The 57671-nt window shown below is 73.4% G+C and carries 45 protein-coding genes and 1 pseudogene (1 of these 46 running past the window's edge); 12 read left to right on the top strand and 34 right to left on the bottom strand.

Translation table 11 applies throughout. From position 1 onward, the window contains the following. Positions 1 to 108 carry the final stretch of a hypothetical protein gene (locus tag I003_RS0118750; RefSeq protein WP_027772909.1) on the top strand. 186 nt of this gene lie to the left of the window's left edge, so the window shows 108 of its 294 coding nt (coding positions 187-294); its start codon lies beyond the left edge, outside the window; its stop codon occupies positions 106 to 108. Positions 109 to 214: 106 nt separating this feature from the next. Here the strand turns inward: I003_RS0118750 and I003_RS0118745 are convergent, their stop codons facing one another. Beyond that, the gene (locus I003_RS0118745) at positions 215 to 1828 is read right to left on the bottom strand and encodes an MFS transporter (RefSeq protein WP_027772908.1); all 1614 of its coding nucleotides are present in this window, start codon (positions 1826 to 1828) and stop codon (positions 215 to 217) included. A 135-nt stretch (positions 1829 to 1963) separates the two neighbouring features. Continuing rightward, the gene (locus tag I003_RS0118740; protein ID WP_037721156.1) at positions 1964 to 2815 is read right to left on the bottom strand and encodes a PhzF family phenazine biosynthesis isomerase; all 852 of its coding nucleotides are present in this window, start codon (positions 2813 to 2815) and stop codon (positions 1964 to 1966) included. Positions 2816 to 3114: 299 nt separating this feature from the next. On the opposite strand from I003_RS0118740, the gene I003_RS0118735 reads away from it, so the two are divergent. Beyond that, positions 3115 to 4017 carry an endonuclease/exonuclease/phosphatase family protein gene (locus I003_RS0118735; RefSeq protein ID WP_027772906.1) on the top strand — a complete coding sequence of 301 codons (903 nt, stop codon included), beginning with the start codon at positions 3115 to 3117 and terminating at the stop codon, positions 4015 to 4017. A 67-nt stretch (positions 4018 to 4084) separates the two neighbouring features. Here the strand turns inward: I003_RS0118735 and I003_RS0118730 are convergent, their stop codons facing one another. Beyond that, positions 4085 to 4489: an RNA-binding S4 domain-containing protein gene (locus I003_RS0118730; protein WP_027772905.1), complete on the bottom strand. Its 405-nt coding sequence runs from the start codon at positions 4487 to 4489 to the stop codon at positions 4085 to 4087. Between the two features lie 64 nt (positions 4490 to 4553). Here I003_RS0118730 and I003_RS0118725 point away from each other — a divergent pair, with 64 nt between their 5' ends. Next, complete coding sequence (locus I003_RS0118725; protein ID WP_027772904.1) at positions 4554 to 5474, top strand: NADP-dependent oxidoreductase; 921 nt, start codon at positions 4554 to 4556, stop codon at positions 5472 to 5474. Between the two features lie 180 nt (positions 5475 to 5654). On the opposite strand, the gene I003_RS0118720 is transcribed toward I003_RS0118725, so the two are convergent. The 5 genes from I003_RS0118720 to I003_RS0118700 all read right to left on the bottom strand — a co-directional run bounded on the left by I003_RS0118720 (position 5655) and on the right by I003_RS0118700 (position 12996). Further along, on the bottom strand, positions 5655 to 8108 hold the full coding sequence (locus I003_RS0118720) for a polysaccharide lyase 8 family protein (protein ID WP_027772903.1): 2454 nt from the start codon (positions 8106 to 8108) through the stop codon (positions 5655 to 5657). A 111-nt stretch (positions 8109 to 8219) separates the two neighbouring features. Next, the gene (locus I003_RS0118715; protein ID WP_027772902.1) at positions 8220 to 9761 is read right to left on the bottom strand and encodes a sodium:solute symporter family protein; all 1542 of its coding nucleotides are present in this window, start codon (positions 9759 to 9761) and stop codon (positions 8220 to 8222) included. Positions 9762 to 9822: 61 nt separating this feature from the next. Further along, the gene (locus tag I003_RS0118710; protein ID WP_027772901.1) at positions 9823 to 11091 is read right to left on the bottom strand and encodes an enolase C-terminal domain-like protein; all 1269 of its coding nucleotides are present in this window, start codon (positions 11089 to 11091) and stop codon (positions 9823 to 9825) included. After that, complete coding sequence (locus tag I003_RS0118705) at positions 11091 to 12008, bottom strand: 5-dehydro-4-deoxyglucarate dehydratase (protein ID WP_027772900.1); 918 nt, start codon at positions 12006 to 12008, stop codon at positions 11091 to 11093. The genes I003_RS0118710 and I003_RS0118705 overlap by 1 nt, the downstream gene beginning before the upstream one ends. Before the next feature lie 142 nt (positions 12009 to 12150). Beyond that, positions 12151 to 12996 (bottom strand): NAD-dependent epimerase/dehydratase family protein, encoded by an 846-nt coding sequence (locus tag I003_RS0118700; protein ID WP_027772899.1) that lies wholly within the window; start codon positions 12994 to 12996, stop codon positions 12151 to 12153. A gap of 124 nt (positions 12997 to 13120) precedes the next feature. Between I003_RS0118700 and I003_RS0118695 the strand changes: the two genes are divergently transcribed. Then, positions 13121 to 14341 (top strand): hypothetical protein, encoded by a 1221-nt coding sequence (locus tag I003_RS0118695; protein WP_037721155.1) that lies wholly within the window; start codon positions 13121 to 13123, stop codon positions 14339 to 14341. A 277-nt stretch (positions 14342 to 14618) separates the two neighbouring features. Here I003_RS0118695 and I003_RS0118690 read toward each other — a convergent pair whose 3' ends face one another. The 3 genes from I003_RS0118690 to I003_RS0118680 form a co-directional block, all read right to left on the bottom strand. Then, the gene (locus I003_RS0118690) at positions 14619 to 15659 is read right to left on the bottom strand and encodes an alcohol dehydrogenase catalytic domain-containing protein (protein WP_027772897.1); all 1041 of its coding nucleotides are present in this window, start codon (positions 15657 to 15659) and stop codon (positions 14619 to 14621) included. Between the two features lie 9 nt (positions 15660 to 15668). After that, positions 15669 to 17387, bottom strand: coding sequence for an IlvD/Edd family dehydratase (locus I003_RS0118685; protein ID WP_027772896.1), 1719 nt, complete (start codon positions 17385 to 17387; stop codon positions 15669 to 15671). 279 nt (positions 17388 to 17666) lie between these two features. After that, a complete protein-coding gene (locus I003_RS0118680) occupies positions 17667 to 18035 on the bottom strand; it encodes a MerR family transcriptional regulator (RefSeq protein WP_027772895.1) in 369 nt (122 codons plus the stop codon). Between the two features lie 50 nt (positions 18036 to 18085). Here I003_RS0118680 and I003_RS0118675 point away from each other — a divergent pair, with 50 nt between their 5' ends. Next, positions 18086 to 18997, top strand: coding sequence for an imine reductase family protein (locus tag I003_RS0118675; RefSeq protein WP_027772894.1), 912 nt, complete (start codon positions 18086 to 18088; stop codon positions 18995 to 18997). Positions 18998 to 19043: 46 nt separating this feature from the next. Beyond that, on the top strand, positions 19044 to 19475 hold the full coding sequence (locus I003_RS0118670) for a PPOX class F420-dependent oxidoreductase (protein WP_027772893.1): 432 nt from the start codon (positions 19044 to 19046) through the stop codon (positions 19473 to 19475). Between the two features lie 458 nt (positions 19476 to 19933). On the opposite strand, the gene I003_RS0118665 is transcribed toward I003_RS0118670, so the two are convergent. From I003_RS0118665 to I003_RS0118640, 6 genes are all read right to left on the bottom strand, one after another. Beyond that, complete coding sequence (locus I003_RS0118665) at positions 19934 to 20992, bottom strand: AfsR/SARP family transcriptional regulator (RefSeq protein ID WP_027772892.1); 1059 nt, start codon at positions 20990 to 20992, stop codon at positions 19934 to 19936. A 2072-nt stretch (positions 20993 to 23064) separates the two neighbouring features. Next, positions 23065 to 23724, bottom strand: a complete 660-nt coding sequence (locus tag I003_RS0118660) for an undecaprenyl diphosphate synthase family protein (protein ID WP_486584286.1) — start codon at positions 23722 to 23724, stop codon at positions 23065 to 23067. Positions 23725 to 23911: 187 nt separating this feature from the next. Further along, positions 23912 to 24484, bottom strand: coding sequence for an isopentenyl-diphosphate Delta-isomerase (gene idi, locus I003_RS0118655; RefSeq protein ID WP_037721140.1), 573 nt, complete (start codon positions 24482 to 24484; stop codon positions 23912 to 23914). A 313-nt stretch (positions 24485 to 24797) separates the two neighbouring features. Continuing rightward, positions 24798 to 30290 carry an ATP-binding protein gene (locus I003_RS0118650; protein ID WP_027772889.1) on the bottom strand — a complete coding sequence of 1831 codons (5493 nt, stop codon included), beginning with the start codon at positions 30288 to 30290 and terminating at the stop codon, positions 24798 to 24800. Between the two features lie 119 nt (positions 30291 to 30409). Continuing rightward, on the bottom strand, positions 30410 to 31960 hold the full coding sequence (locus tag I003_RS0118645) for a class I adenylate-forming enzyme family protein (protein ID WP_027772888.1): 1551 nt from the start codon (positions 31958 to 31960) through the stop codon (positions 30410 to 30412). 355 nt (positions 31961 to 32315) lie between these two features. Further along, a complete protein-coding gene (locus I003_RS0118640; RefSeq protein WP_027772887.1) occupies positions 32316 to 33221 on the bottom strand; it encodes a sigma-70 family RNA polymerase sigma factor in 906 nt (301 codons plus the stop codon). Positions 33222 to 34119: 898 nt separating this feature from the next. On the opposite strand from I003_RS0118640, the gene I003_RS0118635 reads away from it, so the two are divergent. Both I003_RS0118635 and I003_RS0118630 read left to right on the top strand, forming a co-directional pair. Continuing rightward, positions 34120 to 35217 carry a type III polyketide synthase gene (locus I003_RS0118635; protein WP_199784322.1) on the top strand — a complete coding sequence of 366 codons (1098 nt, stop codon included), beginning with the start codon at positions 34120 to 34122 and terminating at the stop codon, positions 35215 to 35217. Between the two features lie 279 nt (positions 35218 to 35496). Then, complete coding sequence (locus tag I003_RS0118630; protein ID WP_486584285.1) at positions 35497 to 37899, top strand: LuxR C-terminal-related transcriptional regulator; 2403 nt, start codon at positions 35497 to 35499, stop codon at positions 37897 to 37899. Between the two features lie 366 nt (positions 37900 to 38265). Here I003_RS0118630 and I003_RS0118625 read toward each other — a convergent pair whose 3' ends face one another. The 3 genes from I003_RS0118625 to I003_RS0118615 form a co-directional block, all read right to left on the bottom strand. Beyond that, positions 38266 to 39093 (bottom strand): SAM-dependent methyltransferase, encoded by an 828-nt coding sequence (locus I003_RS0118625; RefSeq protein WP_027772884.1) that lies wholly within the window; start codon positions 39091 to 39093, stop codon positions 38266 to 38268. Between the two features lie 87 nt (positions 39094 to 39180). After that, entirely contained in the window at positions 39181 to 39468 is a 288-nt protein-coding gene (locus I003_RS0118620) for a DUF397 domain-containing protein (RefSeq protein ID WP_486584284.1), read from the bottom strand. 2 nt (positions 39469 to 39470) lie between these two features. Beyond that, positions 39471 to 40367: a Scr1 family TA system antitoxin-like transcriptional regulator gene (locus I003_RS0118615; protein ID WP_051368324.1), complete on the bottom strand. Its 897-nt coding sequence runs from the start codon at positions 40365 to 40367 to the stop codon at positions 39471 to 39473. Positions 40368 to 40625: 258 nt separating this feature from the next. Here I003_RS0118615 and I003_RS0118610 point away from each other — a divergent pair, with 258 nt between their 5' ends. After that, the gene (locus tag I003_RS0118610) at positions 40626 to 41072 is read left to right on the top strand and encodes an ATP-binding protein (RefSeq protein WP_027772881.1); all 447 of its coding nucleotides are present in this window, start codon (positions 40626 to 40628) and stop codon (positions 41070 to 41072) included. Positions 41073 to 41100: 28 nt separating this feature from the next. On the opposite strand, the gene I003_RS0118605 is transcribed toward I003_RS0118610, so the two are convergent. The 4 genes from I003_RS0118605 to I003_RS0118590 all read right to left on the bottom strand — a co-directional run bounded on the left by I003_RS0118605 (position 41101) and on the right by I003_RS0118590 (position 43881). Then, the gene (locus I003_RS0118605; protein WP_078564158.1) at positions 41101 to 41634 is read right to left on the bottom strand and encodes a GNAT family N-acetyltransferase; all 534 of its coding nucleotides are present in this window, start codon (positions 41632 to 41634) and stop codon (positions 41101 to 41103) included. 84 nt (positions 41635 to 41718) lie between these two features. Then, positions 41719 to 42231: a hemerythrin domain-containing protein gene (locus I003_RS0118600; protein WP_027772879.1), complete on the bottom strand. Its 513-nt coding sequence runs from the start codon at positions 42229 to 42231 to the stop codon at positions 41719 to 41721. Positions 42232 to 42445: 214 nt separating this feature from the next. Continuing rightward, positions 42446 to 43486, bottom strand: coding sequence for a TIGR03086 family metal-binding protein (locus I003_RS0118595; protein ID WP_027772878.1), 1041 nt, complete (start codon positions 43484 to 43486; stop codon positions 42446 to 42448). Further along, positions 43483 to 43881: a metalloregulator ArsR/SmtB family transcription factor gene (locus I003_RS0118590; protein WP_027772877.1), complete on the bottom strand. Its 399-nt coding sequence runs from the start codon at positions 43879 to 43881 to the stop codon at positions 43483 to 43485. The genes I003_RS0118595 and I003_RS0118590 overlap by 4 nt, the downstream gene beginning before the upstream one ends. 159 nt (positions 43882 to 44040) lie before the next feature. Here I003_RS0118590 and I003_RS34940 point away from each other — a divergent pair. Continuing rightward, positions 44041 to 44235, top strand: a pseudogene (locus tag I003_RS34940) (amidase family protein); the annotation flags it as partial. Between the two features lie 21 nt (positions 44236 to 44256). Here the strand turns inward: I003_RS34940 and hemC are convergent. The 3 genes from hemC to I003_RS0118570 form a co-directional block, all read right to left on the bottom strand. After that, positions 44257 to 45189, bottom strand: a complete 933-nt coding sequence (gene hemC / locus I003_RS0118580) for a hydroxymethylbilane synthase (protein WP_027772876.1) — start codon at positions 45187 to 45189, stop codon at positions 44257 to 44259. Between the two features lie 157 nt (positions 45190 to 45346). Continuing rightward, the gene (locus tag I003_RS0118575) at positions 45347 to 47221 is read right to left on the bottom strand and encodes a CocE/NonD family hydrolase (protein WP_027772875.1); all 1875 of its coding nucleotides are present in this window, start codon (positions 47219 to 47221) and stop codon (positions 45347 to 45349) included. Between the two features lie 197 nt (positions 47222 to 47418). Then, entirely contained in the window at positions 47419 to 48399 is a 981-nt protein-coding gene (locus I003_RS0118570; RefSeq protein ID WP_027772874.1) for a hypothetical protein, read from the bottom strand. A gap of 107 nt (positions 48400 to 48506) precedes the next feature. Between I003_RS0118570 and I003_RS0118565 the strand changes: the two genes are divergently transcribed. Beyond that, a complete protein-coding gene (locus I003_RS0118565) occupies positions 48507 to 49121 on the top strand; it encodes a TetR/AcrR family transcriptional regulator (RefSeq protein WP_027772873.1) in 615 nt (204 codons plus the stop codon). 39 nt (positions 49122 to 49160) lie between these two features. Here I003_RS0118565 and I003_RS36945 read toward each other — a convergent pair whose 3' ends face one another. The 3 genes from I003_RS36945 to I003_RS0118550 form a co-directional block, all read right to left on the bottom strand. Beyond that, on the bottom strand, positions 49161 to 49391 hold the full coding sequence (locus tag I003_RS36945) for a hypothetical protein (RefSeq protein WP_486584283.1): 231 nt from the start codon (positions 49389 to 49391) through the stop codon (positions 49161 to 49163). A 446-nt stretch (positions 49392 to 49837) separates the two neighbouring features. Then, positions 49838 to 50287, bottom strand: coding sequence for an SPW repeat protein (locus I003_RS0118555; RefSeq protein WP_027772872.1), 450 nt, complete (start codon positions 50285 to 50287; stop codon positions 49838 to 49840). Positions 50288 to 50733: 446 nt separating this feature from the next. Continuing rightward, the gene (locus I003_RS0118550; RefSeq protein ID WP_027772871.1) at positions 50734 to 51483 is read right to left on the bottom strand and encodes a class I SAM-dependent methyltransferase; all 750 of its coding nucleotides are present in this window, start codon (positions 51481 to 51483) and stop codon (positions 50734 to 50736) included. Positions 51484 to 51921: 438 nt separating this feature from the next. Between I003_RS0118550 and I003_RS0118545 the strand changes: the two genes are divergently transcribed. Further along, complete coding sequence (locus I003_RS0118545) at positions 51922 to 53382, top strand: aminotransferase class V-fold PLP-dependent enzyme (protein WP_027772870.1); 1461 nt, start codon at positions 51922 to 51924, stop codon at positions 53380 to 53382. A 28-nt stretch (positions 53383 to 53410) separates the two neighbouring features. Here I003_RS0118545 and I003_RS0118540 read toward each other — a convergent pair whose 3' ends face one another. The 4 genes from I003_RS0118540 to I003_RS32630 all read right to left on the bottom strand — a co-directional run. Beyond that, a complete protein-coding gene (locus I003_RS0118540) occupies positions 53411 to 55210 on the bottom strand; it encodes an ATP-binding cassette domain-containing protein (protein WP_486584282.1) in 1800 nt (599 codons plus the stop codon). A gap of 74 nt (positions 55211 to 55284) precedes the next feature. Next, positions 55285 to 55842: a GNAT family N-acetyltransferase gene (locus I003_RS0118535; RefSeq protein ID WP_027772868.1), complete on the bottom strand. Its 558-nt coding sequence runs from the start codon at positions 55840 to 55842 to the stop codon at positions 55285 to 55287. 270 nt (positions 55843 to 56112) lie between these two features. Further along, positions 56113 to 57129, bottom strand: a complete 1017-nt coding sequence (locus I003_RS0118530) for an SGNH/GDSL hydrolase family protein (RefSeq protein WP_486584281.1) — start codon at positions 57127 to 57129, stop codon at positions 56113 to 56115. Positions 57130 to 57367: 238 nt separating this feature from the next. Continuing rightward, positions 57368 to 57671: transposase (locus I003_RS32630; protein WP_158689006.1), on the bottom strand; the 304-nt coding region annotated here is incomplete at its 5' end.

The following is a 57671-nucleotide window of genomic DNA, read 5'->3' as shown; positions in this document are numbered from 1 at the left end:
GAGCTGTCCATCGAGATATCGATCCACCCGTTCTGGGAGACGCTGAACGGGAGCACGGTGGCGGCCCGGATGGCGCTGCGCAAGGCGGCCCGGCCGGGCGGGAGCTGAGGCGGATGCGGGCTGCCCGCCGGGCGGGCGCGGACCGCGGTCCGGGGTGGGCGGGGGAGCGCCCACCCCGGAGAGGGTTCTGCCTGTGACGTCCGCCGGGCCGGGGTCAGCCGCGTACCGGCTCCGGGGCGGAGGGCGTGTCCTCCCCGCTCCCGGCGGCGTGCGCCGCGGTGTGGTCCTCCGCCGGCTCCCGCCGGGCCGGGCCCGTGGGCGGAACGTGGTGGAGCAGGCGGACGGCCAGGATCGCCACTCCCGCCAGCAGCACGGCCGCGATGACCGCCGCCACGTGCATCCCGCTGACGTACGCCTCCCGCGCCGGCGCCAGCAGCGCCTCCGCCGTCCGCGCCGGCAGGTCCGCCGCCGCGGTGGCCGCGTCGGTGAGGCCCTCCCTGGCCGCGTCCGCCGCCGGGCCCGGGGTGCCGGCCGGGACCGCGTCCTCCATCTGCCCGCGGTAGACGATCGTGCCGATGCTGCCGAGGGCCGCGATGCCCAGCGCGTAGCCGAACTCGCCGCTGGTCTCGTTCATCGCCGCCGCCGAGCCCGCCTTCTCCGGCGGTGCGGAGCCGACGACCAGGTCGGTGCCGAGGGTCACCAGCGGCCCCGCCCCCAGGTTGATGAGCGCGAACCCCGTGACGACGTACGGCAGTCCGCCGGAGGCGTCGGCGGCCACCAGCAGCAGCAGGCCGGCGACCGATACCGACAGCCCGCCGCCGATCAGCCGGGCCGGGCGGACGTGGCGGGCCGCGACGGGGGCGAGGCCGAAGCTGAACCCCGAGGCCGCCACCGCGGGCAGCATCCACAGGCCCGCCCTGAGCGGCGTGAGCCCCTGCACCATCTGCAGGTACTGCGTGATGAACAGCATCAGCGCGCCCATCAGGAACGTGCCGGCGAACATCCCGCCCAGCGCGGTACTGAAGGCCCGGTTGCGGAACAGCCGCAGGTCCATCAGCGGGTGCTCCAGCCGCTGCTGGCGGCGGACGAAGAGCGTCCCGAACGCCCCGCCCGCGGCGAGCGCCGCCAGCGGCACCGGCGCCCAGCCGTCCTTCGCCAGCTCCTTCACCGCGTACACCAGCGGCAGCACGGCGGCCAGTGACAGCGCCACGCTCGCCAGGTCCAGCCGGCCCGCCGAGGTGTCGCGGTACTCGGGCAGCACGATCGGGCCCAGGATCAGCAGCAGCACCATCGCGGGCACCCCGAGCAGGAACGCCGAGCCCCACCAGAAGTGCTCCAGCATCGCCCCGCCGACCAGCGGGCCGATCGCCGCGCCGCCCATGAAGCACATGAACCAGACGCCGATGGCGGCCGACCGCTGCCGGGGGTCTGTGAACATGGTGGTGATCAGTGCCAGCGTCGACGGCGCCAGCGTCGCCCCGGCGATGCCGAGCAGCGCGCGGGAGGCGATCAGCATCTCCGGACCGGTGGAGTACGCGGCGACCACCGAGGCGACGCTGAACGCCGCCGCGCCGGCGAGCAGCAGACGGCGGCGGCCGACGCGGTCGCCGAGGGTGCCCATCGTGACGAGGAAGCCGGAGAGCATGAACCCGTAGATGTCCATGATCCAAAGCTGCTCCGAGCTGTTCGCGCCGAGGTCGGCGCTGAGATGGGGCAGGGCGAGCAGCAGCACGAAGACGTCGAGGGAGATCAGCAGGACGGGCAGCGCGAGCACCGCGAGCCCGATCCACTCCCGCCGCCCGGCCCGTGTCGCGATGTCGGTAGCCATGGGGTGTGCTCCTTGTCGGAAACAACCGTCCGGCGCCCCCTTCGGGCGCCTCTCACCCCTGCGTCGAGCGGGCGGGACGGATTTCGACACCGAGCGGCGGACATCCTGAATGTGGTGTGGATCACATGGTGTGGCTCAGAGGCGGACCGCCGCGCCGCTGACGTGGACGCGGGGGTCGCCCGCGCGCAGCTCGACCTCCAGCAGCGAGGGGCTGCCCATGTCGTGCCCCTGGTGGAGGGTGAGCCGGGCCGGTTCGGCGGCGAGTCCGAGTTCGCGGACGTACGCGCCGAAGGCGGCGGCCGCCGCACCGGTGGCCGCGTCCTCCACGACGCCGCCGACGGGGAACGGGTCGCGCACGTGGAAGACCGCCGGGGACTCGCGCTGGACGAGCTGGACGGTGGTGAGGTCCAGCCGCTCCATCAGGGTGCGCAGCCGGCCGAAGTCGTAGTCGAGGTCGGCGAGGCGGGCGCGCGTGGCGGCGGCGAGGACGAGGTGGTGCGCGCCGGCGAAGGCGATGCGCGGGGGCAGGGCGGGGTCCAGCTCGGCGGCGGACCAGCGCAGCGCGGCCAGCGCCTCGGCGACGTCGGCGTCCGCGGCCTTGCGGACGTGCGGCTCGACGCTGCTCAGCGTCGCCTTCAGCACCCCCTCCGCATCGGAGACGGCCACCGGGACCCGGCCGGGCCGGGTGTGCAGCGCGAAGACGCCGGCGCCGAGGCGCTCGGCGAGTGCGACGGCGGTCGCGACGGTGGCGTGGCCGCAGAAGGGGACCTCCGCGGCGGGGCTGAAGTAGCGCGCCCTGAACGACCGTCCGGCGCCCGCGTCGTCCGCCGGTCCGGGGGTGAGGAAGGCGGTCTCGGAGTAGCCCACCTCGGCCGCGATGGCGGCCATCCGTTCGTCGGTGAGGCCGGTGGCGTCGAGGACGACGCCGGCCCGGTTGCCGCCGGCGGGGTCGGTGGTGAAGGCGGTGTAACACAGCACGTCGGTCATGGTCATGGGGGGTGAACCCGCCGAGGCGCGGCTTGTGTTCCCGGCCCGCCGAACGGCTCCGGCGGTCCGTCCCGGCGTCGTCGGTTCGTGGGGACCGGCGGGCCCGGGTGGTGCCGCCGCCGGCGCTCGTGAGAGCGCAGGAGCGGGACATGACCGGGAGCGCAGGTCCGCGGTGTGCGCGCCCGCGCGGTCCCCGGGTGAGCACCGGTTCGTATCAATGACGTGTGCGCGTCACTTCCCTCTCACCTCGTCGCTTGAGACTCTTCCCACGTCGCACCCCCCGAACGGAGAGGTGACCCATGCCCGAGTTCCCCCTCAGCCGCCGCCGCGCCCTGGGCACCGCGGCAGCCGCCGCCCTCGCCCCGGCCGTCCTCGGCCTGTCCGAGGCACGGGCCGACGGCCCCGCACGCGAAGGCGGCGACGAGGACGAACTGCACGTCATGAGCTTCAACCTCCGCTACGCCTCCGCCACCCCGCCGAACTCCTGGCCCGAGCGCCGCCCCGTGATGCGGGCGCTGCTGCGCGACGAGGAACCGCACCTCGTCGGCACCCAGGAAGGGCTGTACCCGCAACTGCTCGACATCGCCACCGATCTCGGCCGTCACCACGCCTGGATCGGCGTCGGCCGGCAGGGCGGCAGCAAGGACGAGTTCATGGCGGTGTTCTACGACATCCGCCGGCTGGCCCCGGTCGCGTTCGACCACTACTGGCTCTCCGACGAGCCGTACCTCATCGGCTCCAACACCTGGGGCAACGCCGTGCTGCGCATGGTCACCTGGGTGCGCTTCCGCGACCTGGCCACGGGCGGCGAGTTCTACCACGTCAACACCCACCTCGACCACGTCAACCAGGAGGCGCGCGAGCGCTCCGCCGGCCTCATCACCAGCCGCTTCGCGGAGTTCGACGCCTCGCTGCCGCGGGTCGTCACCGGCGACTTCAACGTGCCGGCGCACGCCAACCCCGTCTACGACGCGATGCTCGCGGGCGGCGGTCTGGTGGACACCTGGGACACGGCGGAGCGGCGCAGCGACGCGTACGCGACGTTCCACGGATACCAGCCGCTGGTGCCCGACGGCGACCGGATCGACTGGATACTTGTCACGCCCGGCGTGCGGACGGGCTACGCGAAGATCAACACGTACGCACGCGGCGGCCAGTTCCCCAGCGACCACCTGCCGGTGCAGGCGTTCCTGCGGCTCTGACGGCCGGGGCGCCGGGTGGCCCCGGCGCCCGCCCGGCCTGCCCCCGCCGGGCCGGCCCGGGACGCGCCTAGAAGGGCTCGTCCCCGTCCCGGTCCGCCGCCCTGCCGCGCAGCCGTTCCAGCTCGCGCCGGTCCCGCTTCGTCGGCCGGCCCGTGCCGCGGTCGCGGCGGGCGACCGGGACGGCCAGCTCGCGCGGCGGCGGGGGCGGGCTGTGGTCGGCGTAGCACTCGACGGCCACGGGCGCCCCCACCCGCTTGCGCAGCAGCCGCTTGACCACGACGATCCGCTCCCGCCCGGCCAGCCGCACCCGCACCTCGTCGCCGATCCGCAGCGCCTGCGCCGGCTTCACCCGGTCGCCGTTGACACGCACGTGCCCCGCCTTGCAGGCGGTGGCCGCCGCGGAGCGGGTCTTGGTGAGCCGTACGGACCAGATCCAGCTGTCGACCCGTACGGTCCCGTCCTCTCCAGCCATGTCATCGACTCTACGGGCCCGCGCGGAGGAATAATCCCCTCGGACCGGACCTTGGGAGGAGATCATGAAGGCGATCGTGACGAACGAATACGGCGGACCCGAGAACCTGCGCCTCGACGAGGTGCCCAGGCCCAAGGTCGGTCCCGACCAGGTGCTGGTGCGGGTGAAGGCGGCCGGGGTCAACCCGGTGGACTGGAAGATCGCGAAGGGCTACCTCGACTCCATGATGTACGTCCGCTTCCCGCTCATCCCCGGCTGGGACGCGGCCGGTGTGGTGGAGGAGCTGGGCGCGGACACGCCGGAGTTCGCGGTGGGCGACGAGGTGCTGGGGTACGTGCGCCGGGACGAGGTCGGGCAGGGCACGTACGCGGAGTACGTCGCCGCGCCCGTACGCACCCTCGCCCGCAAGCCCGCCGACCTGGGCTGGCGGCAGGCGGCGGCGCTGCCGCTGGCCGGGCTCACGGCGCTGCGCTCGCTGGACCGGGTGCGCGTCGGGGACAGCGATACGGTCCTCGTCCACGGCGGCGCCGGCGGGGTCGGCGCGTTCGGCGTCCAGCTCGCGGCCCTCCGCGGAGCGCGCGTGATCGCCACCGCGAGCGAGCGCAACCACGACTTCCTGCGCTCCCTGGGCGCCGAGCCCGTGACGTACGGCGACGGCCTCGCCGACCGGGTGCGGGAGCTGGCGCCGGACGGGGTGGACGCGGCGGTGGACTTCGTCGGCGGCGGGGCGGTGCAGGTCTCGCACGAGCTGCTGAAGGACGCGGCGCGGTCGGCGTCGATCGCGGACGGCGAGGTGAAGAAGCTCGGCGGGCACGTCGTGTGGGTCCGCCCGGACGCCGAAGGGCTGGCCTACCTGGCGGAGCTGGCGTCGGCGGGCGACCTGGCGGTGCACGTGGACGCGCTGCCGCTGACCGATGCGGCGGAGGCGTTCCGCCGCAGCGAGTCGGGCCGCACACGGGGGAAGCTGGTGCTGGACGTGCCGTAGGCGCCGGGGCCGGCAGCCGTGCCCCGCGGGCGCCGGGTGGCCGCCCGGGCGTGCGGCCACCCACCGCGCGGCGGGTGGCCGCCGCGCGGTGCGTGGCAGGTGTTCCGTTCACCGCTCCCGGGCCACCCCGTCCCGCCGGCACGGGGTGGCCCCGGGGGCGGGACGTACCCCGAGGCCGCGCTACCGCAGCTCCGCCCGGTGCGTCGCGCCGCGGGAGCCCTCCACCCGTACCGTCACCCGGCCCCGGCGCCCCGGGGTCACCTCCACCGTCGAATCCGCGCTCGTCACCGCGCGGATCCGCAGCGGGAGTTCGAGGCTGATCTCCGTCGCCGCGTGCCCCGGGTCGCAGACCGCCAGGGAGACCGTGTCGCCGCGGCGTTGCAGCAGGACCGTGCCCGGGCCGTCGCTGCGGATGCCCGCCGCCGTGGCGGCCGTCCAGAAGTGCGCCGCGGTCAGGCCCAGACGGGGGACCTCCACCGCCTGCACCGCCGCGCCGTTCGCCGCCACCCGCGCCGGCCCGCGCGCCGCCCACGCCGCCGTCGCCGCGCGGCTCGCCGTCGGGAGCAGCGCGTACGCGTAGCGCGCCCCCGCGGGCGAGGTGCCGTGGTCCAGCCAGAGCGTCAGGTAGCGCCGGGTGTGCGGGGTGGTGGAACCGCCGGTGTCGGCACCGGTGTTGATGTCGCGCCACGCGCCCGTACGCTCCTCGCGCAGTGCCCGCAGGGCCGTCCCGCCGCCGGGGCCCGTGCCGGCGTCCAGGAAGACGTACCCGCCGGCCCCCTCCAGGTGTGCCCACCGCGCCCGTGCGAAGTCCCGCGCCCAGCCCGGCGCCGACGGCTGCCGCCGGCCGTCCACGGTGAACGCCGGTTCCCCGTCCCCGCGCAGCCTGCGGTTCTCGACCGTCGTCTCGATCACCCTGCCGTCGTCCGCGGTGATGTCCGCGCCCAGCGCGACCACCGCGTCGTCCAGGAAGAACCACGTCTTTCTCGCCCGCAGCGAACTCCCGTCCGCAGCCAGCTCGAACGCCGCCGCCCCGTAGCGCCCGTGCAGGTCCGCGGCGCCCGAGACGTCGTTGGCCGGGCGGAACTCCGTCCAGACCGACCCGAGGTCCGCGCGCGGGCGGGTGTCGACGGTGGTGCCGGGCAGCCGGTACGCGTTCACCGTGGGCCAGAAGGCGTCGCCGAACTGCCCCTGGTCGCCCGGGAGATAGAGGTAGCCCATGCCGTCGCCCGTGTACCAGCCGCGGGCGTTCTCGCCGTTGCCCGCCTCGTACGCGGCGACGCGCTTCGACGACAGCGACAGCGTGTACGACCAGCCGGGCCGCCGGTGCACGACGCGCTCCATGGCGGCGAAGGCGTGGTGGCCGGTGAGCGGCGGCGCGGCCGGCACCCCGGGGTCGGCGAGCACGGCCTTCGCGCGCTGGACGTCCGGGAGGCCGACGAGCGAGAGGTAGGGGTACGCCGTCTGCCGCCCGATCCAGCCCTTCGCCGCCGCGTGCCAGCGCGCGGCCTGCGCCGCGGGCGCGGCCTCCGCCAACTGCAGGATGAAGGAGACGGCGAGCGCGCCGTCCACGTGGTCCGGCGCGCGTTCGCGGGAGATCGCCCGGCCGCGTACCGCGTCCATCATCAGCCCGTCGGTGATCACCGGCGCGAAGGACCGCTCGACGGCGTCGAAGAGCACGGTCGTCGCCGGATCGGTGACCTCCCACGCCGAGCCGGCGAGCAGCGCCATCAACTGGCCCGCGGCGGCGAGGAGCACCGCGCCGTAGGTGCCGGTGTAGGCGACGGAGCCGTGCTGGACGAAGGAGCCGTCGCGGTAGAAGCCGTCGCCGGAGGTCACGTACTGGAAGAGGCTGTTGCGCCCGCCGTCGCGCACGTCGGACAGGCCGTCGCGGGCCAGCGTGGTCTTCTCGGGGCTGCGGCCCAGCAGCCCGCGCAGCGCGACGATGACGCACTTGTCGGCGCGGTTGGCGCCGGTCTCGGAGAGATCCGGGGAGCCGGTGCGGCGGTCGGGGTCGGGGACGAAGCGGTCGACGGTGGCGAGGTACGCGGCGAGGTCGGCGACCGGCAGCGCGGCGCGCAGCAGGACGCAGCAGTCGAGCAGGGCGCGCGGGGCGCCGATCTCCCAGAACCACCAGTTGCCGGTCTGGGTCCGGCCCGGGTGGTAGGCGGTCGCGTGCAGGAAGCGCAGCGCGTCGAGAAGCGCGGCGGCGACGTCGGCGCGGCCGGTGAGGGAGGTGCCGGGCGCGGCCCAGGCGGTGGCGAGGGTGCGCAGCCGCGGGTAGCACTGGCCGAAGTTGCCGGCGTCGGCGACGGGGACGAGGTCGGGCCAGAGCGCGGTGCGCCCCGCCGACCGGTCCAGGGTGTCCCACCAGCGGCGGGCCTCGGCGTCGAGGCGGGCGAGCGCGGCGGCGAAGTCGGGGTCCGCGGGATCGTAGCCGTCGCCGGCGAGCATGCGGGCGGCGCGCTCCAGCAGGGCTTCCTCGTCGGCGGGCGCGGCGGCGGCCGGCCGGCCGGGGGCCGCGGCGCCGGGGGCCGTGGCGTATGCGGCGGTGGCGGTCGCCGGGACCAGGAGCGTCCCGGCGCTCGCGGCGAGAAGGGTGCGGCGGGTGGGCGACAGCGGGTGGACCGGGCGCATCGGGCTCCCTCGGTTCGTACGAAAGGGTCCGTACTCACCTGCATGAAAGCGCTTGCTGCCCGACGGGGCAACCCCCGCCGCGGGAACGGGGGTCGCCTCGCCCGGTACGCCTCAGTGGGACGTGAGGTCCGCCGTCGCCTCCGGCGGCTGCCGGTCCTTCGCCGCCGCGGCGTCCGCGCCCTCCTCGGGGTCCGACCCCAGCGAGTCGATCAGCGCGTCCTGCTCCGCCCCGCCCTCGGGCCGCAGCAGCCCGATGCCCACGTACAGCACCAGCGAGGTGACCAGCGGCAGGCCCACGAGCGCCGCCTGGCTCGTGTCGTCCAGTCCCCAGTGCAGCACCGACCACAGCCCCAGGCCGCCGGCCCACGACACGATCGCCGCCGTCGGCCCGCAGCGCCGGAACCACGGCAGCATGCCCAGCATCAGCGGGATCGAGATCGGCCCCATCGTCGCCGCCACCAGGTCCACGACCACGTCGAGCACGAAGCCCTCACCCCCGGTCGCGATGGCGATGACCATGCTGACCGACACGAACGTCACCGTCGTCACCCGGGCGAACGTCAACTGCGCCCGGTCGGTGAACTGCCGTACCCGCGGCACCAGCACGGGCGCCATGTCCCGGGTGATGACCGCCGAGATGACGTTGGAGTCCGAGGCGACCATCGCCATCGTGTGGCAGAAGAACCCGGCCAGCACCAGGCCCGTCAGCCCGGCCGGCATCAGCTCCTTGGACAGCTCGATGTACGACTCCTCGCTGTTCTCCAGACCCGGCACGATCAGCGGCGCCGCGAACATCGGCAGGAAGAGGACGAACGGCCACACCAGCCACAGCCCGCTGGACAGCAGCGCCGAGCGCTTGGCGGCGGAGCCGTTCGGCGCGGCCATGTAGCGCTGCGCCAGGTTCCACATGCCGCCGTTGTACTCGAAGGTCTTCACCAGCAGGAACGCCAGCAACAGCGTCGTCGTCACCGGCCCGGTGACCGGGTCGTGGTGGCGGGCCGGCAGGTCGTCCCACATCGTCCACAGCGCGTCGAGGCCGCCCAGCTCCGCCAGCACGGCCACGAACATCACCACGCCGGCCAGCAGTTGGATGAGGAACTGGCTGAAGTCGGTGAGCACGTCGGCCCAGAGCCCGCCGACCGCCATGTACGTCATGGTGGCCACGCCGGTGAAGAGGATGCCCCACTCCAGCGGCACGTCGGCGAAGCCCTGCAGGAGCACCGAGATCGCCACCCACTTGGCCGCGATGTCGACGACCTTCAGCAGCGCGCCGCTGTACGCCAGCACCTGCTGCGTCGGCAGGTTGTACCGCTTGGCCAGGTACTCCAGCGGCGAGGCCACGTCGTGCTTGGCGCGCAGCCGCGCCCAGCGGGGCGCGAAGAGGAAGGCGCCGACGCCGATGCCGAGGCCGATCGTCAGCGCCCACCACACGTACACGGTCAGCCCGTGGTCGTAGGCGACGGCGGCGAACGCGACGAACATCACCGCGCTGTAGCCGGACATGTGGTGCGAGATGCCGGACAGCCACCACGGTATGCGGCCGCCGGTGGTGAAGAAGTCCTTCACGGTATGGATGCGGTTCTTCGACCACCAGCCGATGCCTACCATCACGCAGAAATAAGCACCGACCATGATCCAGTCAGCGAGGGACATCGTGGCTCCTGCCTGTGTCTTCAACGATGGGTGGGGGGTGCGCGTGCAGCGTGCGTCGTGCTCACCAACGGGCCCGCGCGGGGACGAAGCCGGGCCTGAAGCGGCGCATGTACGCCGTGTCGTCGCGGCGCCGGATGCCGCACTTCCGGTACTGCTCGTGCAGCACGGCCAGCGCGTCGCGGTCGAGTTCGACGCCGAGGCCGGGCCCCGGCGGCAGGGGTACGGCGCCGCCGGAGAAGGTGAGGGCCCCGGGAGCGACCACGTCCTGGCCGTCCTGCACCGTCAGCCAGGGGGTGTGGGTGTCGCAGGAGTGGTCGAGGTTGGGGGTGGCGGCGGCCAGGTGCGTCATCGCGGCGAGGCTGATGCCGAGGTGCGAGTTGGAGTGCATGGACAGGCCGATGCCGAACGTCTCGCAGAGCGCGGCGACCTGGGCGGACTTCAGCAGCCCGCCCCAGTAGTGGTGGTCCAGCAGCAGCACCCCGATGGCGCGGCGGGCGATCGCCGGCGGCAGGTGGGTGTGGGTGACCACGGCCATGTTCGTGGCCAGCGGCATCGGCACCTTCGCCGCGACCTCCGCCATGCCGTCGATGCCGGGCGCCGGGTCCTCCAGGTACTCCACCGCTCCGGCCAGCTCGGCGCCGACGCGCACGGAGGTCTCCTGCGTCCAGGCGGCGTTGGGATCGATGCGCAGCGGCAGCCCGGGGAACTCCGCGGCGAGGGCGTGTACGGCCGCGATCTCCTCGTCGGGCGGGAAGACCCCGCCCTTGAGCTTCAGCGAGCCAAAGCCGTACTCGCCGGTCAGCAGCCGCGCCTGGGCGACGATGCCGTCCGGGTCGAGCGCGGCGCCGAACCGGTCGTCCGGCTCACCGGGGTGGCCGGCCCACTTGTAGAAGAGGTACGCGCTGTACGGCACGGCGTCGCGCACCGGACCGCCGAGCAGGTCCGCGACACGGCGGCCGGTGGCCTTGCCGACGATGTCGAGGCAGGCGACCTCGAACGGGGAGAAGACGGAGTCGACGGTCTTGCCGTTGCTGCCGGCGCCGGTCAGGCCGTGCTGGTCGGTGAAGACGTCGGCGCCGACACTGGCGGCGACGCGGGCGTACAGGTCGTGGTGGTGGCCGGCGTCGGCGCCGGTCAGCGCACGGCCGGCGGCGCGCAGCCGGTCCAGGTGGGAGGCGTCGCCGTAGCTCTCGCCGAGGCCGGTGAGGCCGTCGTCGGTGACGACCTCGACGACGCTGCGCAGGGCCCATGGCTCGTGGACGCCGGAGGCGTTGAGCAGCGGCGCGTCGCGGAAGGCGACCGGGGTGACGGTGATCTCGCGTATCCGCATCATCGCTCCCCGGCGATCTTCAGGCCGGCGGAGACGATCAGCTCCAGCTCGGCGAGGTGCTCGGGAGGGGGGTCGACCAGCGGCGGCCGTACGCCGCCGGCGTCCAGGCCGCGCAGCCGGGCGCCGGCCTTGACCAGCGACACGGCGTAGCCGGGGACCTCGTTGCGCAGGTGGACCAGGGGGATGTAGAAGCCGCTCAGCAGCCGGTGTACCCGCTCGTCGTCGCCCGCGGCCAAGGCGCGGTGGAAGGCGAGGGCGACTTCGGGGACGAAGCAGAAGGCGGCGGAGGAGTACAGCCGGGCGCCCACGGCGGCGTAGGCGGCGGCCGAGACCTCGGCGGTGGGCAGGCCGTTGAAGAAGGTGAACTCCTTGTCCCCGCGGTCGAGGGCGGCGTTGACGGCGGGGATGACGCGCTGCATCAGCTCGATGTCGCCGAGCCCGTCCTTGAAGCCGGTGACCGTGGGGATCCGCGCCAGCTCCGCCGCGCCCGCGGGGGTGAAGCGGGCGTTGTCGCGCTGGTAGACCACCACCGGCAGGGCGGTCGCGGCGGCGACCTCGCGCACGTACCCGATGAGCCCCGCCTCCGGCGCGGTCACCAGGTACGGCGGCATCAGCAGCACCCCGTCGGCGCCGGCCTCGGCGGCGGCCCGGACGCATGCGACGGCGTGCGGCAGCGGGCCGCCCGCGCCCACGAACACCGGCACCCGGCCGGCCGCGGCGTCCACGGCGGTACGGACCACGCGCCGGTGCTCGGCGCCGTCGAGCGCGTGGAACTCGCCGGTGCCGCAGGCGGCGAACACCGCGCCCGCGCCCCGCGTGACGCCGTCGGCGACGTGCCGGGCGAGCACGTCCTCGTGCACCCCGCCGGCGGCATCGAAGGGAGTGAGGGGGAAGAACAGGAGGCCGTCGAGCTGCACCGATACCTCGATTCATCTATCTGAACGAAAGATATGAATCTGAATTGGTGCCGGAAACGTAGAGGTGGGTGCGGCGGCCGTCAAGGGGGTGTGCGCGAGTTCCGGCCGCGGCGGCGGGGGTGCTCCTCGCGGAACGCGCGCCTCAGTGGGGCCAGATAGGCGGGTCGGTGCAGAACGGGCCGCCCAGGTTCGCCTGGTCCGGCGCGTCCATGTCGTCGGGGCCCAGCTCGGCGAGGAGCTTGTCCGCGTACACCTCGGAGTCGTCCTCGGGCTCGTAGCCGAGCGCGCGCGCCGTGCCGAGGTCCCACCACGCACGGGTGTTGGCGGAGCTGCCGTAGACGACGGTGTGGCCCACGTCCGGGGCGGTCAGTGCGGCGTGGAACAGGCGGGCGCCGTCGGCGGGGCTGAGCCAGAGGGAGAGCATGCGCACGCTGGCCGGCTCGGGGAAGCACGAGCCGATGCGGACGGAAACGGTCTCGATGCCGTGCTTGTCCCAGTAGAGCTGCGCCAGGTCCTCGCCGAAGCACTTGGACAGACCGTAGAAGGTGTCGGGGCGGTGCGCGGCGTCGGTGCCGATCAGTTCGGCGGCCGGTACGCGGCCGGCGTGCCGGGGGCGGGGGTGGAAGCCGACGGCGTGGTTGCTGGAGGCGAAGACGACGCGGGGCACGCCCTCCTCGCGTACGGCCTCGTAGAGGTGGTACGTGCCCTCGACGTTGGCCCGCAGCACCTTCTCGAACGTCGACTCCAGCGAGATCCCGGCGAGGTGCAGCACCGCGTCGGCGCCGCGGACCGCCTCCCGCAGGGTGTCGCGGTCGGCGAGATCGGCGAGGTCGGCGGTGAAGACGCGCTCGTGGCCCGGCGTGACGGCGACGCGGTCCAGCAGGCGCAGCTCGTGGCCGTGGGCGGGGAGCAGGTCGCGCATCAGGGTGCCGACGCCGCCGGCGGCGCCGGTGAGCAGGACGGTGCGCGGGGTGCGGTGGGCTGACATCGTGGCTCCTCGGGGCGTTGCGTGGGGCGGACTGGCGTCCGGGAGGCGGTCTTGACGGTGTGTCGGGGCGGCCCTAGCGTGCCGTTCACCAATATGGACGCCGGGCAGAAATGTGTACACCCTGATGATGGCACCTCGTGCTTCGGTCTTTCTGTATCCCTGGGACGTCGTCGGCGACCCCGCCGCGGCCGGCCGGGTCGCGGAGTTGGGCGTACGGCAGGTGACACTCGCCGCGGCCTACCACTCCACCCGCGCCGTGACCCCGCGCCACCCGCGCCACCGCATCGTCACCGCCCGGCACTCCGCCGTGCTCTATCCGCCGGACGTGCGCAGGTGGGCCGGCCGGACGCTGCACCCGTACACCCAGGACTGGGTGGACGCCGCCGACCCGTTCGGTGCCGCGGCCGAGGCGCTGGCCGGGGCGGGGCTGGAGGTGCACAGCTGGGTGGTCCTCGCGCACAACTCCCGCCTGGGCACGGAGCATCCGGAGACGTCCGTGGTCAACGCCTACGGCGACCGCTACCCGTGGGCGCCGTGCATCGGCCGGCCCGAGGTGCGCGACTACCTGGTCCGGCTCGCGGCGGAGGCGGCGACCCGGCCGGGCGCGCGGGGGTGCGAGCTGGAGTCGTGCGGGTGGTACGGGCTGGCGCACCTGCACGCGCACGACAAGATTGCCGGGGTGGCGCTGGACGCGGCGGGGCAGTTGCTGATGTCGCTCTGCTTCTGCGACCGCTGCCGCGACGGCTACGCGGCCTACGGCGCGGAGCCGGACGACCTGCGGGCGGCGGTCACCGCGGCGCTGCGGCCGTACTGGGACGGCGCCGCCGCCGCACCGCCGGCCGCGGCCGAGGCGGTGGAGGCGGCGGGCACCTGGGCCCGGATCACGGGTCTGCTGGGCGACGGACGGGCGGCGGCGGTGCTGGGCTGGCGCCGCGCGGCGGCGGCCCGGCTGCAGCGCGAGGCGGTCGCGGCGGTACGGGACCAGGCCCCGGACTCCGCGTTCCGCGTCCTGCTGCACGCCACCCCGGAGCCGTACGCCTGCGGTGCGAACGCGGGAGTGGACCCGGCGGAGGTACTGACGTTCGCGGACGGGCTGGTCCTCCCCTGCACCGGCGGCCCCGCCGCCCGCACCGCCGTCCTGGAACCCTGCGCCCCCCACCGCCGCCCGCACACCACGCTGGCGGCGAACCTCACCGTGGTCTCGGGCATGGGCGGCACCCCGGCGACGCTGGCGCAGGACGCCGCCCACGCGGCCGGGCTGGGCGCGGACGAACTGCGGCTGTACCACGCGGGACTGGCATCGGGGGAGGACCTGGCGCGGGTCGCGGAGGCCCTGGGGGCCTGACGGACGGGCCTCCCGCCGTCGGGCGGCGAGGCGCATCGCGAGTCGGCGCGGGACGCCGTCGGCGCCGTGCGCGGGGACGGTCCCACGGCTTCGCACGCGGCGCTTCGGTGCCGGTGGCAGCGTCGCCTCCGTCCCGGCCGGCGGTGCCGGACCGGCCGTGCGCGGCGCGGTGCGCGCCGCGCGGGGCCCGGCGGCACGCGGCGACTCGGCCGGCCGTCCGGCCAGCGACCTGCCGGTCCCCTGCCCGTCGCCCCGCCCCGCGGGCGGGGCGCGACCGTCAGCCCGCGTCGTCCTCGGCTCCGTCACGCACCCCCGAGGGGGCCACGTGCACCTTCGGGCCCGGGCTCGCGCCCGCCGGGCGGGTGCCGGACAGGGTGGCCGCCACCCCGTCCAGGCCGATGGTCGCCGCGATCAGCGGGCGCGGGTCCACCGACCCCTCCGCGTACGCCCCGATCGTCTCGGCCAGGCCCGGGGAAGCGCTCAGGATGCCGACCGCGACGGCGTCCTTCAGTGCCAGCGCGCGGGTGTCCAGCAGGCTCGGGGTGCCCGCGAGGCCGATGAAGACCACCCGGCCGCCCGGCTCCACCCACTCCACCGCCCGCGCCGGGAGCGACTCCGCGTTGGAGGCGTCGATCACGGCGTCGAACGGGAGCCGCGGCAGGGTCTCCGTCGTCCAGCAGCGGTCGAAGCCCAGGGACGCGGCGAACTCCGGCGTCGCCGGTTCCCGGCCCAGCAGGTGGACCTCGGCGCCCGCCCGGCGGGCGAACATCGCGGCCAGCAGGCCGATCGTGCCCGGCCCCGTGACCAGCACCCGGTCACCCGGCGAGAGCCGCGCCGCGCGGACCGCGCGCAGCGCGTTGCCGCCCGGTTCGACCAGGGCGCCCAGCGCGTCGCCGACCGTGTCCGGCAGGGCGTGCAACGACCACGCCGGAACGGCCAGTTGTGCCGCCAGCGCGCCCGCGCGGCCGCGGATGCCCACCTCCTGGCGGTCCTCGCACAGGTGCTGCCGCCCGCGCCGGCAGCGGTCGCAGGCGCGGCAGCCCAGCATCGTGTCGCCCGTCACCCGGCGCCCCACCCAGCCGCGGTCCACGCCCGGGCCGACCGCCGCGACCCGGCCCGACCACTCGTGCCCGGGACGTACGGGGAAACGCGCGCGGCCGTCACGGAGATACTGCAACTCGCCCGCGTACAGCTCCACATCCGTCCCGCACACCCCCACGCGCGCGACGTCCACCACCGCCTCGCCCGGCTCCGCCACCGGCGGCTCGACGTCCACCACCGCGGCCCGCCCCGGGCCGTGCAGCACGAACGCCTTCAAAGCCGGCCCTCAGTGCGACTCACGGCTCACCTCCGGGCCCGACCCGCCGACGAGGAAGTCCAGGTCGGCCCCGGTGTCCGCCTGTTGTACGTGGTCCACGTACAGCCGTTCCCACCCGCGCCGCGGTGCCGCGTACCCCGCGACCGTCGCCGCGTTGGGCGTACGGGCCGACAGCTCCGCCTCCGGCACCTCCAGCGTGAGGGAGCGCCCTTCGACGTCGAGGCTGATCCAGTCACCGTTGCGGACGAGCGCCAGCGGCCCGTCGGCCGCCGCCTCCGGCGCGACGTGCAGCACCACCGTGCCGTACGCGGTGCCGCTCATCCGGCCGTCGCAGATCCGCACCATGTCGCGGACGCCCTGCTCCAGCAGCTTGCGCGGCAGCGGCATGTTGGAGACCTCCGGCATGCCGGGGTAGCCGCGCGGGCCGCAGCCGCGCAGGACGAGCACCGAGTCGGCGTCGACGTCCAGGTCCGGGGCGTCGATGCGTGCGTGGAAGTCCTCGATGCTGTCGAAGACGACCGCCCGCCCGCGGTGCCGCAGCAGCTCCGGTGAGGCGGCGGCGGGTTTGATGAGGGCACCGGACGGGGCGAGGTTGCCGCGGAGCACGGCGATACCGGCGGCGGGCTGCAGCGGCGCGTCGCGGGTACGGATGACCTCGGGGTCCCAGATGCGCGCGTCGTCCAGGTGGTCCACGAGCGGGCGGCCGGTGATCGTGAGGGCCGCCGGGTCGAGGAGGTCGCGCACCTCCTTGAGGACGGCCGCCAGGCCACCCGCGCGGTACAGGTCGTCCATCAGGAACCGCCCGGCCGGCAGCAGGTCGACCAGGAGCGGCACGTCCGCGCCGACGCGGTCGAAGTCGTCGAGCGTGAGCTCCACGCCCAGGCGCCCGGCGAGGGCGAGGAGGTGCACGACGGCGTTGGTGGAGCCGCCGGTGGCGGCGAGCGCGACGATCGCGTTGCGGAACGACGCGGCGGTGACGACCTGCGACGGGGTACGCCCCTCTTGTACCAGCTCGACCGACAGCCTGCCCGACTCGTGCGCCGCCTCCAGCAGCCGGCTGTCGGGCGCCGGCGTGCCGGCCAGGCCCGGGAGGACCATGCCCAGCGCCTCGGCGAGCACGGCCATCGTCGAGGCGGTGCCCATGGTGTTGCAGTGCCCGCGGCTGCGGATCATGGACGACTCGGAGCGGGTGAAGTCCCGCTCGGACATCTCGCCCGCGCGTACCTCCTCGCTCAGCCGCCACACGTCCGTGCCGCAGCCCAGCGGCTTGCCGCGGAAGGTGCCGGTGAGCATCGGCCCGCCGGGGACGACGAGCGCGGGCAGGTCCACCGAGGAGGCGGCCATGAGCAGTGCGGGGATCGTCTTGTCGCAGCCGCCGAGGAGCACCAGGCCGTCGACCGGATTGGCGCGGAACATCTCCTCCGCCGCCATCGCCGCCATGTTGCGCCAGAGCATCGCGGTGGGGCGCACCTGCGTCTCGCCGAGCGAGACCACCGGCAGCTCCAGCGGGATGCCGCCGGCCTCGTGCACGCCGTCGCGCACGGAGCGGGCGACCTCGGTGAGGTGGGAGTTGCAGGGGGTCAGGTCGGAGGCGGTGTTGGCGATCGCGATGTGGGGGCGGCCGGAGAACGCGTCGTGCGGCAGGCCGCGGCGCATCCACGCGCGATGCATGTACGCGTTCCGGTCCGTACCCCCGTACCACTGGGCACTTCGCAGCTCGGCAGCCATAAACCGTCCTTCGTGTCGCAGGGGGCGAACATCCGCACACTAAACGGTTGATGCCATGCTGCCTACCCGTCGTCGTCCCGCCCGGCGGCGGACATGACCGCGGACCCGGCGGAGACGCGGCTGTTCTCCGCCCCCGTACGCACGTTTCGCAACCCCCGGCCGGCAGGAGTGCTCAGCGCGGGGCCTCCCCGCATCCACGGAGGTCACGGGGGCCGGTCCCCACGGGCCCTTGGCTCCCCGGTCCGCGGGCAGAGCCCGCCACGTGATCCCGCTGTCGACTCAGATGTACTGCGCGACCCGCCGCTCGGCGGCGTCCAGGTACTGGCTCAGCGCCTCGCGGGAGCGGTGGAGCGTGGCGATGTGCGCGTCGAGCCCGTCCAGCCGGTCGCGGAACTTGTCGATCAGCTCGGGGCAGGGCTCGAAGTCGGGTCCGGTGCCGGTGGCGCAGGGCAGGAGCCAGGCGATGTCCGGGGTCGAGAGGCCGGCGTCGAGCAGCCGGCGGATCTGGGTGACCGTGAGCACGGCGTCGTCCGTGTACTCGCGGTAGCCGTTGCCGAGGCGCTGGGGTTTCAGCAGGCCCTGGGCCTCGTAGTAGCGCAACTGATGGGCGTTGACCCCGGTACGCCGGCTCAGTTCGCCGATCCGCATGTGCGCTCCTCCTTGACCTTCATACCGGTGTGAACGTTGACCATTCTTCCATGACGACCGACAAGCACCCCGAAAACGCCCCCGCGCCCGTCGCCGTACTCGGCCTCGGCCTGATGGGCCACGCCCTCGCCGCCGCCCTGCTGCGCGCCGGGCACCCCACCACCGTCTGGAACCGCACCGCCGCCAAGGCCGACGACCTCGTCGCCGAGGGCGCCGTACGCGCCGGCACCCCCGCCGCTGCCGTCGCCGCCGCCCCGCTCGTGATCGCGTGCGTCACCGACTACGACGCGCTGCACGCCTTCCTCGACCCCGTCGAGGAGTCCGCCCTGCGCGGCCGGACCCTGGTCAACCTCACCAGCGGCACCTCCGTGCAGGCCCGCGACACCGCGGCGTGGGCCGCCGAGCGCGGTCTCGCGTACCTCGACGGCGCCATCATGGCCACCCCGCAGGCCATCGGCACCGCGGAGGTCGCCATCGCCGTCAGCGGTCCGCGCGCGGAGTTCGACCGCCACACCCCCGCGCTGCGCAGCCTCGCGGGCGACACCCCCTACCTCGGCGCGGACCAGGGACTGACGGCGCTGCACGAGATGGCGATGGTCGGTCTGATGTGGAGCTTCCTCAACGGCTGGCTGCACGGCGCCGCGCTGGTCGGCACGGCGGGGGTGTCCGCGGCGGAGTTCACCGCCGTCGCGTCGAAGGCCGTCCCGGCGGTCGCCGGGTGGCTCCCGGGCTACGCGAAGCAGATCGACACCGGGACCTTCCCGCCGGACGACGCCACCCTGGACACCCACCGGGTCTCGATGGCACACCTCGTTCAGGAGAGCGAATCCCTCGGCGTGAACGCGGAGTTCCCGGCGCTGATCAAGAGCCTGGCCGACCGGGCCGCGGCGGCGGGACACGGCGAGGAGGGATATCCGGTGATGATCGAGGAGTTCCGCCGTCCGGCGGCGAAGCCGGAGTGACACCGCCGCCGGAATACCACCGACAGACCAGGACTTGGCTACGGATATGACCACGACCCCGTTCGACCCCCGCGCGTTGCTCGCGGAGAGCCGCCTCGGCGTGCTCGCCACGATCAAGAAGGACGGCCGCCCGCAGCTCTCGCCCGTCACCCCCTCCTACGACCCGGACGCGGGCGTCCTCTACGTCTCGATGACCGAGGGCCGCGCGAAGACCGCGAACCTGCGCCGCGACCCCCGCGCCACGCTGCAGGTCACCGCATCCGACGGCCGCTCCTGGGCCACCGCCGAGGGGACCGCGACCCTCACCGGCCCCGGCACTGATCCCCGGGGACCGGAGGTCGAGGCGCTGGTGGACTACTACCGTGCCGCGGCGGGGGAGCACCCCGACTGGGACGAGTACCGCGCGGTGATGGTCTCCGACCGCCGGGTGCTGATGACCATGACCGTCGACCACGTCTACGGCCAGCGGATCGGCTGACGACGGCACGCACGCCGGGGTGACGGGCGGGGTGACGGGCTCCCGCCCGTCACCCCGCCTGCCTGCGCGGGCGTCATCCCGGAAACGCTGGTCAACCCCGTACCGGCGCGGACGACTCGCCCGACGGGCCGCTGACACCGGAGGCGGGACCGCCCTGACACGGCTGGCCGGGCGCGGGAGCGGGGAGGGGGTGCCGAAGGTGCGAGACGGGTGGCGATGCAAGCTGTAGGCGGAACGCCTTCCCTGTACCCGGGCCGGGACGGGGGCTCAGATGTGGTCGCTCGTGAACCACCCGCCGCCCGGCGGCCCTCTTCGCGCCCGGCGGCGGGGAGATCAGCGGGCCCGGCCCGCGCGGCGGGCCCCGGAACGCCGAAGCGGTCCGGGGAGGGGAGTCCCCGGACCGCGACGGCATGTCGGACAGTGTGCGGACGTCCGAGTAAAGAGATCGCGGGGCGATCTCACGCACCACCGCCCCGGCGCGGCCGCCAGTCGAGCGCGGGCGCATGGTTGAGGATCTCGTTCTCCAAGTGCTGCAGCGCGGGCCGGGGATCTATCCCCAGCTCCTCCGCCAGCCTGCGCTGGTTGGTGCGCAGCACCGCAAGGGCGTCGGCCTGCCGGCCCGCCCGGTACAGCGCCAGGCTCAGCAGCTCGCAGCCGTATTCACGCAGCGGATGCGCCTGCGTGAACGCCTCCAGCTCGGCCACCGCCATCTCGTGGGCGCCCACCGCCAGCAGCGCGGCGCACCGTCCCTCGATGACCGAGAGCCGCAGCTCCTCCAGCCGGGCGACTTCGGGCCGTACGTAGGTGGTGTCGGCCACCTCCGCGTAGGCCTGACCGCGCCACAGCATGAGACCGGCTTCTAATTCACGCAGCGCCTCCTGGGGCTTGCCCCGGTCCAGGGCCTCCCAGCCGGCGCCCGCGCGTTCGCTGAACCGGTGCACGTCGACCTCGACGACGTTGTTGTCCAGCAGGTAGCCGCGACCGTAGGTGCGGAGCACGGTCGCGGAGGTGCGCGGGGCGCGGTGAGGTTCGAGGACACGGCGCAGGTTGGCCACGTACGCCTGGAGTGACGTGATCGCCGAGGGAGGCGGGTTGCCGTTCCACAGCTCCTCGACGATGACGTCGACCGCCACCGGTTGGCCCACCTTGCTGACCAGCAGCGCGAGCAGGGCACGCTGCTTGGGGGCGCCCAGGTCCAGCAGGCGGCCGCCGACGACGGCCTCGATGGGACCGAGTGCCCTGAACTCTGCCATGGGCCGGGGAGGGGCAGAGGTCACGGACGGCTGTGCGGTGCTCCAGCGGATCGGGCGCGACGGGGCCGGCGGCGCGGTCGGCGGCGCCTCCGGCCGTGCCGGCCCGCTGAGGGCTCCGACGACGAGGGGGGACGGAGTGGCTTCGAGTTCTCGATCGAGTTCCTTGGCGAAGTACACCTTCAATATCTCGTTGGCGCGGCGGAGTTCCTGAACCTCGCGCTCCAGCTCCGCGATGCGCCGCGCATCGCCGGTGCCGGTGCCCATCCGCTGCCCGCCCTCGGTGTGGGACTGGCAGCTTCCACCCGATCCAGCGCCGATAACCATCGTGTCGACGTTGGTTCTGTCGTTCGTCATCTCTGAACTCCCAACATCTCACCGCCTTTTCCGGGGCGCCTGACCAGGGCCGGGTGTCGGTCTGGTCAGGCTGCCGGCCGTACAGCCAAGCAGGATCCGGTCACCGTACGTTCCGTGCGGTGTACGCGAGTGTTGCTGCGTGGCGCTCTGGGGATCACTCCCGCACCGCGGCATGACAGCGGCCCGCCGCTGGGGCAGCGCCATGGGTGTGCGCTGCTGTGCCAGGGGGCGGGCTGCGGAGACGACGTGCGCCGCGTCAGGGAGCGTAGGCGCCGCAAGGATTTGCTGCTGAAAAGCAGCAATCTCAACTGGAGTTTCGTCACATTCGACTTTTGCCGGATTCGACGGCCAGTGGTTCTCGGTCTGGCCGCGTGGCCAGTGGCCGGGTTCCGGACCCGCGTCGATCAGTAGCATTTCTACTGCCCCCGTGTTTGTTGTCCAGTCCCCCGAGACTGGCCGTGGGTCAGCGTAGCCGTGAACGCTAATCCCGTCAAGGCCCGGCAATGCGGGCCCCGGTTTACGCGGCCGATACACAACGCAATGGATCTCCGGCTGCCGGACACCGAGAGCAACGATCGATCTGGGGGCTTCGACGTATTTCTCCACGGCTATTCGATCTCAACATCGCAATGGGGGGTTGTCAACACCGTTCCGGTGGTGGGGGTGCCCCCTTGATCCCGCACCCGCCTGTTCCCGCACGTCGAAGGTCTGATCGATTACCCCGACGGGAGGGAGGGGCAAGGTCCTGCCATCCTTCACGAGATAGCAGGAACTTGCTAGAGGAGGTATTGCCGGGACGTTTTTGCAAGATCGGCCAGGGGGTCCCGCCGGCCCCTGTGGCCAGGGCGGATCCCCAGGTGGGCAGGGCTGTGGAGGACGGCGGATTCCGGAGTTCTCAATTCCGTTTCCGGTCTGCCCGGGGTCCCGGGCGTAGACGCGGTGTCAGCACCGCCCCGGGCTCCGCCGTGCGTGTAGCAGAGCGTGACGGCGTCCCGGGCGGGAGCGGGGGGCGGTAAGTCCGGCAAAGGCGCCGATGAAATTTCAAACTGGCCCGCGGTAATCGAACGGATATCGCTCGGAGACTGATCATCGGGCTGTCCGGATGCGGACCCTCACCTTTCCCGCTCCGGTCCGGATGATTATCGTGGATAATCACCATGATGCTCTCCGCGGGGTCACCGAAGTCGCGGAGCGGCCCGGTGCGGCGCGCTTCGCCGGACGTTCTCCTGCCGTTATCCTCTTTCAGGATGCGGCGAATTCAATCTTCCGCACCGGCATGGCGGGGCCGAAGATTATTTGCAATGAGAGTGAAAGTGGAATCGGTCCGAAAGGTGTGGGGAGTCGCGGCTCGGGGGAGACCGTGAGGTGGGCCGTGGCCGACAGGCCACCGGCGCGGGCCGAACAGGGGAGGGGCCGCGTACCGGAGGCGGGTCGGGGGCCGTGCCGCGAGAGGGTGTGGTTCGTCTATTTTGTCCCTTCCTGGGTCGAAGGAAGCAAGAGGCCTCACATACATGACAGTTGGCGGCCTCGAAATGTGACAGACGATCATGAAAATTTTTCCGGAGGGGTCCTGACCGGCGCGATGTCCGTGGACGGCGGGGTGGGAGCGCTCCCGGACCGTGATCGCCGGGTGAGCGCCCGCTCGCCGGGTTTGCGGTGGCCAAGTCATATGCCGGATGCGCGCCGGCGCCCCTGAACGGCGGCGGGGCCCCGCCAGGGCGGCGGCCTCGTGCGCACGCGGCCCGGGGGCTCACAGCGGTGCTGCGGCGCCGTCACGGACTGCGCGGCCGCAGCCGCGGCTTCCCCGTCACGTGGCCTCCAGCGGCTTCCTGTGGGCATGGAGGACGGCGGGGGGCCCGGTGCGGGCCGGCCGCGCCGGCCCCGCACGGAACGGACGAAGGGCAGACCGCGGCGGTACGCGGGCTGCCCTGCCGGTCCGTCGTGCTCCCGGACCGGTCGCTTCGTCGAACGGTGGTGGCGGTCTACGCCGGACGGTCCCCGTAGAACCGCTCCCGCTGCCGGAGGTCCTTGAGCGCGGTGTCGAAGTCGGCCCGCTGGAGATCGGGGAAGAGGACGGGCGAGAAGTGCAGTTCGGCGTGCGGGGACATCAGCGGGAAGAAGGACGACATGCGGACCGCACCGCCGGTGCGGAGGAAGTAGTCGACCTGCTGCGGGACGTAGGCGTTCTCGGCCAGGATTTTCCCGGTCAGCTCCGGGACCTTGCCGTTGAGGCGGTGGAAGAGCTGGATGATCTCCTCGGCGGGGGACATGCCCAGGACGTAGTGCAGCGTGAAGCCCGGCTCCTTCGCCGACTCGTCCCGCAGCTCCTCCAGCCTGGTGAGGTACTCCTTGGGCACCAGGTCGAGCGCTCCGGAGAAATCGAACGCACACGTGTGGCGGGTGCGCCGCGCCGCGTCGTCGAACGCGGCCAGAAGCGACATCACGCCGGCCCCGGGGCGTCCGAGGTCCGCGGCCGAGGAGGTCGCGACGTACAGGGTGGTGATCCCGTCGTCCTTCGCCCAGTCCGTGAACTCGACGAGCTTGTCCGCCATCGCCTTGTGGCCGTCATCGAGAGGGACACCCCTCACCACGGACCAGCGGCGCATTCCGTCCGGCACTAACATCAGGTTGGTCACAGTCATCTCCTTTGGTTCTGTGACCGGGCAATTCCGGGATTCCTGCGCACTGTTGATCGCCATACGGCCAGTGATCCCCCGCTCCGCGTGGTCCCGGGTGGAGCCGGACGGTGACGCAGAGTGGTCATCCGCGGGCGCCGCCGCCCGGGGCCGGCACGGTCGCCGGTCCCCGGGCGCGGGGCCTGGGCCCTGCCTAGCGGTGGGCGAGACCGGCGGCCTGCGGGACGCGGTCGGCGGCGTTGGTGGCCACCGCGAGCACGCCCGCAAGCCAGGGCGCGTAGTTGTCCGGGTGGGCCGCCAGGTCCGCACGCAACTCCTCCGGCGACACCCAGCGGACGTCCGCCACCTCGGCCGGGTCCGGGTCCAGCGGCACGTCCACCGGTACCAGACCGACCACGACATGGTCGTACTCGTGCTCGATCCGGCCGGTCTGCGGGTCCTCCGCCCGGTAGAGGTACACGCCGGCCTCCTGCAGCGCCACCCCGCGCAGCCCGATCTCCTCGACCAGCCGCTCCGCGGCTTCGTTGTACAGGTCCTTCCCGGGCCCGGGGTGGCCGCAGCAGGCGTTGGCCCAGCGCAGCGCGAACCGCGTCTTCACGGCGGCCCGCTGCTGCAGCATGACGCGGCCCTGCTCGTCCAGCAGCATCACCGAGTACGCCCGGTGCAGCCGGCCGGGCGCGGTGTGCGCCTCGGCGACCATGAGGGAGCCGAGGGCGGTGCCGCCCGCGTCGACGAGCTCCACCAACTGCGATTCCCGACTAGCCATGACGGTCTCCTACCTTGTGAGATGAACAAAAAAAATCCGGTGGCACCGCGGATCCCGGCGCCGGAGGGTCGTCCCGGCGCCACGCGGCAGCGCGGCGGCGTGCTCCGCCGCCGTGCCGGGCGGAAGCCGCGGCATCCGTGCGGACGGCCGCGGAGGAGAGCGGGGTGCCGTACGGCGCGGGCAGGGCGGCCGGGCCGGTCTCCGGCCGGCCCGGCGCGACGTACGAAGGCCCCTCGTCAGGGCCGCGGCCTCGGGTGCGTGACGTTCGCGGACCATAAACCGGCTGCCGGGTCGGCGGTGCTCCTGGACAGGTTCACCGTGCCGCCTCTCCCGCGAGCCCTCGCTCCACGGCCGCGATGATCTGCGGCCGCAGCTCCTCCGGCCGGATGATCGCGTCCACCGAACCGACGCGCTGCGCCCGCTGGATGGAGTGCACGCCGTCGAACTCCGCGGCGACCTCGCCCAGTTTCTCCGCGCGCACCGTCGCCCACGTGCTTTCCAGCCGGTCGGCGAGCTGCGCCCGCTCGCTGCCCGAGGCGGCGGAGATACGGGCCTCCAGCTCCGCCACCCGCGCGTCGGCGGCGGTCCGGGAGTCGACGTCGGCGGCGAAGACCACCGCCGCGGCCGGCGCGCCGCCGAGGACCGAGGCGTACGACCCGTCCACCGCCAGCACCGTCATGCCGGGGTTCAGGGCCTTCGAGAAGACCACGAACGCGCCGCCGTGGTAGCGCGAGATCACGCAGAACACGATCGGGCCGCGGAAGTTGACGATCGCCCGTCCGATCTCGGCCCCGTACTCGAGCTGCAGCTCGCGCATCGACTCCGGGGAGCCGTCGAACCCGGACAGGTTCGCCAGCACCACCAGCGGCCGGTTCCCGCTCGCCGCGTTCACCGCCCGCGCGACCTTCTTCGACGACCGCGGGAACAGCGTGCCCGCCGTGTAGGCGTCCGGGCCGTCGGTGGGCGGGAAGCCGCGCCGCTGGACCGACCGCGACTCGATGCCCACCAGGCACACCGGCCGCCCGCCGAGGTGCACGTCCTGCACCACCGCGGTCTCCGCGTCGGCCATGTCGGCCCAGCGCTCCAGCACCGCGTGGTCCTGGTCGGCGAGCGCGCGCATCACCGTGCGGATGTCGAACGGCTTCTTGCGGTCCGGGTTGGTCCTGGCGGAGAAGATCTCCCCGACCGTGGTGAAGTCGATGCCCTCGGCCACGTGCGGGAAGTCGGTGACGTCCCGGTCGACCGGGTCGGTGGTCCCCGCCTTGCGGGGACCGGTCTCGCCCGGCAGCACGTAGCTGTGGTCGTAGTACGACAGCAGCACGTCCCGGGCCGCCTTCAGGTCCGGCGCCCAGTACTGCGCCTGCCCGTTGGGGCCCATCACCCGGTCGTAGCCGCCGATGCCGAAGTTGTCCTCCGCGGAGACGCCGCCGGAGAAGTCCAGCGACCGCTTGCCGGTCAGCACCATCGCCGAGTCGGGGGTCATCACGAGGACGCCGCGGGTGTGCATCAGCATCGTGGCTTCGGCGTTCCAGTAGGGCTGCGCGCCGACGTTGACGCCGGCGACGACGACGTTGATCTCGCCGCCGTCCTGGGTGAAGTGCACGATGCGGCGCAGTGCCCGCGCGATCCAGTCCATGTTCTCGGTGCCCGAGTCCATCGCGATCCGGGCCCCCGCGGACAGCGCGTACCACTCGAGCGGCACCCGCAGCTTCTCCGCCAGGTCCAGCGCCGCGACCACCCGGGTGCACTCCGCCTCGGAGAGCGCGCCCAGCGCCTTCACCGGGTCGCCGAGGAGCACCACGCGGGTGACGCCCTCCGGAAAGCGCTCCGTCGGCGTGGTGGCCACGCCGGCCACGATGCCGGCCTTGTTCTGGCCCTTCGGCCGCCGCACGGGGACCAGTGCACCGGAGTCGTCGAGGTCGTACTCGGTGAACGTGCCGCCGGCGCCGGCGATCATGTCGAACAGCTCGTACGGGTAGACCGTGCCGCGGCGCCGCACCCGCAGCACCTTCTGGGCGTAGTCGTCGAGCGGCTGGAGCAGATCGGTGGGCGGGTCGGTGACGCTGAGGCGAACACCCTCGGCCCTGTCGTACGACACGTGCACCGCGGCGGGGACCAGCTCGCCGTTCCCGTCGGGCCGGCAGCCGAGGAACAGCACCTCCTCCACGCCCAGTCCCCGGGTCGTCGGCAGGATGCGCCGGGCCACCGTGTTCAGCTCCGCGAGGGTGAGGTCGCTGGGCGGGCGGACGTTGATGAAGATCCGGTTGGTGTCCTGGCGCCGGCTCGCCGGATGCCAGAGCTGCTCCTTGCGGATCGCGTCCAGGCAGGCGCCGAGCGCCGCCTCGACCTCGGGCAGCGCGAGGATGCGGCCCTCGTCGTCCCGCAGCGGCGTCAGATCACGGACCTGGGCCATCGCGACCAGCCGCTCGTCCGCCGGGTTGCTCGGCGCCACGCAGCGCAGCAGGTAGACGTCGTCGTTCACGGACGGCAGCCGGGTGAGGTCGAAGTTGCGCAGCCGCCGCAGCAGCAGACGCTGGCCGATGAGCGGGTGCATGCCGCGCATCAGCATGTCCTCGGCCGGACCGTCCTCGGACGGCAGGAACGTGAAGTGCTGCGGCGCCGCGCCGTCGCGTCCGGCGACCGTCGTGGTGATCCGGTGCAGGCCGGTGGGCAGCGAGCGGGCCAGCGTCGTGCGCAGTTCGGTGGCCATCTGGTCGGTCTCCGGGGGCAGGCCGGTCCAGGTGAGGTAGAACTCGGCGACGACCGCGGTCGAGTCCGGTTCCGCGGCGGCCACCTCCGCCACCGTCGCGGCGGCCCCGGCCAGGTCGCCGAAGTCGGCGACGGTCACCAGCAGCCGGTGCGTGACTCCGTCGAGTTCGTAGCGGCCGGTGACGAAGGGCCGTCCCGCGACGGTCTCGCAGCGCACGCCGGTCAGCCGGTGGTCGCGGTAGGCGCGGCGGATGAGGACTTCCAGCAGCGGGTCCGGCTCGGCACCGGGGCGGTCGACGCGCTCGCTCAGCAGTTGGATGAGCGACTCCGGGCTGGCGACCATGTCGGCGATCCGCTCGTCGCGGTCGGCCGCGTCCGGGTGCGCGTCGAGGTAGCGCAGGTGCTGGCGCACCTGCTCGTAGACCTTGGCGCGGCTGCGGCGCAGCGACGGCTGCGCGAACCAGCGGAACGCCAGGCTCCGCGCGAGGCCGCCGATCAGCGGGAAGCGCAACTGGGTCGCCCGGATCAGATGCTCCAGCGCCTGGCTCACGACCTGGCGCGTCCCGGCGGGCGGCGGCAACTCGGTGAGCCACTGCTGCAGCAGCGTGGTGATCACCGCGACGTCGGCGGTGGCGGCCTGCCGGGCGAGGAAGATCCGGAAGACCGCCTCCTCCAGCGCGGGCGTACGGTCCAGCCCGTCGACGCCGTAGTGGCCCAGCACCCGGCTCAGCCGGCCCTGGAACGTCTCCGAGAGCCCGGCCCGTTCGGCGTCGAGGCTCTGCAGGTAGGTGTGGAAGAACTCGCGCGGGCTGCGCACCCAGGTCTCGGCCGCGGCCTCTTCGTGCTCCGGCTTGTTGCGGCTCAGCTCGCAGATGTCGGCGAAGACCTCCAGCAACCCGGCCTCCGCGGCCAGCGGACGCTCCGGCAGCCCGGCGCGCAGCGCGAGGTAGCCGGCGAGGGGGTCGCCGGCCGCGGCCGGGTCGGCGTCGAAGCCCAGCATCCGGCTGCGCAGGTCCGCGAGGCCGCGCGCGGCACGGTCCTGCGCGGTCGGCTCGGCGGGCTCGGCGGGCAGGTCCAGGTCGGCACCGGCGGTCACGGGCGCGGCGTCGACGTCGTCCAGCGGCTCCAGGCGCAGCAGCGGTGCCCCGGTCTCGACCTGGCTGCCGACGGAGACGAGCGACTCCTTGAGCACCGCCCGGAACGGCGCGCGCAGCACCGTCTCCATCTTCATGCTCTCCAGGACCAGCACCGGGGCGCCTTCCTCGACCTCGTCCCCGCTGCCGAGAGGCGTCGCGACCACCAGCGCGGGGGCGGGGGAGCGGACCACGCCGCCCTCGTCGCGGCTGATCCGGTGCGTCACGCCGTCGACCTCGACCAGGTGGACCGGGCCGTGCGCGCCGGTGACCAGGCGGAAGCGGTGGCCGTTGAGCCGGATCTGGCCGGTGTGCTCGTCGAACCGCTCCAGCACGACGTCGACGGCCCGCACAGTGCCGTCGTCGGTGCCGGAGCGGAATCCCACGCGGTAGCGGCCGGGGCCGGTCTCGGCGACGGTGAGCCGGTAGCCCGCGCCGCGCAGGGTGAGGTCGACCGGGCGGCTGCCCTCGTGGTGCACCTGCGGGCGGCCGCCCCGGGCGGTGCCGAGCAGCCGCTGCAACTCGGCCCGCTTCCCGTCCTCGTAGGCCTCGATCGCCGCGGCGGCGAGCGCGACCCCGGAGTGCCGCGGCGACGCCAGCCCGCCACCGGCCCGCACCCGGTCGATCCAGCCGGTGTCGGCGCGGGCGTCGACCACGTCGGGCTCGTCGAGGAGGTCGAGGATGAAGCTCTTGTTGGTGGTGCCGCCCTCGATCAGCACGGTGGTCTCGCGCATCGCGTGCCGCAGCCGCGACAGCGCCTCCGCGCGGTCGCGTCCGTAGGCGATGACCTTGGCGATCATCGAGTCGAAGTCGGCGGGGATGGAGTCACCCTGGCTGACGCCGGTGTCGACGCGGATGCCCGGTCCCGCGGGCAGGTCGAGCAGGGCGATACGGCCCGGGGCGGGCGCGAAGTCGCGGTCCGGGTCCTCGGCGTTGAGGCGGGCCTCGACGGCGTGCCCGAGCTCGGCGGGCCGGGTGCCGGTCAGCCGGCCGCCGGCGGCCACATGGAGCTGCGCCTTGACGAGGTCCATGCCGGTGGTGGCCTCGGTGACCGGATGCTCCACCTGCAGCCGGGTGTTGACCTCCAGGAAGGCGAACATCTCGTCCTTGGGCTGGTAGAGGAACTCCACGGTGGCCGCACCGCGGTAGCCCACCGCGAGCGCGAGCCGCTCCGCCGACTCCTTCAGCCGCTCCACGTGACCGGCCGACAGCACCGGCGAGGCCGACTCCTCGATGACCTTCTGGTTCCGCCGCTGGACGGAGCAGTCCCGTACGCCCAGCGCCCACACGCCGCCCTGGCCGTCGGCGATCACCTGCACCTCGACGTGCCGGGCGTGGACGAGCAGCCGCTCCAGGAACAGCGCGCCGTTGCCGAAGGCGCGTTCCGCCTCCTGGCTGGTGCGCTGGAAGGCCTCGGCCAGCTCCTCCGGCCGGTGCACGGCCCGTACGCCACGGCCGCCGCCGCCCGCGGTCGCCTTGAGCATCAGCGGGTAGCCGATCCGTTCGGCCTGGCGCAGCGCGGTGTCCAGGTCCGCGACCGGCCCGTGGCTCCACGGCGCGACGGGGACGCCGACCTTCTCGGCGAGGAGCTTGGCGCTGATCTTGTCGCCCAGCTTGTGCATCGCCTCCGGCTCGGGGCCGATGAACGTCACGCCCAGCTTCGCGCACAGTTCGGCGAAGGCCGGATCCTCCGCGACGAAGCCCCAGCCCACCCAGGCGGCGTCCGCGCCGGTCTCGACAAGGGCGCGCTCCAGCACGGCGAGGTCGAGGTAGGGGCGGTCCGCGGCCCGGCCCAGGTCGTAGGCGAGGTCTGCCGCGCGTACGAACGTCGCGGTGGCGTCGGCGTCGGTGTAGAACGCCACGGTCTCGATCCGTGGTGCGCCCGTTTCATTGAGTTCACCGACGGCCTGGATGAGCCGCATGGCGGCCTCTCCGCGGTTGATGATCGCAACACGGCTGAACACCGGTCAGTCCTCCCAGATTTCGCATGCCGGTCGGCGGGGGCGCCGGGCGGCTGTTCCGCCCGGCGTGTCCGCTGGGTGTCGGGTCGGTACCGGATCCGGCACCGTGGCCACGGGGTGGTTCAGGACTGTTCTTGGAGCTTGTCGCGGAGGAGGCGGCTGAGTTCGACCCGGCGGGTCTTGAGCGTCGCGGTACGGGGCAGCCGGGCGAGGGGCAGGTGGACGGGTGCGGCGAGTCGGGGGTAGTCGCGGGTGGCGTGCCGCCACCGGTCCGGGTCGACGGGGGTGTCGTCGCGGGTGCAGACGATCGGGACGGGCCGGTCGTCCGGGCCCTGGACGACCACCAGTTCGACGAGCTCGTCCAGGCGGTCGAGCACGGTGTCCTCGATCTCCAGGCTGAAGCCGGCGCCGGGGATGGCGTCGATCTCGCGGTCGAGCATGTGCAGGCAGCCCAGCCGCGTGCGGTAGCCGATGTCGCCGGTGCGCCACCAGCCGTCGTGGACGTTCTCGTCGTAGCGGTCCTGTTCGCCGTGGTACGCCGTGGCGATGCCGTCCCAGCGGACCTCGATGGCGCCGGGGTTGCTCCGCGAGACCCGGCGGCCGTTCTCGGACGTCACGCGGACCCTGGCGCTGCCGGGCAGGGCGAAGCCGACGCAGCGTCCGTCCATCTTGCGCGCATGGCGGCGGTAGTACGGCCTGCCGACGGCGGGGCCGACCTCGGACTGGCCGTAGATCTGGAAGAACTGGGGGTGCCGGCGACGGGAGGCGTCCAGCAGGCGGCGGACGGTGCGGGGGTGGATGGCGTCGAAGGTGGAGGAGAAGTACTTCACCGACTCGAACGGCCGGCGCGGGTCGTCGACCAGCCCCTCCCACGCCAGGAAGGAGTTGGGCAGGGCCTCGATCAGACCGGGCCGGTTCTTGAGGAAGAACGCGGCGACGGCCTCGGGGTCCTGGTCGTTGACCAGGATCGTCGGCATGCCCTTCATCAGCACGAGCGCCATCGCCGCGAACAGCCGCGAGTGGACGAAGGGGATGCTGATCGCCGCGGTCTCCCGGTGCGGCATCAGGCCGAGCATGAACAACTGCGGCCGTAACCGGATCCGCATCGTGCGCGCGGTGTGCACCACCAGCTTCGGCAGCCCCGTCGTGCCCGAGGTGTGCGTGATCATCGCCGGCTCGTCGAGCCCGGTGAACACCGGCCGCGCCGCCGGGGCGTCCACCCGCTCCGCGAGCGCCGCCACGGTGATCACCGAGGCGGTGAGCCCGTCGAGGTCCTCGCCGGCCAGCAACTCCAGCTTCGCCGCGTCCGCCAGCAGGTGCGGACGCCCCAGCCGGTCCAGCAGCGCCGCCACGGTCGGGGCGTCGAGCGCGGGGGACAGCATCACGGGGATCGCGCCCAGGCGCGCCACCGCGGTACCCAGGATCCAGGAGTCGGCATTGGGGCGCTTGTAGACGACCACATGGTCCCCGGCCCGTACGCCCGCCGACGCGAGCCGGGTGGCCAGCTCGGCGACGTGGTGGGCCAGTTCCCCGACCGTGATGCGGCGGCCGGCTTCGGGGAGCACGTCGAGGTCGTGATCCAGTGTCAGCAGCATGGAACCGTGCTTCGCGGCGGCGCGCTGGGCGAGCGCGCCGAGGTACAGACCGCGTTTGTGCAACGCATTACGGTTCACCGGACCACCTTCCCCACCAGCGTCGTTGTTCCCGACAGAGCCGCACGGCGTGCTTTCCTGAGCGCACGCCCCACCAGCATCCGGCACCCCGCTTGGCCACCACACACCAACGACTTGGCGCTCACTTGGCGATGCGGCGCGTGCAATTCCACCGGCGCGCGCGCCCGGTTCGGAAAGTGTGTGACCTGGGGCTTACCGGCCCGCGCGGCTAGGGCGGCGATCATGTGGCCGGCACAGCCGCGGGGCTTCGGCGGTGCGCGTTTCGGCGGCCCGGGATTTCCGGAAGGACGGCGGCGGAAGGCGCATCCCGCCGCGTCCGTACGGGCCGGGGAACCGGCCCGTACGGACTTGGCCGCTACAGGGCGAGTTCGATGTCGAGATCCGTCAGCTCCGCCTGGACGCCGATCTCGGTGATGCGGCCGTCTCCGTCTCCGACGGTGAAGCGGAACGAGAGATACGGCTCGCCGTCCTTCACCCACACCAGTGCGGGCGCCTTGTCGACGACCGCGGGCAGCGGAGCCCAGGCGTGGCCGGCGAAGAGGCGGGTGACGGCGTCGGCGCCGTGCAGTTCGGCTTCGAGGCCCAGTTGCACGGCGGTCGCGTCGGAGCGCAGGACGATGTCCGGGTCGAGCATCGCCAGCAGCGCCTCGAAGTTCCCCTGGCGGGACGCGGCGAGGAACGCGTTGGCCAGATCGGAGCGGCCCTTCTTCAGGGTGAGGCCGTTCTCGTCGTAGACGCCGATGGCCCTTGTCCTGGCGAGCGGTGCGCCCTGCTGCACGCGGCGGCGGGCGCGGCTGGCCAACTGGCGGGCCGCGGCGGGGGAGCGGTCGACGATCGCCGCTATCTGGTCGAAGGGGACGGCGAACATGTCGTGGAGCACGAACGCCAGTCGCTCGGCGGGCGTGAGGGTGTCGAGGACCACCAGGAGCGCGACGCCGACGGAGTCGGCGAGGACCGCCTCCTCCTCGGGGTCGGTCGCCGCGGCATCGCCGTCCGGCTCGGCGGTCTCGGTCGTGTCCACCAGGTCTTCGGGGCGTGACTTGCGGGACTGCAGCATGTTCAGCGACACCCGGGCGACGATCGTCGTCAGCCAGCCGCTGAGGTTCTCCACTTCGTCGGTACGCGAGCGGCTCAGCCGGATCCAGGCTTCCTGGACGGCGTCCTCGGCTTCGGCGACCGAGCCGAGCATCCGGTACGAGAGCGCACGCAAACGGGGGCGATCACTCTCGAACCGCTCGGCAAGCCAGTCGTGATCACTCATCTGGTCAAGTCCTCCCACCGGCGCGTGCCATGTCGGTAACCGGCGGGATCTCGCCGAGGTGACGAGCCGGTAACCACCGCCTGGACCGGTGCCGTGACACGTCGCCGCCTCCCGCCTGTGCTCGTCGCAGCTGAAAAGTGACAACAGCCGGCAACGAGCCTACTCCGTACGGCAACGGCGGTGACCTGCGCCTCCGCTCGGGCCGGCAGACGTGCGCCGTCCGTACGCGGCCGGGCCCGCGGGATGCGCGTCCTCGTCACCGGTGGACGCCCCACCCGTCGCCGGCGGCGAGGACCGGCATCCGGGGGTACCCCCGCCCGGCGGCAGGGTCCCGGGGGCGGAGCGTCCCGGGGGGAAAGCGCGGCCCGGAGGCGGGCGGTGCCCGCGTGGTCGACAGCGAAGACGGGCGGCGCGACGGTGATGCCCTCCCGCGCCACGCGGCGTGCCGGCGCTCGCGTCACGTTTTCCGGCCCCCAGCGGGAGTTCCGGGACCGGGACGGCCGCGGCGGAATTCCGAACGTGCCGGGCGCACCGCCGGCATAGCGCGCGCTTCGGCGCCGGGGTGTTCTCGCCGGCCCGCCGCGGCGCCACGGCCGGGCCGCGCCGGACACCGCGAAGACGAGGCGCGCCGGTGCCCGCGGTAGGTGGCAGGGCCGTGCCTCGGGCCCCTGTCCTACAGGTGCCTGTTGCGGGTGTGACCTGCAGGTCCGCATGATCGGCGGGCTTTGTAAACAGGTTGCCAAGTCGACACCAAGCCGAACCCAAGCGAAGGGAGCAAAGATACCGCTTGCGCATCGGCCGAGAGCGCCGGTGTCGCTGGGCGGATTTGCTGTAACCCCGAGGGGGCGCGACGGGAAACTTCGGGGAAACCTCTACCTACCGAGGGTGGATGCCAGGCATGTCGACTCTTTGCAAGCCGGCGGTGAGCGTACCGGAATACGTCATCACCATGGAAGAGACCCTGGAATTCGCCAAGAAGGTGCACTCCGGAAAGCCGCAGTTGCCGTTGGCCCTCCGCCTCATCGAGAATACGGGCGTACGGAAGAGGCACATCGTCCAGCCCATCGAGAAGACCCTCCGCCACCCCGGTCTCCGGGAGCGCAACCGCATCTACGAGGCCGAGTCGAAGAGGATGACGCCGCCGGTCATCGAAGAGGCCCTGGCGAACGCGGACATGACCGCCCGGGACATCGACGCGATCATCTACGTGTCCTGCACCGGGTTCCTCATGCCGTCCCTGACCGCATGGCTGATCAACACGATGGGGTTCCGCTCCGACACCCGGCAGATACCCATCGCGCAGCTCGGCTGCGCCGCGGGCGGCGCCGCCGTCAACCGCGCCCACGACTTCTGCCGCGCCTACCCGGACCGCAACGTCCTCATCGTCTCCTGCGAGCTGTGCTCCCTGTGCTACCAGCCGGAGGACGACGACATCGGCTCCCTGCTCTCCGACGGCCTGTTCGGAGACGCCGTCGCCGCCGCCGTCGTACGCGGCCGCGGGGGCACCGGCGTGACGCTGGAGCGCAACGCCTCGTACCTCATCCCGGACACCGAGGAGTGGATCTCCTACGCCGTCCGCTCCACCGGCTTCCACTTCCAGCTCGACCGCCGGGTCCCCGGCACCATGGAGCCGCTCGCCCCGGTGCTGCGCCAACTGGCCACGACACACGGCTGGGACGTCGAGAACCTGGACTTCTACATCATCCACGCCGGCGGGCCGCGGATCCTGGACGACCTGAGCACCTACCTGAAGACCGACCGGTACATGTTCCGGCACAGTTGGTCGACCCTGACCGACTACGGGAACATCGCCAGCGCCGTCGTGCTGGAGGCGCTGCGCCGGCTCTTCGAGGAGGACTCCCTCCTGCCCGGCGCCGGCGGGATGATCGCCGGCTTCGGCCCCGGCATCACCGCCGAGATGTCGGTGGGCAGGTGGGTCGCCGAGGAGTCGCGCGAGAAGTCGGCCGGTACCCCCGTCGCCGCCGCCGTCGCCTGAGCCCGTGCCCGTCACCCACCACGAAGGGAAGGTCACATTGACCATCCTGGCCGGCGCCGGGCCGGCCGAACGACACGGCTGCGGGCAGATCACATTCCAGCCCACCCCCTCGTCCGCCACATTGCTCTTCGCCAGGTAAGGGCGAGCCGGCCGTGGCACGGGGGGAGCGGGACAGGTTTTCGGCGGAGGGAAGGCAGTGAGCCCTGATGGGAATCGGGTGGTCGTCGTGACGTGTACGCGGTCGGCGGTCGCCTCCGGCACCTCCTGCGAAGCGACGCCATGAACGCCGACGCCGTGATCGCAGCCAAGGAACTCGAGCCCCTGGAGGGCCTCGAGGGACTCTTAACGGGAGGGACGTCCAGTCCCGCCGGGTATATCGGGCCCACCCCCACCTCGCTGATCGGCCGCACCCGCGAACTCGACCGGCTCGCCACCGTGCTGACCGCGCCCGACGCGGGCCTGGTGACCGTCACGGGCCCGGCCGGGGTGGGCAAGAGCCGGCTCGTCATGGAGTACTTCCGCCGCTCCGGGTCCGCCCCGGGCGGCACCGTCGAGGTGTTCGACTTCGGCCGGATCACGGATCCCGCCATGGGCGCGCTGATGCTGCGCCGGCTGAAGGAGCAGTTCCAGGAGGGGCCCGCCGCCGTCCGCTCGGCCCTGGAACGCCTCGGGCCGGGGCCGCACACCGTGCTGTTCGACCATTACGAGGACTTCGCAGATGAACTGTCGCCACTGCTGGCCGAGTTCCGGCGGAGCTGCCCGGAGGTGCGGATCGTCACCGTCGGCACCGCCCGTCTCGGGCTGTACGGCGAGCGTGTCGTACGGCTCCGGCCGCTCCCGACCGGGCACAGCGCCGAGGCGGACCTCCCGGCCGTCGCCCGGGTTCCCGCCGTCGAGCTGTTCGTACAGTGCGCGCGGGCGGTGCGGCCCGAGTTCAAGCTGACCGCGGAGAACGTCCGCCACGTACTGGCCCTCTGCCGGCTCGCCGGCGGGCTGCCGTTCGCCATCGAGCTGGCGGCCGAGCAGGTCAAGCTCGCCGAACCCGACCTGATCCTGGAGCGCTCCGAGCGCGGTGCCGGCGATCTGCGGCGCATCGACCGGCACCCGTACTCGCGGCATCACAGCATCTCCGGGATGGTCGCCTGGGTGTTCGCCCGGCTGCGCGCCGACGAACGGCTGCTGCTGGAGCAACTGACCGTCTTCGAAGGACCGTTCACCACCCGCGCCGCGGCCGGCGTGCTCACCGGTTTCGACGCCGCCGGCTACCGGACCCTGGAACGGCTCATCGACGCGAGCGTGCTCGTCCCCGACGAGCGGGCCGACGGCGAGCTGAGCCTGAGCATCCCGGGCCCGCTGCGGCAGGCCGCGGCCCGCTCCCTCGCCCTGCAGCCCGTCCACGAGACGCTGCGCAAGGGCCACGCCGCATACTTCCGCGCGCTCGCCGCGCCACGCCCCGGACCCGCGCCCGAGTCCGGCGCCGCGGCTGCGGGTCCCCGCTCCGCGGCCGGCCCGGAGACCCGGGCCGACCTGCTCGCGGCGTTCGGCTACTGGCGGGAGGCCGGCGACGGCCCGTCCATGGCGGTGCTCGCCGGCGCGCTGCGCGGGCAGTCCACCGGCGCGGCCCAGACCCGGCAGTGCCTGCGGCTGACCGAAGAGGCGCTGCGGGCCGGTGTCGAGGACGCCCGGCTGCACGCCCGGACGCTGGAGGCCGCCGGCGGGCTGGCGATGCGGCTCGGCTCCGGCGCGGCCCGCGGCTACCTCGCCCAGGCCCGCGACGCCTTCCGCGCGCTGCACGACGACGCCGGCGTGGTGCGCTGCCTCGGTCTCCTCGGCGACGAGGCGTACGCCGGCGGCGACCTGGAGCGCGCCCGCCGCCAGTTCGAGGAAGGGCTGGCCGTCCTCGCCTCGCCCGGCCGTGCCGGGACCGCCGGCGACACCGCCGCCGGAGCCGGCCGGTACCTCACCCGGCGGCTCGCCGTGGTGCTGCGCGAGGCGGGCAACCTCGCCCGCGCGGACGAACTGGCCCGTACCGCGCTGGCGGCGGAGCTGGGCCGCGAGGACTTCGGCGCCGCGGTGACCGCCCGCTACGTCCTCGCCTCCGTCCGGCTGCTGGAACAGGACTCCGCGGAGGCGCGCATCCTGTTCGCGGACGCCGCGGAGCAGCTCGGCGGGCTGACGGATGCGGCGGAACGTCCCGAGTGCCTGGAGATGCTGGCGATCACGCTCTACAAGTGGCGCCGTATCACCGACTGGCGGCTGCTCACGGCGACGCTGGGCCTGGCCAACCGGCTGCGCCGGCGGCTGGGCCTGGCCCGCCCCCGGCCGCTGACCGAGCAGACCACGACGATCCTCGCCACCGCCAGCCAGGAGCTGTCCGCCGACGACTACATGTGGGCGTGGCGCTCCGGCGCCGAGCTGACCTGGGAGGCGGCGCTGCGGCTGATGCCCGCCGAGGACGCGCGGCCGGTGGCCGGGGCCGACGTGCCCACCGACGTGGCCGACATCCTCACCAAGCGGGAGCTGGAGGTCGCGCTGCTGGTGGCCGAGGGGCTGACGAACCGCGTCATCGCCCGCCGGCTCGGCATCGCCGAGTGGACGGTCGTGAACCATCTGCGCAAGGTGATGCGCAAGCTCGGCTGCCAGTCGCGCGTCCAGGTGACCCGCCGGCTCGCCACCGGCTGAGCCGGCGGCGGCGGAGGGCGGGCCCGCACCCCGCCTTCCGCCCGCCCGCTCGCAACTCCGGCCGCGCACACGGTGTTACGTGATCCGTACACATCCGTGCTGACACACTGTGGACCGGCCCCGTACGATCCGCTACCGGGGGACGGGAGAGCTGCGCCGGTTCGTTGGCGGGGGATTCGTGCGACGGCCCGCGGGGCACGCGGGAGCGGTGCTGCTCGCCGCCGTGCTCGCCCTCGGAGGCTGCACGGGCGGCGAGGGCGGGCCCGCCGGTGACCCGGACCGGCCCGCGCGGCGGCACCTGGCAGACACGGACCCCGGTGTTCCTGGCGGCGGCCGGCGCCGCGGCGGCGACGCCCCCCGCCCCGGCTACGCCTTCCGGCCCACCGCCGCGTACTGGGACACCTCCGCGTCCAGCGCCGCCGCCTCCGCGTCGGCCGGCGGTTCCCCGTCCGGCTTCCAGCGGTGCGGCGCGACCAGACCCGGAGCGACCAGCTCCAGTCCGGCGAAGAAGGGCTCGATCGATCCCTTCGTGCGCGTGGTCAGCGGGATGCCCTGCTCGTGGTAGATGTCCTCCACGTACCCGATGTGCCGGGGGTCGAAGTCGGGGGTGCCGTGTGACAGGGCCAGGAAACTGCCCGGGGCCAGCGGCTTGAGCAGCGTCTCCACTATCTGGTGGGCCGCCTCGCGGTCCGGGATGAAGTGGAAGAGCGCGTTGCAGGAGAGCGCGACCGGCCGGTCGAGGTCCAGCGTGCCCCGTAACTCGGCTGCTTCCAGGATCGTGTGCGGCGCGGTGACGTCCGCGTGGAGGTAGGCGGTGCGGCCCTGCGGCGTGCTGGTCATCAGGGCCTCGGCGTAGCGCAGTACCAGCGGGTCGTTGTCGGTGTAGAGGACCCGCGCGGCCGGGTTGGCCTCCTGTGCCACCTGGTGGAGGTTCGGTTCGGTGGGTATGCCCGTCCCGATGTCGAGGAACTGGTCGATGCCCGCCTCGGCGGCCAGCCAGTGCGTCGCGCGGCGCATGAACGCGCGGTTGACGCGGGCGGCGGTGCGCGCCTGGGGCCAGACGGAGAGCACCTGCCGCGCGGCGGCGTGGTCCACCTCGTAGTTGTCGTGCCCGCCCAGGATGTAGTCGTAGATGCGGGCGGGATGTGCCCGGGTCTGGTCGACGTGGGAAGCAGCGGGGGTCTCGTCGGTCACGTGGTCAGTCCGTTTCGGTCGTGCCGGCGCTCGGCGGTGGGGGGTCGCGGCGCACGGGACGTGCGCGGCGGCGGCCGGGGCGCCGGCTCAGGAGAGCAGGAAGTCCGCGTCCCCGTTCTTGATGCCGTCGATGAACGCCCGCATCTCGTCCGCGGTGTAGATCAGCGCGGGGCCGTCGTCGGCGGTGCTCTGCCGCAGCGCCACGCGGCCGTCCGCGAGCCGCTTCGCCTCGACGCAGGCGTCGCCGTTGGGCCCGCTCCAGGGCTTGCCCCAGCCGTCGGCGCCCAGCTCGTGCGCGGGCATGCCGTTGTAGACCTGCCCTTCCGCCGGTGCGCCGGTGCGGCGGGCGCCGTCCGTCCCATGCGGGTCGGTCATCCTCATACTTCCTTCCGGATGTGGGCGATGATGTTCTCGGTCTGGTGTGCCGGCGGTGCCTGTGTGCATATCCGGTTGAGGGCCTCCAGGCACTGGGAGACCAGCGCGGTGTCCTCCACGTAGGCCGGGCCGGTCAGGCTCTCGCTGTAGCCGAAGTCGCCCAGCTCGGGGGCGGGGAAGCGCAGCAGGTGCAGCGGGCCGTACATGGCCGGGTGGGGCCCGGTGTCGAACGGGAGCACCTGGAGGGTGACGTTCGGCATCCGTGCGGTTTCCACCAGCCGGTCGAGCTGCGCGCGCATCGTCCGCGGCCCGCCCACGGTGCGGCGCAGGGCCGCTTCGTCGACGATGGCCCACAGCCGCAGCGGCTGGGGCTCGCGTCTGAGCAGCCCCTGGCGCTCCATGCGCAGGGCGACCCGGCGTTCGCGCTCCCCGGCGGCCAGGGGCAGGTTTCCCGCGGACAGCAGGGCGCGGGCGTAGTCCTCGGTCTGCAGCAGACCGGGCACGCAGTGCGGCTCGTACGCGCGGATGAGGGTGGCCGCCGACTCCAGGCTCACGTACAGGCCGAACTGTTCCGGCAGAACGTCGCGGAACCGGTGCCACCACCCGGGCTTGTTGGCCTCCTCGACGAGGGCGAGGAAGGAATCGATGTCCGGCTGCGGGAGCCCGTAGGTGCGCAGCAGCTTCTCCACGGAGGCGTACTTGAGGCCGACTTCGGCCTTCTCCATGCGCCGGACGCTGGTGGCGTTGACGCGCAGCGCCCTGGCGGCCTGCTCGGGCGTGAACCCGGCGCTCTCGCGCAGGTTCTGCAGGCGGCGGCCCAGCACGATCTGGCCGGCGGTGGGGGCCGAGTGGCCGGATAGGGTCGCCGCACCCACCTCGCCGCCCGCTCGCGGAGCCATGGTCTGCACCTCCCGTACCGACTCGGGGCGTTGTCGGTGAGTTTGTCGGTGCGAAGTGTGCCACGCAGGGGGGATCGGTCGCAGCGTTATGCATTCCCGTGTGTGCAGTCTGCAAAACGACGCTTGCGATCCGTCACCGGCGCACGCATAGTTGGCCTGTGACGCCGTTCACATGGCCGACGCCCGCCCACGTGCGAAGCTCCGTGGCGGCCGGACGCCGTGGCCCCACTCGACGGACGTACGGAAGGCATCCGGCCCATGGCCCCCTCATCCCACAGCGCGCTCGGCACCACGGCTGACTTCGAGGCCGCGGCGCACGGCGAGAGCTTCGAACTCGTGGCGCGTGCCGCCGCGGTGGCCGAAGCGCGCGCGCATGTCAGGCGGCTGGTCAGCCGCTGGCGGTTATGCGACGACGTGTGCGGCGCGGCGCAGTTGGTGATCTCCGAGCTGGTGACGAATGCCGTGCTGCACGCGGGCGGCAGCAGGATCGTCTGCCGGCTCACGCTGCGTTCGCCGGGGGTGCGGCTGGAGGTGCGGGACCAGGGCGGCGCCTACGGCGTCCCGATCCGTACGGTCGCGGGGCCGGAGGACGAGTGCGGGCGCGGGCTGGGGCTCGTGGCGGCGGTGAGCGAGGCGTGGGGGACGGAGCCGTCGGGGGCGGGGTTCGCGGTGTGGGCGACGATCGGGGTGCCGAGAGCGGCGTGAACCCCGCCTCCACCGCGGCGCCGGCGGCCTATCCGGCCGGCCCGGCGCTCGGCAGGGAACGCTGCATCAGCACCGTGTCGAGCCACTTCCCGTGCTTGAACCCCACCTGCGTCAGCCGGCCCACCTGCGTGAACCCGTACCGCCTGTGCAGCCGCGGCGAGGTGTCGTCACCGGTGTCGGCGATCACCGCCATGATCTGCCGCACGTCCGCCTCCGCGCACCGGTCGACCAGTTCCGCCAGCAGCGCGCCGCCGATGCCCTGCCCCGTCCGGCCGGGCGCGAGGTAGATGGAGTTCTCGACGGTGTGCCGGTAGGCCGGCTTGGGCCGCCAGGGTGCGGCGTAGGCGTAACCGGCGACGTTCCCGGCCGCCTCGGCGACGAGGAACGGCAGGCCGCGGTCCGTCAGCTCGTGCAGCCGCTGCTGCCAGTACCCGGGCGGCGGCGGGGTCTCCTCGAAGGTGATCACCGTGTCGGTGACGTAGTACGTGTAGATCTCGGCGATCTCCGCCAGGTCCTGGGGTGCGGCGGGGCGGACGAGGGCCGCCGGCTGGGAGGTAGACACGTGACCATTGTGCGCCCCGCGGGAAGGGGGCGGTCCTGCCGGCTGGCCGGGGGTGCGGGACCGGCGCGCGCCCCCGGCCGGCCGCTACGCGCCCTCCGCCGCCGTGCCCGGCAGCCCCAGCAGGTCTTCCGTGCTGCCGGCCTCGGCCGGCAGCGCGTCGAGCGCGGCGGCGATCGTCCGCTCCTCGAAGCGGAAGTGCGACTCCATGATCGCGCCCAGCCCCTCCAACTCGCCCCGCACCCGCGCCGCGTCCCGCTCGTCCGGGTCCTCGGGCACGTCGTCGAGCACCCGTTCCAGGCTCTGCAGGAGGCCGCTCACCAGGGCGTGGTCCTCCGTCATCTTCTCGATCAGCGGCCGCAGGTCCGGGTGGCGCGCGGCGAGCGCGGGGAACGCGCCGCGGTCCTCGCCGGTGTGGTGCGAGGTCAGCGCGGTGCAGAAGGCGAGGCAGTGGGTCTTGAGATCGCGCGGCCGGGGGCCGCCGGCCAGATAGTCGTCGGTTTCGGTACGGAGCCGGGCCAGCTCGGCACGGAGCCTGTGGTGGATGGCGACGAGTTCGTCGCCGAAGGCGGCGAACCGCGCACGGGGTTCGGTGGACATGGCGCCATCCGATCACGGCGCGGCGGGACCCCGGATCCTCCCCAGGAGGGAGGGGGCCGGTACAAGCGGCCGGCCGCGTGAACTATGAGGCATCGGCCGTGTCCGCGGCGTGGCCGGCCCCGCGCCGGTTCACCGGGGAATATGCTGCACGGCACCTCCTGTCCCTGCCGCGGGCGGCGCGGCAGGGACAGGAACGGGACGGGCACAGCCTCGCTCAGGGCGTGCGGCCGATGAAGGCCAGCAGGCGGGTCTGCACGTCGGCGTCCTCCGGAACTCCGACGCGCGGCCCGTAGTGACCGCTGGCGCGCAGCACCTCGTCCATCGGCAGCATCCCCGCGAGCAGGGCGGCGCACTTGGCCGGATCCAGCCGCTCGTCCTGGCCGGTGGCCCGGGCCAGATCCCAGGTGTGCATGAAGACGTCGCCGGTGTAGAAGCGGTCGATCGCCCGGGGCAGCGGGTGGTCGCCGGCCCTCGGGTGCGACAGGGTCCTCTCCCCCGTGGCCGGGTCGTCCAGGAGGGCCTGCACGGCGTCGCTGTGGACCTGCCAGGCCGCCACCGGGTCGTCGTCGACCGAGGGGCCCTTCGGCAGCTCGATACCGGCGCCCTCCTTCAGAAAGCCGGGGAACCACTCGACGAGGTGCCGTACGACGTCCCTGGCGGCCCACCCCTCGCACGGCGCCGGGTCGTCCCACCTGCCCGACGGCACGCCGCGGGCGCGCGCGGTGAACTCACCGGCGATCCGGCGGTGCTCGTCGGCGGCCTGCGTGCCGTCGAGCAGGTCGTCGAGCCGCTCGTACCCCTCGCGGATGCCGGTCTCGGCGCCGCTGGCGATCATCCCGTCCCGGGATTCGAGGGAGTCCATCAGCGAGGTGGAGGTCAGCCGGGTGCGCCCGCCGAGGTCCTCGAAGACGGCGGTCTCCAGGCTGACGCTGTCGGGCATGCCCTCGTAGGTGAAGGTCTGGACGATGCGCTCGGTGGGACGCACCTCGTGGAACACGCCGTGGAAGGCGTACTCGTTGCCCTCCTCGTCGGCGTGGACGTAGCGGTACGAGCCGTCGGTACGGGCGTCGTAGCGGTCGATGGTCATGGTCAGCCCGTGCGGACCGAGCCACTGGACGACCAGGTCGGGGTCGGTGTGCGCACGGAACACCCGCTCGGGCGGGGCCTCGAACTCCCGGGTGATCACGATGGTGGGCAGCGACGGGTCGACGGTGATCCCGGTCTCGTTGCGGTGGCGGGTGTGCGTGGTGCTCATGAGGCTTCTGCTTCCTTCATCGTCCGGGGGTTCGTCGCCGGCGGCCCGTCCTGGGCGTCCATCCGCTCCAGGAGCGTGTCCAGGCGGCGGTGGCGTTCCTCCGCCGCGCGCCGGTAGCGCTCGATCCACTTCGTCATGAGGTCGAAGACCTCCGCCTCCAGGTGGCAGGGCCGCCGCTGGGCGTCCCGGGTGCGGCTGACCAGGCCGGCGTCCTCCAGCACGCGGATGTGCTTGGAGACGGCCTGCACGCTCACGTCGTACGGCTCGGCCAGCTCGTTGACGGTGGCGTCACCCGCCGTGAGGCGGGCCACGATGTCGCGCCGGGTCGGGTCCGCCAGCGCGGAGAACACCAGGGACAGCCGCTCGTCGGGCTCGGGCTCGGGGACCGAGGTCATCTCACATCCTCAACTGATTGGTTGAATAAAACCTAACCCGGCTCCCAGGCTTTTTCAATCATTCGGTTGAATAACCTGCTCGTAGACGCACGCAGACGGGGTCGTCGCCCTCAGCACCGACGGAGTCACCGGCCACACGCCGCATGGCCGGCGGACGGCTCGACCCCGGCGGCGCTCGCCGGATATCCGGCGGTGAGCGTGCCGGCGGGGTTCGCGTTCGGTCTGCCGGTCGGGCTGACGTTCATGGGGACGGCGTGGAGCGAACCGACCCTGCTGCGGCTGGCGTACGCGTACGGGCAGGCGACCGCCGTACGCAGACCGCCGGAGTACCGCGCGCCGGACGTGGGTCTGTGAGCCTTCCGCCGCTCCCGCGCGTCAGTGCGCGATGCCGTCGATCAGGTCGCGCGCGCCCTGCCGCAGCAGCGCCAGCGCGACCGAGGTGCCGAGGTCGGGCGGGGTGAGCCGGCCCGCGGACTCGTGTGCGTCGAGCACGGTCTTACCGTCCGCGCTGAACACCCGGCCGCGCAGCCGGAGTTCGTCGGGCCCTGCGGTGGCGAAGCCGGCGATGGGGCTGTTGCAGTGGCCCTGCAGCACGTGCAGGAACATCCGCTCCGCCATGGCCTCGCGGTACGTCTCCGGGTGGTTCAGGTCGCTGACCAGGTCGATGGTCGCCGTGTCGTCCTCGCGGCACTGCAGCGCCAGGATCCCGGCGCCCAGCGGCGGGCACATCGTCTCCACCGGGAGCACCTCGGTGATGACGTCGGCGCGGTCGATGCGCTCCAGACCGGCGACGGCGAGCAGCAGCGCGTCGACCTCCCCGGCGTACAGCTTCGCCAGCCGGCGGTTGGCGTTGCCGCGGAACGGCACGCACTCCAGGTGCGGGTACGCGGCGGAGAGCTGCGCGATCCGGCGCACGGAGGACGTGCCGACCCGGGTGCCCGCGGGCAGGTCGTCGAGCCCGAGCCCGCCGGGGTGGATCAGGGCGTCGCGGATGTCGTCGCGGCGCAGGAACGCGGCGAACGTCGTCCCGGCCGGCAGCGGCCGGTCCGCGGGCACGTCCTTGACGCAGTGCACCGCGAGGTCCGCCTGGCCGGTGACCAGCGCGGCGTCGACCTCCTTGGTGAACGCGCCCTTGCCGTCGACCTGCGCCAGGTCGCCCAGCCACTTGTCGCCGGTGGTCTTCACCGGCACGACCGTGGTGCGGATGCCGGGGTGCAGCTCGGCCAGCCCGGCGCGGACGCGCTCGACCTGGGCGAGGGCCATGGGGGAGTCGCGCGAGACGATGCGGATGAGCTCGGGCACGGACATGGCGTCCACGATAGACCGTCAGAAACGGGCCGTCCCCCCGGGCCCGGGCGGTGTGGGCGGACACACCCCGCCCGTTCCCCGGCGGGGTCCGCCGCCCGGGAGCGGGCCGTGGGTTCCCGGGCGGCGGACGTGCCGGTCAGCGCGTGATCGACTTCCGTCAGCGGTGCCCGGCGGCGGGGACGGTGAACGACGGCGGGCCCGCGCGGAGGTCCACCGTGTACTGGCCGAGGTACGTGTCCAGGTACGGCGAGCGTTCGCCGTCCGTCGGCTCGTCGTCGGCGGTGCCGTCCAGGGCCAGGTGCAGCGTGGCGTTGCCGACCTCGATCGTCTCGCCGGAGGGGGTGTCGCGCCACGAGCCGGTCTGGATGGTGCCGATCTCCACGGCCAGCACGTGTCCGGCCGCCAGCCGCCAGTCGGTCGCCTTCAGGTCGACGGTGAACCGGCCCCGCTCAAGCAGCGAGACCTGCTCGTCGAACATCACGGCGGTGCCGTCGGGGGCGACGTCGTACAGCTTGAGCATGACGTTGCCCGAGCCCTTCGTGTTCAGTGAGATCCGCGGGGTGCCGGTGACGCGCACGTCCTGCCGGAGCGGCTCGGACCACGCGAAGAAGCTCGACGTGACCTCGCCGGCCCGCTGCCGCTTCGCGGCCTCGGCCGCCAGCCCTTCGGGGGCCGCCGGCTCCAGGACGGGGGCGTTCTCCATGTCCCACGTGCCGGACGGCTGGGCGTGCGCGCCGGGTGCCGCGCGGCCGGAGGCGGTGAGGCCGGCGCGGGCGGCGGCGCCGCCGTCGTCGATGTACGAGCCGCCGCCCAGCGGGATGCTCGCGCGCCGCTCGACGACCGGCCAGGTGCTCTGGCCGCGCCAGTCGCCGCTGTTGTCCTCCATGGCGTACGCCGGGTGACGGACGGCGGGCTTCTCGCCCTTCAGGTACTCGTCGAAGAACGCCAGCGTCTCCTCGTACCAGCCCTCGCGCCCCATCGCCAGCCGGCCGTCGGGCACCCGGTCGCCGCCGCGGACGTGGTCCCACTGGCCGAGCCAGCCGCGCTCGGGGCCGCGGTGGTTGCGCAGGTACTCCTCCATCTCCTCGGGCTTGGTGTTGGGCTCGATGAAGCCCTGTGTGACGAAGAGGGGGGTGTCGCTGCCCTTGGCGAGCCGCGGCAGGTCGCGGGACTTCCAGTGGCTGCTGTCCTGGTCGGAGATCCGGTAACCGGCGGAGTTCTCCGTCAGGCACTCCGGATGGGTCTCCTCCCAGCGGGCGTTGGCCGCGTAGCGCGGGTCGTCGTCGGCCATCGGAGGAAGGGTGGCGATGGAGTTGTAGGCGTTCGCCGTGCCCGTCACGTTGGGGCGGGGCACGCCGTTGGAGTAGATGTACTGGTACATGTCCCAGAGAGGTTCCTGTGCCACGACGGCTTTCAGCGCCTTCTGGTCCAGGTTGTTGCCGATCAGCCCGGTCACGGCGTCGTACGACTTGCCGTACATGCCGACCGCGCCCGTGGACCACGGCCGGCTCGCCGCCCAGTCGATCGCCGCCTGCACGTCGGCCTGTTCGCCGGGTCCGCCCCAGTCGAGGCAGCCCGTGGAGCCGCCGAAGCCGCGCAGGTCGACCATGACGAAGGCGTAGCCCTCCGCGAAGACGCCGGCCCCCTCGGTGAAGTCCTGGAACCGCGCGGAGGGTCCGGTGTGCGACCAGCCCTCGTCGCCGGTCGCTCCGGCGTGTGCGAAGTACGGCCCGACGGACAGGATGACGGGCACCTCCTCGCCCTTCTCCAGCCCTCCGGGCAGGAGCACGTCGGCATGGAGTTCGGTGCCGGAGTCGTCGGCGGAGGGGAAGTAGTGCTGGGTCCATTCCGCGCCCTCGGGCACGCGGTCGTTCTCGTCGTGCGTGACGGGATCGGTGGCGGTGGCGATACGGGCCCGGGGGGCGCTCTCCGCGGCCCCGGGCACGGCGGTGGCGGGCCCGGCGAGAGCGCCGGTCGCCGCGAGGGTGACGGCGAGCGCGGAGGCGGCCCAGGCGGCGTTGCGTCTCTTCACATTCTCCTCCGGTGTGACGGTACGGAGTTGTGGGGGGACGGCGGTCGGGCGCAGCCGGGGGACCACGCGTCGCGGGTATGCCCGGGGCCGACGCGTGGAGCGTATGATCAACGTCGCGTACACGTCAATGAGCCCGCGCGGTGGGGAAGACGGTCGGCCGTGCGGGCTCCTGGAAGCGGTGATGCCGGCCGGTGGCGCTAGACGGTGGCGCCCCTGCCGATCCGCGGCACGGCCGCGGGCGCCGGGAGGCGGCGGCGGCCGAGCAGCGGGCCGAGCAGCACCAGCGTCAGGCCGACGAGCGCCCAGCCGGTGAGGACCGCGAGCGGTCCCGCGCCTCCGTTGCCGTCGAAGTAGGCGAGGGAGCGGACCAGGGAGCCGCCCGCTCCCGGCGGCAGCCACTGGCCGAGCGTCCCCACCGGCTCCGGGAGCAGCTCGGGGGCGGAGCTGACGCCGGAGAACGGGTTGCCCAGGAGCATCACCAGCAGGCTGCCCAGGCCCATCCCCGGGCGGCCGAGCACCGCGGCGAGGCCCGCGACCCCCGCGGCGCCGGCGAGGACCGTCAGGCCCAGCGCGCCGGCCTCCGCCCACCAGTCGCCGGTCAGGGCGCCGAGCCAACTGTCCGCCACCGCGGCGGCGACGAGGCCGACCACCGCGGACGTGCCGGCCACCGCGAGCACCGCGCGACCGCCCCGCAGACCCAGCAGGGTCGTCAGCGCGCCGGCCACGATGCCGGCCAGCGACAGCGGCAGGACGCTGGAGTTGAGGGTGGAGCCGCGCGGATCGGCCGCGGGCAGCGGGACCACGTCCTCGGTGGGCACGGGCCGCCCCGCCTGCCCGCCGACGGCCTCGGCGAGCAACTGCGCCACGCCGGGTCCGGCGGCGGAGGCGACCAGCAGCTCGGGTCCGCGGGGGGTGGCGACGACGGCGCCGTAGACCTCCCGCTCCTCGATGGCGGTACGGGCGGCGGCCGCGCCGGCGTACGTGTGCACCTCGAAGGCGCCGTCCCGCTCGGACAGGTGCGCCTTGACCGGCGCCGTGGCCTGCGCGGGGCCGGCGACGCCGACGGGCAGATCGCGCGGCGCGAGCCGGGCGCCGGGCCAGACGAAGGCCCAGAGGGCGAGGGTGATCAGGGCGGGGACCAGGACGACGACCGCGAGCAGGCTGCGGGTGGAGGACATCGGGAAGCCTCGATCGTAAAGAGAAGGATCGTTCGTTTTACGAACCTCACTCTGCGCGGGCCGTTCCGGAGTTGTCAAGAAGGAACGTTCGTTTTATGGTGGCGGCCATGGCTCGCGTATCCCAGGCACACCTGGACGCCCGGCGCCGGCAGATCCTGGACGGCGCACGCCGCTGCTTCACGCGCAACGGGTTCCACGCCACGTCCATGCAGGACGTCTTCCAGGAGACCGGGCTGTCCTCGGGCGCCGTCTACCGCTACTTCCGCGGCAAGAGCGACCTGATCACGGCCGTCGCCGAGGAGGCGTTCGAGCGGATGCGGCGAGCCTTCGAGTCCGCCGGCCGCGAGGCCCCGCTGCGCCCCCTCGGCGACGTGATCGACGAGGTGCTGAGCCACGTGCTGGAAGAGCAGGCCCAGGAGTCGGGGATCGACCGCCCCGGCGCGTTCGCCGAACTGATCGTGCAGGTGTGGAGCGAGACCCTGCGCGACCGGGAGCTGGCCGCGACGCTGAACGCAGGGTACGACCGGATGCGCGTCATGTGGGCCGAGGTCGTCCGCACGTACCAGGAGGCGGGTCAGCTCCGCGCGGACGTCCCGACCGACCACGTGGTACGCGCGCTGATGGCGCTCGTCCAGGGATTCATCGTGCAGTGCGCGGTGTTCCAGGACGTCGAGGTCGAACTCCGCAGCGGTCTGCGCGCGCTGCTGTCGCCCGACACCTGAGCCGGCCGGCCGGACGCCGGTCGGCCGGGGCGCTTCATGTCAGCCGCAGAACGCCTCGTTAAGGAGTGCGTCCACGGAGTCGTCGAGATCGGCGCGGTGGTCGGGGGTGAGCGCGACGGTGACGCGACGGCGCAGGTCGGCCGTGGTGAACGACCGGCTCTGTAGGTCAGCGCGTCGCCGTCGTTGCCGTAGACCGTGATCCCGCACGCCGGGTCCTTCCCCGGCCAGCCCCAGCCCGTACGTCCGGCCGCCGGGCGACGGTGTGCGCATCTCGTCCAGCAGGCGGTCCGGCAGCAGCCGCCCGCCGAGCAGCGCGGCGAAGACCGGTCGAGATCGCCGGCCGTGGAGATCATCTCGCCTGCCGCGCCGAAGAGCGAGGGGTTCATCTCGGTGAAGTCGACCAGCTCCGTCCCGCCGCCGTCCCGCTCGACCGGGACGCAGCCGCGCGGATGCGCACCGCGGATGCGCGGGTACGTACCCGGCAGGTGCCGCACGGTGATGCGGCCGCCGTCCGGGACGCCGTGCGGAAGCCACCGGTCGACCGGGTCGTCCAGGTCCACCCGCGCTCTCGCCCCGCCCGTGTCGGCGTATCGGGCCGGGCTACCCCCACCCGGTACGCGCCCCGGACGCGCGCGGGCCCTCGGCCGGGCCGTACCCGGGTCGCCCCGGGCCGGCCCGGCCTCGGGCCGTGCCGACAGGTCGGACCGCGTCCGGCCTTACTTTCGTGCCGCCTTCTGCCGGAAAGCCACCGTCATGCCCATGGCCATCAGTCCCAGCAGGGCCGTCGCGCCGCCGACGAAGCAGTTGCTCCAGATGGCGCCGTTGGGGGCGGTGTTGGCGCTGGTGACCACCCAGGGAGAGATCACGAGCCACGCCCCCAGGGGCACGGCCAGCCAGGCCAGGCCCGACGTCCGCTCCGGTGCGAGCGCCAGCGCGAGTCCGATCAGGCCGACGGTGATGCCGACGATGAGGTTGTTGATGGTGAGGGCGGTGTTCCCCGTGAAGTGCACGACCCAGGGCGAAATCGCGGCAAACAAGCCGGCGAGCAGGATCAGTCCTTCGAGGGCAACCACACCACCCCCGGCCGTCGTGCGATCGAAACGCTCACGCATCTCGCCCACGTCGGGGTGCGAGGTCATGTCGGTGGTGTGTTGCTGATACGACATGGTTGCTGCCTCCTCTCCAGGAGAGTCGGGTGCATCCCCTTAAGACACGATACGCCCGTTTGGGTGTCTGATGCTCGCCCGGCTGGATCAGAACCCGGTCGCGCTCCCCGGCGAGGGGCCGACACGGCGCTCCGGCCGGGTGCGGACGGGGGTGTACGGCCCGGGCCGTAGGGCGGTCACCGGGCCGCCAGCGGCTCCGCGGCGAGGGGTACTTCTTGACCGCGTGGTTCACAAGCCGGCCGTGGATCTTCCCGGCGGGCGGCTGCGGTGTGCATGCCCCACCGGTCACCGCAGTCCGTCGCGGTGCCGGTACGACAGGTAGTCGTCCGGTGGGGACGGCGCGGCGGTGCCCCCGCGGCGCCGGCGTGAACTCGCCGTGCCGCACGGCAGTGTGGCGGCGGTGTGGTGCGCGCGGAGCTCCCCGCGCGCGGGCCGGCCGGTGGCGGTCAGTCCGCGGGGCGCAGCAGGACGTGGACGTGCTCGGCGCTCGGCGGGGCGGGCCGGCCGCCGGGGTCGGTGACCCCGGCGACATCGAGTCCGGCGACGGCCGCCAGGGTCCTGAAGCCGTCGCGGGTGTACCAGTGCAGCACCCGCGGGCGTTCGGTGATGCTGCTGCCCGAGGGGTGGTAGCGCTCGTAGCGCAGCAGCGTCGTCTGGGTGCGGGTGTGTTCGTCGCGGCTCTCGGAGACGATGCTGACCCGCAGTTCGGCACCGTCCGGCGCGGTGGCGGTACGGGTCCGGCCGACCTTGGCCGCGGCGGTGGGCGGGGGCAGGTGCAGCGGGATCAGCGCGGTGCCGCCCGGGGTGAGGTGGGCGCGGATGCCGCGCAGGGCGGCCAGCGCGGTCGCGTCGTCGGGCAGCAGGTTGAACGTCGGCCCGGCGAGGAAGACGGCCGCGTACCGGCGGGGCAGGTCCAGCGCCTCCATGCGCTGGTGGAAGAGGGTGACCGGCAGGCCCTCCGCGGTGGCGCGGCGGCGCAGGCGGTCCAGCATGTCCGCGGAGGAGTCGACGCCGTCCACGTCCAGCCCGCGGCGGCGCAGTTCCAGCAGCGGCTCGCCGTCGCCGCAGCCCAGCTCCAGCGCGGGCGTACCGGCCTCTTCGACGAAGGCGGCGTACGGCTCGGGGTCCTGGGTGACGGACCTCAGCAGCCCGTACAGTTCCGCGACGATTCCGGTGTAGAAGTCTGCTGGATCCATGTTCGCCACCTTATGCGGGTGGCGGTGGGCGTCGCGGTTCCCCGGTGGGGTACGTCACCCGCGTTCCGCACCGGCCGCGGGCGCCGCCGCCCTGTTCGCCGTGCGCTCACCCGTGGCGCCAGGCCGGGTTCGCGGGCAGGCCGCGCGAAATCGCGGACGGCGCGGGCCCCTTCGGCCGTCCCGGCGTGCGTCCCGGCGGGAAAGGGGCGGTGTCCCGTGCCTACCGAGTGCCGCGCCCGTCGGCGTGGGGCGACCGCGCCCGGGGACCGGCCAGGCGGAAGTGCCGGACGATCTCCGCCGGGGCGCCGGCGTCGGACGCGCACGATCAGCGGTTCGGCCGAGAGGTGCGCACCCCGGCCGCGTTGACGGGGGCCGCCGGGGCCGGTCGGTGTCATCCTGGTATGGCTACCTTTGGCGGATTTCATGCGGAGGGGTCCCATGGGCAGGGCAGACACCACCGGGCACGTGCGCGAGCGGGCGGCGGAGGCCCCCGATCTCTTCGCGGAGTTACGTGAACGCGAGTTCGGATATCTGGACGAGGGCGGGCACACCTACCTCGACCACACCGGCGCGGGACTGCCGCCGCGCTCCCTCGTCGCGGGCAGCGCCCGGCGCATCACCGGCGGGCTGTTCGGCAACCCGCACTCCGAGAGCCCCGCCTCGCGGGCCTCCGGTGACCGGCTCGCCGAAGCCCGCGAAGCGGTGCTGCGCTACTTCAACGCCGACCCCGCCGAGTACGCCGTGATCTTCACGCCCAACGCCACCGGCGCGCTGCGCCTGGTCGGGGAGGGCTACCCGCTCCGCCGCGGCAGCCGGCTCGTCCTGTCCCTCGACAACCACAACTCCGTCAACGGACTGCGGGAGTACGCGCGGGCGCACGGAGCGGTCGTCGAGTACGTCCCGTTGCGCACGCCGGACCTGGGGATCGACGAGGAACGGATGCACGCCGCTTTGTCGGTACGCGGCCGGCGGCCCGGCTTCGCCTACGGGCACGACCGCCCCCGGGGGCTGCTGGCCTACCCGGCGCAGAGCAACTTCACCGGCGTCCAGCACTCCCTGGAGTGGATCGCCATCGCCCAGGCCCACGGCTACGACGTCGTGCTCGACGCGGCGGCGTACGTCCCCACCAACGCCCTCGACCTCGGCCGCCACCACCCGGACTTCACCGTCGTGAGCTGGTACAAGCTCTTCGGCCACCCCACCGGTGTCGGCGCCCTCGTCGCCCGCCGGACGGCGCTGGCGAAGCTGCGGCGCCCGTGGTTCGCCGGCGGCACGATCTACGCCGTCAGCGCGCAGGCGCAGTGGCACGTCCTCGCCGACGGCGAGGCGGCGTTCGAGGACGGGACCGTCAACTTCCTCGCCATACCGGACGTCACCGCCGGGCTCGCCTGGGTCGAGCGCATCGGCATCGACCGCGTCCACGACCATGTCGACGCGCTGACGGGGCGTCTGCTCGCGGGCCTGCGGACGCTGCGGCACAGCGACGGCTCGCCGCTGATCCGGGTGTACGGGCCCGTCCGGGCCGGTGCGGCGCGCGGCGGCACGGTCGCGCTGAACGTCCTCGACGCCGCCGGCGGCGTCGTCGACGAGCGCGTCATCATCCGCGACAGCGCCGCGTCCGGGATCTCCCTGCGCACCGGCTGCTTCTGCAATCCGGGCGCCGGCGAGGCGGCCTTCGCCCTCTCGCCCCGCAAGCTGCGCCGGGCGGCCCGCCGCCGGCTCGGCTCGCTGGAGGACTATCTGCGGCTGCTGCACCTGCCCTCGGCGGGCGCGGTGCGTGTCTCGCTGGGGGCGGCGTCGCAGCCCGCGGATGTCGAAACGTTTCTGTCGTTCGTGGCGGAGACCTACCGGGACCGCGTGCCCGACGCGGCGGACCTCGCGCCGCGGCTGGGCTGCTGACTGCGCGGGCCCCGGACCCCGGCCCGCATCAACGCCCCTGCCGGCTCCGCTCGGCACCGTCGCGGCACTTGCGCACCAGCACCCACCACGTCAGCGCCAGGAACACCACCGCGAACCCCGCCAGGATCAGCCACCCGCGCCCGGCCGGGTGCCCGAACGATTCCCCGTACGAGGCCAGCAGCGGCCTCCCCAGCGGCGAAGCGCCCGTACGCCACAGCGACTCCAGGCCGACCCCGCTGCCCAGCGCCTCGAACGCCCACCGGTTGGTCATCGCCAGGCTGATCGCCTCGCCGCCCGCCGTCATGCGCGGCACCGGCACGAACGCCCCCGAGAACAGCACCTGCGGAAAGCACAGCAGCGGCAGCATCAGCGTCGCCTGCCCCGGCTCCGACACCGCCGCCGACGCGAGCAGCCCGAGCGCGAGGGCGGCGGCGGAGCCCAGCACGCCGGAGACGAACAGCGAGGCGTAGGTGTCCCAGCCGGCCGGCGGCAGCCGGTCCAGCGCGCGCAGCACCGCGAGCAGCAGCGCGTCGGCGAGGGCGAGAACCGGGAGCACGGTGGTGAGTTTGGAGGCGACGTACGGGCCGATCCGCAGGCCGGCGAGCCATTCGCGGCGCACGACGGCCAGTTCGGTGCAGATCTGCAGCAGGCCGTAGGTCAGCCCGAAGAAGAACGCGCCGAAGGCGATCCAGAACATGATCATCGCGGTGGAGCCGGGATCCGGCGACGCGGGGTCGAAGGCGCCGGCCCGGAAGAGCACGGCGAACATCGCCACGATCATGACGGGAGAGCCGACGAGGACGGCGACGGAGAGGCGGTTGTGCAGCAGAAGTGCCGTGCCGCGGCGGGTGAGCAGGGCCCACTGACGCAGGGCGCCGACGCGGGCCGGAGCGGCGGCCGGAACGACGGGCCCGGCGCCCGGGGCCGGTTCATCGAACCCGGTCCCCGCGCCGGCCCCGGTCTCCGCCCCCGCCGGTGCCGTCGGGCCTGCCGGCATCCCGGCGTCCGCCTGCCCGGGGATGTCGCCGCCGGCCCCCGCCGCCCGCGCCCCGGCCGCCACCGCCCCGTACACCTCCTCCGCCGTGTCCACGCCGAACGCCGCACACAGCCCGCCAGGTTCACCCGTGAAGGCGACCTCGCCGTCGGCCGACAGGAAGACCACCTGGTCGCCGCGGGGCAGATCGGCGAGCACGTGCGTGGTCATCACGACGGTCGTGCCCTCGTCGGCCAGCAGGCGCAGGGTGTGCATCAGATCCGCGCCGGTGGCCGGGTCGAGCCCGGACGTCGGCTCGTCGAGGAAGAGCACCCGGGGCCGGGTGAGCAACTCCACCGCGATGCTGGCCCGCTTGCGTTCGCCGCCGCTCAGAGCGCGTACCGGCGTCTCGCGGCGCGAGGTCAGCCCCAGCGTCGCCAGCACGCGGTCGACGGTCGCGGCGACGGCTCCGGCCGGTGTCCCCGGCGGCATCCGCAGGCCGGCCGCGTACACCAGCGTGCGGTGCAGCGGCAGCTCGCGGTGGATGATGTCCTCCTGCGGCACGTACCCGAACTCCGGCCCCGGCGGCCCCGGCGGCGCCCCGTCGTGCCACACCCCGCCCTCGCTCGGCGCACTCAGCCCCGCCAGCGTCTGCAGCAGAACCGTCTTGCCGGCGCCGCTGCTCCCGGCGATCACGGTGAGGGTCCCCGGAGCGACGTCGAGCGACGCCCCGCTCAGCACCCGCCCCGCCCCGCGCACGTCCCGGCTCACCCGGCGCGCGCGCAGCCGCAGGCCGCCGGGGGGCGAAACGGTCACACCGGCGGAGACACCCGGGCGCGGGGGCGGCGTCGACATGTGTGCAGCATGCCAGGGGAACGGGGTGACGGTCCCCCGCGGCTCGCGCGTCGTACCAACGATCGGCCGATCCGTCAGCGGCCCCCGCCCGCCCGCTCCGCGTCCGCCCGCCAGTCCTCGGCCAGCAGGCCGAGGACCACCTCGTCCAGGAACGCGCCGAGCACCCAGGCCGAGGAGCGCAGCACCCCTTCGCGGACGAAGCCGTTGCGCTCGGCGGCGCGCAGCATGGCGGTGTTGTCCGCCAGGGTCTCGATCTGCAGCCGGCGCAGGCCGCGGACGACGAAGCCGTAATGGCAGAGGACGGCGACGATGTCGCCGCCGTAGCCCTTGCCGCGCGCGTGCGGCATGAGCCCCAGCCCGACGTGCGCGGACCGGTGGTGGTTGTCGATGCCCCACAGTCCCGCCGTGCCGATCAGCACACCGCCGTCCAGTTCCACCACGGAGAACGGGACCTGTCCTTCGTCCTTGTCGTCGACCAGCAGCGGGTTGTCCCTGGAGTCGGCCGCGATCGGCCGCCACGGTCTGCCCTGCGCCCGGGAGCCCGCGACGACGTCGTCGTAGAGGTCGGCCATCAGCGCCGGGATGTCGTCCGCGTGCCGGGCTCTGAGCCCGACCTTCGTGCCTCGTAGCATGCGTGCTTCCTAACCGGCGGAAGGCGTCCGTGGCAAACACGTCGACCAGCAACGCCGTGCACGCTCGGGGGGAACCCGGGCGATATCCGCCCCGCCGCTCGCCGGCTGTAGGACGCCGGCGGCATGTCCGTCCATCAGGTTCCGTGTCCCGGCAGGGTCGGGTGCGGAGGATGCCGGAGGGGAGCAGGGCCGGGGCCGGTCGGTGAGCACCGGCGCGGGGCCGGACCGAGCCGCCGGCGGCGGCCGGTCCGGCCCTCCCCGGGCGGCGGATTACCGGTTGAGGATCTGCTCGGCCGCGGCGGCCACGTGCTGCGCCTGGATGTCACGGCCCAGCTCGTTGGGGTGCGCGTACCACGGGAGCCACTGGTTGTCGCCGACCGCGATCTGCGAGTTCTCCAGCAGGCCGCCGACGCCCCGCTCCTCGCCGTCGCACGCCGTGTTGCCGCCGGTCCGGGCGTAGAGGTCCACGAAGACGGCGCCGCCGCCGGCCTCTGCGACGGCCTTCTTCATGGTCTCGTTCAGCCGCTGCTGGATCCGGTCGAGGACCGGCAGGGCGTCCTCGGGGACGTCGGCGAACGGCAGCTCCGACTGGCCGGACGCCGGGGCGAGGCACTTCGTGGTGTCCTCGGGCACGAGCCTGGGGTAGCCCACCAGGACGCGCTCGGCGTCGGGGGAGAAGTACGCGATGCGGTCGAGCAGCTCCTCCAGGTTCCATCCGAGGTGGGCGAACTGGTCATCCAGCCAGTTCTTCCCCTCCCCGGACTCGAAGAACTCGGCGCACTCGGCGGCCGGTACCTCCGCGTCCACCGGGTCTCCCGGCAGCAGAGCGTGCTGGTCCGACCGGAGCTCCTCGGAGCACTGCTTCAGAATGCGGGTGAAGCCCAGCGTGTTGCCGCCCATGCTGCCAACGGCCAGCCGGGTGTCGTCCTTCAGCGCCTCCTGCTGCGGCGGGACCGACATGCCGGTGCCCGGCAGCAGTTCCTGCGTCTCCCAGAAGTGGTGGACGAGCGCGCCCCCGCAGGAGACGTCCGCCTGGACGTCGAGCGTGACGCCCTTGTCCGCGAGGTGCCGGGTGGCGACGGCGGAGTAGTTCTCGTTCGCCTGGAAGCAAAGCGGCCTGTCGCCGTCCTGGTCCCAGGGGGCGATGCCGAAGTCGGCGGTGTACGAATCGCCGAAGAAGACGGTCGGTACCGGGTCGGAGGGCGCGGCGCCGGCCCCTCCCGCCGGGCCGGCGAACGCCAGGCAACTGCCCAGCGCGACGGTCGCGGCGATCAGTCGCCGCCCCACCGGAAATCTCATTGTCCTACGCATGACCGGAGACATGCCTGTGCCCTTTCGTCGGGGGCCCGCCCGGATCAGCGGGCTGCAACGCTCCGTATTCATGCATAAGCGGGGTGTGATGAGGGTGAGCCGCGACCGACGCCACTCCGACAGCACCCTCATGCGTGTCCCCGACGGCTGTTCGGCAGGGGTGCCGGCGCTCCGGCGGCCGGCGCCGCCGGAGCGCGGGATGCTCTTATGGATGTCAAGCAGCGGTTGCGAGGTGCCTTGGGGTCGCTGCGGTGGCGTTGGTGATGGTGAGGACGTGGTAGATCTCGCGGGCGACGAACCGCTTGAGGCAGCGGATGATCTCCTTCTTCGACAGGCCCTCCTTGGTTCGTCGCTCCATGTACTGCTTGGTGCGCTGGTCCCAGCGCAGGCGGCAGAGCACGATCCTGTAGAGGGCCGCGTTCGCGGCCCGGTCACCACCCCGGTTGAGCCGGTGGCGGTGGGTGCGGCCGGATGACGCGGGCAGCGGGGCGACGCCGCAGAGCATGGCGAACGCCGCT

The organism is Streptomyces sp. CNQ329, assembly GCF_000482585.1.
The sequence above is the reverse complement of the archived record's forward strand: the minus strand, read 5'-3'. Positions and strand labels throughout refer to the sequence as shown.

Bases quoted from the DNA above. Each gene is read 5' to 3' on its own strand.
- I003_RS0118745 (WP_027772908.1), bottom strand. From the start codon at position 1,828: ATGGCTACCGACATCGCGACACGGGCCGGGCGGCGGGAGTGGATCGGG.
- I003_RS0118740 (WP_037721156.1), bottom strand. From the start codon at position 2,815: ATGACCGACGTGCTGTGTTACACCGCCTTCACCACCGACCCCGCCGGC.
- I003_RS0118735 (WP_027772906.1), top strand. From the start codon at position 3,115: ATGCCCGAGTTCCCCCTCAGCCGCCGCCGCGCCCTGGGCACCGCGGCA.
- I003_RS0118730 (WP_027772905.1), bottom strand. From the start codon at position 4,489: ATGGCTGGAGAGGACGGGACCGTACGGGTCGACAGCTGGATCTGGTCC.
- I003_RS0118725 (WP_027772904.1), top strand. From the start codon at position 4,554: ATGAAGGCGATCGTGACGAACGAATACGGCGGACCCGAGAACCTGCGC.
- I003_RS0118720 (WP_027772903.1), bottom strand. From the start codon at position 8,108: ATGCGCCCGGTCCACCCGCTGTCGCCCACCCGCCGCACCCTTCTCGCC.
- I003_RS0118715 (WP_027772902.1), bottom strand. From the start codon at position 9,761: ATGTCCCTCGCTGACTGGATCATGGTCGGTGCTTATTTCTGCGTGATG.
- I003_RS0118710 (WP_027772901.1), bottom strand. From the start codon at position 11,091: ATGCGGATACGCGAGATCACCGTCACCCCGGTCGCCTTCCGCGACGCG.
- I003_RS0118700 (WP_027772899.1), bottom strand. From the start codon at position 12,996: ATGTCAGCCCACCGCACCCCGCGCACCGTCCTGCTCACCGGCGCCGCC.
- I003_RS0118695 (WP_037721155.1), top strand. From the start codon at position 13,121: ATGATGGCACCTCGTGCTTCGGTCTTTCTGTATCCCTGGGACGTCGTC.
- I003_RS0118685 (WP_027772896.1), bottom strand. From the start codon at position 17,387: ATGGCTGCCGAGCTGCGAAGTGCCCAGTGGTACGGGGGTACGGACCGG.
- I003_RS0118680 (WP_027772895.1), bottom strand. From the start codon at position 18,035: ATGCGGATCGGCGAACTGAGCCGGCGTACCGGGGTCAACGCCCATCAG.
- I003_RS0118675 (WP_027772894.1), top strand. From the start codon at position 18,086: ATGACGACCGACAAGCACCCCGAAAACGCCCCCGCGCCCGTCGCCGTA.
- I003_RS0118670 (WP_027772893.1), top strand. From the start codon at position 19,044: ATGACCACGACCCCGTTCGACCCCCGCGCGTTGCTCGCGGAGAGCCGC.
- I003_RS0118665 (WP_027772892.1), bottom strand. From the start codon at position 20,992: ATGGGCACCGGCACCGGCGATGCGCGGCGCATCGCGGAGCTGGAGCGC.
- I003_RS0118660 (WP_486584286.1), bottom strand. From the start codon at position 23,724: ATGACTGTGACCAACCTGATGTTAGTGCCGGACGGAATGCGCCGCTGG.
- idi (WP_037721140.1), bottom strand. From the start codon at position 24,484: ATGGCTAGTCGGGAATCGCAGTTGGTGGAGCTCGTCGACGCGGGCGGC.
- I003_RS0118640 (WP_027772887.1), bottom strand. From the start codon at position 33,221: ATGAGTGATCACGACTGGCTTGCCGAGCGGTTCGAGAGTGATCGCCCC.
- I003_RS0118635 (WP_199784322.1), top strand. From the start codon at position 34,120: ATGTCGACTCTTTGCAAGCCGGCGGTGAGCGTACCGGAATACGTCATC.
- I003_RS0118630 (WP_486584285.1), top strand. From the start codon at position 35,497: ATGAACGCCGACGCCGTGATCGCAGCCAAGGAACTCGAGCCCCTGGAG.
- I003_RS0118620 (WP_486584284.1), bottom strand. From the start codon at position 39,468: ATGACCGACCCGCATGGGACGGACGGCGCCCGCCGCACCGGCGCACCG.
- I003_RS0118615 (WP_051368324.1), bottom strand. From the start codon at position 40,367: ATGGCTCCGCGAGCGGGCGGCGAGGTGGGTGCGGCGACCCTATCCGGC.
- I003_RS0118610 (WP_027772881.1), top strand. From the start codon at position 40,626: ATGGCCCCCTCATCCCACAGCGCGCTCGGCACCACGGCTGACTTCGAG.
- I003_RS0118600 (WP_027772879.1), bottom strand. From the start codon at position 42,231: ATGTCCACCGAACCCCGTGCGCGGTTCGCCGCCTTCGGCGACGAACTC.
- I003_RS0118595 (WP_027772878.1), bottom strand. From the start codon at position 43,486: ATGAGCACCACGCACACCCGCCACCGCAACGAGACCGGGATCACCGTC.
- I003_RS0118590 (WP_027772877.1), bottom strand. From the start codon at position 43,881: ATGACCTCGGTCCCCGAGCCCGAGCCCGACGAGCGGCTGTCCCTGGTG.
- hemC (WP_027772876.1), bottom strand. From the start codon at position 45,189: ATGTCCGTGCCCGAGCTCATCCGCATCGTCTCGCGCGACTCCCCCATG.
- I003_RS0118570 (WP_027772874.1), bottom strand. From the start codon at position 48,399: ATGTCCTCCACCCGCAGCCTGCTCGCGGTCGTCGTCCTGGTCCCCGCC.
- I003_RS0118565 (WP_027772873.1), top strand. From the start codon at position 48,507: ATGGCTCGCGTATCCCAGGCACACCTGGACGCCCGGCGCCGGCAGATC.
- I003_RS36945 (WP_486584283.1), bottom strand. From the start codon at position 49,391: ATGCGCACACCGTCGCCCGGCGGCCGGACGTACGGGCTGGGGCTGGCC.
- I003_RS0118555 (WP_027772872.1), bottom strand. From the start codon at position 50,287: ATGTCGTATCAGCAACACACCACCGACATGACCTCGCACCCCGACGTG.
- I003_RS0118550 (WP_027772871.1), bottom strand. From the start codon at position 51,483: ATGGATCCAGCAGACTTCTACACCGGAATCGTCGCGGAACTGTACGGG.
- I003_RS0118545 (WP_027772870.1), top strand. From the start codon at position 51,922: ATGGGCAGGGCAGACACCACCGGGCACGTGCGCGAGCGGGCGGCGGAG.
- I003_RS0118540 (WP_486584282.1), bottom strand. From the start codon at position 55,210: ATGTCGACGCCGCCCCCGCGCCCGGGTGTCTCCGCCGGTGTGACCGTT.
- I003_RS0118535 (WP_027772868.1), bottom strand. From the start codon at position 55,842: ATGCTACGAGGCACGAAGGTCGGGCTCAGAGCCCGGCACGCGGACGAC.